This window comes from Actinospica acidithermotolerans (assembly GCF_018139625.1).
Classification (GTDB): Bacteria; Actinomycetota; Actinomycetes; order Streptomycetales; family Catenulisporaceae; genus Actinospica; species Actinospica acidithermotolerans.
The window spans coordinates 1-50,301 of the sequence record NZ_JAGSOH010000047.1 but is presented as its reverse complement, the minus strand read 5'-3'; the positions used below and the strand labels follow the sequence as shown (position 1 = coordinate 50,301).

At 72.4% G+C, this 50,301-nt stretch carries 62 protein-coding genes and 1 pseudogene; 40 read left to right on the top strand and 23 right to left on the bottom strand.

Features of this window, described 5'->3' with window-relative positions; genetic code table 11:
• From KDK95_RS17145 to KDK95_RS17130, 4 genes are all read right to left on the bottom strand, one after another.
• Window positions 1-234, bottom strand: a 234-nt coding sequence (locus KDK95_RS17145; protein ID WP_212519189.1) for a ferredoxin, incomplete at its 3' end; no start/stop codon positions are given.
• Window positions 231-1,586, bottom strand: a complete 1,356-nt coding sequence (locus KDK95_RS17140) for an NADH-ubiquinone oxidoreductase-F iron-sulfur binding region domain-containing protein (protein ID WP_212519188.1) — start codon at window positions 1,584-1,586, stop codon at window positions 231-233. The genes KDK95_RS17145 and KDK95_RS17140, both read right to left, overlap by 4 nt.
• Window positions 1,583-2,146 carry a ferric reductase-like transmembrane domain-containing protein gene (locus KDK95_RS17135; protein WP_212519187.1) on the bottom strand — a complete coding sequence of 188 codons (564 nt, stop codon included), beginning with the start codon at window positions 2,144-2,146 and terminating at the stop codon, window positions 1,583-1,585. The genes KDK95_RS17140 and KDK95_RS17135 overlap by 4 nt, the downstream gene beginning before the upstream one ends.
• A complete protein-coding gene (locus KDK95_RS17130; RefSeq protein ID WP_212519186.1) occupies window positions 2,143-2,550 on the bottom strand; it encodes a hypothetical protein in 408 nt (135 codons plus the stop codon). The genes KDK95_RS17135 and KDK95_RS17130 overlap by 4 nt, the downstream gene beginning before the upstream one ends.
• Window positions 2,551-2,707: 157 nt before the next feature.
• Between KDK95_RS17130 and KDK95_RS17125 the strand changes: the two genes are divergently transcribed.
• From KDK95_RS17125 to KDK95_RS17115, 3 genes are all read left to right on the top strand, one after another.
• The gene (locus KDK95_RS17125; RefSeq protein ID WP_212519185.1) at window positions 2,708-3,403 is read left to right on the top strand and encodes a response regulator transcription factor; all 696 of its coding nucleotides are present in this window, start codon (window positions 2,708-2,710) and stop codon (window positions 3,401-3,403) included.
• Window positions 3,404-3,541: 138 nt separating this feature from the next.
• Window positions 3,542-4,540: a zinc-dependent alcohol dehydrogenase family protein gene (locus tag KDK95_RS17120; RefSeq protein ID WP_249161434.1), complete on the top strand. Its 999-nt coding sequence runs from the start codon at window positions 3,542-3,544 to the stop codon at window positions 4,538-4,540.
• A gap of 82 nt (window positions 4,541-4,622) precedes the next feature.
• Window positions 4,623-5,069 (top strand): hypothetical protein, encoded by a 447-nt coding sequence (locus tag KDK95_RS17115; RefSeq protein ID WP_212519183.1) that lies wholly within the window; start codon window positions 4,623-4,625, stop codon window positions 5,067-5,069.
• A gap of 214 nt (window positions 5,070-5,283) precedes the next feature.
• Here KDK95_RS17115 and KDK95_RS17110 read toward each other — a convergent pair whose 3' ends face one another.
• The 3 genes from KDK95_RS17110 to KDK95_RS17100 form a co-directional block, all read right to left on the bottom strand.
• The gene (locus KDK95_RS17110) at window positions 5,284-5,868 is read right to left on the bottom strand and encodes a hemerythrin domain-containing protein (protein ID WP_212519182.1); all 585 of its coding nucleotides are present in this window, start codon (window positions 5,866-5,868) and stop codon (window positions 5,284-5,286) included.
• A 143-nt stretch (window positions 5,869-6,011) separates the two neighbouring features.
• Window positions 6,012-6,185: a hydrophobic protein gene (locus KDK95_RS17105; RefSeq protein ID WP_212519181.1), complete on the bottom strand. Its 174-nt coding sequence runs from the start codon at window positions 6,183-6,185 to the stop codon at window positions 6,012-6,014.
• 106 nt (window positions 6,186-6,291) lie between these two features.
• The gene (locus KDK95_RS17100; protein WP_212519180.1) at window positions 6,292-6,606 is read right to left on the bottom strand and encodes a DUF3040 domain-containing protein; all 315 of its coding nucleotides are present in this window, start codon (window positions 6,604-6,606) and stop codon (window positions 6,292-6,294) included.
• Between the two features lie 372 nt (window positions 6,607-6,978).
• Here KDK95_RS17100 and KDK95_RS17095 point away from each other — a divergent pair, with 372 nt between their 5' ends.
• The 5 genes from KDK95_RS17095 to KDK95_RS17075 all read left to right on the top strand — a co-directional run bounded on the left by KDK95_RS17095 (window position 6,979) and on the right by KDK95_RS17075 (window position 13,596).
• Complete coding sequence (locus tag KDK95_RS17095; RefSeq protein WP_212519179.1) at window positions 6,979-7,950, top strand: anti-sigma factor RsbA family regulatory protein; 972 nt, start codon at window positions 6,979-6,981, stop codon at window positions 7,948-7,950.
• A gap of 47 nt (window positions 7,951-7,997) precedes the next feature.
• Complete coding sequence (locus tag KDK95_RS17090) at window positions 7,998-8,597, top strand: hemerythrin domain-containing protein (RefSeq protein ID WP_212519178.1); 600 nt, start codon at window positions 7,998-8,000, stop codon at window positions 8,595-8,597.
• Window positions 8,598-8,770: 173 nt separating this feature from the next.
• The gene (locus tag KDK95_RS17085) at window positions 8,771-12,910 is read left to right on the top strand and encodes a SpoIIE family protein phosphatase (RefSeq protein ID WP_212519177.1); all 4,140 of its coding nucleotides are present in this window, start codon (window positions 8,771-8,773) and stop codon (window positions 12,908-12,910) included.
• Window positions 12,907-13,230, top strand: a complete 324-nt coding sequence (locus KDK95_RS17080) for an STAS domain-containing protein (protein ID WP_306466568.1) — start codon at window positions 12,907-12,909, stop codon at window positions 13,228-13,230. The genes KDK95_RS17085 and KDK95_RS17080 overlap by 4 nt, the downstream gene beginning before the upstream one ends.
• Before the next feature lie 6 nt (window positions 13,231-13,236).
• Window positions 13,237-13,596, top strand: a complete 360-nt coding sequence (locus KDK95_RS17075) for an STAS domain-containing protein (RefSeq protein ID WP_212519175.1) — start codon at window positions 13,237-13,239, stop codon at window positions 13,594-13,596.
• Window positions 13,597-13,626: 30 nt separating this feature from the next.
• Here KDK95_RS17075 and KDK95_RS17070 read toward each other — a convergent pair whose 3' ends face one another.
• Window positions 13,627-13,887: a hypothetical protein gene (locus KDK95_RS17070; RefSeq protein ID WP_212519174.1), complete on the bottom strand. Its 261-nt coding sequence runs from the start codon at window positions 13,885-13,887 to the stop codon at window positions 13,627-13,629.
• 177 nt (window positions 13,888-14,064) lie between these two features.
• Here KDK95_RS17070 and KDK95_RS17065 point away from each other — a divergent pair, with 177 nt between their 5' ends.
• Window positions 14,065-15,048, top strand: a complete 984-nt coding sequence (locus KDK95_RS17065) for a YihY/virulence factor BrkB family protein (RefSeq protein ID WP_212519173.1) — start codon at window positions 14,065-14,067, stop codon at window positions 15,046-15,048.
• A 6-nt stretch (window positions 15,049-15,054) separates the two neighbouring features.
• Complete coding sequence (locus tag KDK95_RS17060; RefSeq protein ID WP_212519172.1) at window positions 15,055-16,185, top strand: AI-2E family transporter; 1,131 nt, start codon at window positions 15,055-15,057, stop codon at window positions 16,183-16,185.
• A gap of 618 nt (window positions 16,186-16,803) precedes the next feature.
• Here the strand turns inward: KDK95_RS17060 and KDK95_RS17055 are convergent.
• Window positions 16,804-17,430 carry a D-glycero-alpha-D-manno-heptose-1,7-bisphosphate 7-phosphatase gene (locus KDK95_RS17055; RefSeq protein ID WP_212519171.1) on the bottom strand — a complete coding sequence of 209 codons (627 nt, stop codon included), beginning with the start codon at window positions 17,428-17,430 and terminating at the stop codon, window positions 16,804-16,806.
• 74 nt (window positions 17,431-17,504) lie between these two features.
• Complete coding sequence (locus KDK95_RS17050) at window positions 17,505-18,449, bottom strand: universal stress protein (protein WP_212519170.1); 945 nt, start codon at window positions 18,447-18,449, stop codon at window positions 17,505-17,507.
• Between the two features lie 163 nt (window positions 18,450-18,612).
• On the opposite strand from KDK95_RS17050, the gene KDK95_RS17045 reads away from it, so the two are divergent.
• Complete coding sequence (locus KDK95_RS17045; protein WP_212519169.1) at window positions 18,613-19,071, top strand: hemerythrin domain-containing protein; 459 nt, start codon at window positions 18,613-18,615, stop codon at window positions 19,069-19,071.
• 57 nt (window positions 19,072-19,128) lie between these two features.
• A complete protein-coding gene (locus KDK95_RS17040) occupies window positions 19,129-19,854 on the top strand; it encodes a mechanosensitive ion channel family protein (protein WP_212519168.1) in 726 nt (241 codons plus the stop codon).
• 67 nt (window positions 19,855-19,921) lie between these two features.
• Here KDK95_RS17040 and KDK95_RS17035 read toward each other — a convergent pair whose 3' ends face one another.
• Both KDK95_RS17035 and KDK95_RS17030 read right to left on the bottom strand, forming a co-directional pair.
• The gene (locus KDK95_RS17035; protein ID WP_212519167.1) at window positions 19,922-20,419 is read right to left on the bottom strand and encodes a DUF1360 domain-containing protein; all 498 of its coding nucleotides are present in this window, start codon (window positions 20,417-20,419) and stop codon (window positions 19,922-19,924) included.
• Window positions 20,420-20,421: 2 nt separating this feature from the next.
• Entirely contained in the window at window positions 20,422-20,676 is a 255-nt protein-coding gene (locus KDK95_RS17030) for a hypothetical protein (RefSeq protein ID WP_212519166.1), read from the bottom strand.
• Between the two features lie 193 nt (window positions 20,677-20,869).
• Here KDK95_RS17030 and KDK95_RS17025 point away from each other — a divergent pair, with 193 nt between their 5' ends.
• Window positions 20,870-22,681, top strand: a complete 1,812-nt coding sequence (locus KDK95_RS17025; protein ID WP_212519165.1) for a thiamine pyrophosphate-requiring protein — start codon at window positions 20,870-20,872, stop codon at window positions 22,679-22,681.
• Window positions 22,682-22,738: 57 nt separating this feature from the next.
• Here KDK95_RS17025 and KDK95_RS17020 read toward each other — a convergent pair whose 3' ends face one another.
• Both KDK95_RS17020 and ligD read right to left on the bottom strand, forming a co-directional pair.
• Window positions 22,739-24,565, bottom strand: coding sequence for a complex I subunit 5 family protein (locus KDK95_RS17020; protein WP_212519164.1), 1,827 nt, complete (start codon window positions 24,563-24,565; stop codon window positions 22,739-22,741).
• Window positions 24,562-25,446, bottom strand: a complete 885-nt coding sequence (gene ligD, locus KDK95_RS17015) for a non-homologous end-joining DNA ligase (RefSeq protein WP_212519163.1) — start codon at window positions 25,444-25,446, stop codon at window positions 24,562-24,564. Before ligD ends, KDK95_RS17020 begins: the two co-directional genes overlap by 4 nt.
• Before the next feature lie 149 nt (window positions 25,447-25,595).
• Between ligD and KDK95_RS17010 the strand changes: the two genes are divergently transcribed.
• From KDK95_RS17010 to KDK95_RS16985, 6 genes are all read left to right on the top strand, one after another.
• The gene (locus tag KDK95_RS17010) at window positions 25,596-26,027 is read left to right on the top strand and encodes a hypothetical protein (protein WP_212519162.1); all 432 of its coding nucleotides are present in this window, start codon (window positions 25,596-25,598) and stop codon (window positions 26,025-26,027) included.
• Between the two features lie 68 nt (window positions 26,028-26,095).
• Entirely contained in the window at window positions 26,096-26,437 is a 342-nt protein-coding gene (locus KDK95_RS17005; protein WP_212519161.1) for a hypothetical protein, read from the top strand.
• Between the two features lie 37 nt (window positions 26,438-26,474).
• Window positions 26,475-27,074 carry a type 1 glutamine amidotransferase domain-containing protein gene (locus tag KDK95_RS17000; protein ID WP_212519160.1) on the top strand — a complete coding sequence of 200 codons (600 nt, stop codon included), beginning with the start codon at window positions 26,475-26,477 and terminating at the stop codon, window positions 27,072-27,074.
• A gap of 62 nt (window positions 27,075-27,136) precedes the next feature.
• Complete coding sequence (locus KDK95_RS16995) at window positions 27,137-27,547, top strand: phage holin family protein (protein ID WP_249161429.1); 411 nt, start codon at window positions 27,137-27,139, stop codon at window positions 27,545-27,547.
• On the top strand, window positions 27,544-27,816 hold the full coding sequence (locus KDK95_RS16990) for a DUF3618 domain-containing protein (protein ID WP_212519158.1): 273 nt from the start codon (window positions 27,544-27,546) through the stop codon (window positions 27,814-27,816). The genes KDK95_RS16995 and KDK95_RS16990 overlap by 4 nt, the downstream gene beginning before the upstream one ends.
• 77 nt (window positions 27,817-27,893) lie before the next feature.
• Window positions 27,894-28,457 (top strand): hemerythrin domain-containing protein, encoded by a 564-nt coding sequence (locus KDK95_RS16985; RefSeq protein WP_212519157.1) that lies wholly within the window; start codon window positions 27,894-27,896, stop codon window positions 28,455-28,457.
• A gap of 160 nt (window positions 28,458-28,617) precedes the next feature.
• On the opposite strand, the gene KDK95_RS16980 is transcribed toward KDK95_RS16985, so the two are convergent.
• Window positions 28,618-29,337, bottom strand: a complete 720-nt coding sequence (locus KDK95_RS16980) for a class I SAM-dependent methyltransferase (RefSeq protein WP_212519156.1) — start codon at window positions 29,335-29,337, stop codon at window positions 28,618-28,620.
• A 177-nt stretch (window positions 29,338-29,514) separates the two neighbouring features.
• Here KDK95_RS16980 and KDK95_RS16975 point away from each other — a divergent pair, with 177 nt between their 5' ends.
• From KDK95_RS16975 to KDK95_RS16930, 10 genes are all read left to right on the top strand, one after another.
• On the top strand, window positions 29,515-29,898 hold the full coding sequence (locus tag KDK95_RS16975; RefSeq protein ID WP_212519155.1) for a hypothetical protein: 384 nt from the start codon (window positions 29,515-29,517) through the stop codon (window positions 29,896-29,898).
• Window positions 29,898-31,676: a glycoside hydrolase family 15 protein gene (locus tag KDK95_RS16970; protein WP_212519154.1), complete on the top strand. Its 1,779-nt coding sequence runs from the start codon at window positions 29,898-29,900 to the stop codon at window positions 31,674-31,676. Before KDK95_RS16975 ends, KDK95_RS16970 begins: the two co-directional genes overlap by 1 nt.
• Window positions 31,677-31,776: 100 nt before the next feature.
• Window positions 31,777-32,352, top strand: coding sequence for an HhH-GDP family DNA glycosylase (locus KDK95_RS16965; RefSeq protein ID WP_372463336.1), 576 nt, complete (start codon window positions 31,777-31,779; stop codon window positions 32,350-32,352).
• Between the two features lie 159 nt (window positions 32,353-32,511).
• The gene (locus KDK95_RS16960) at window positions 32,512-33,540 is read left to right on the top strand and encodes an SDR family oxidoreductase (RefSeq protein WP_212519152.1); all 1,029 of its coding nucleotides are present in this window, start codon (window positions 32,512-32,514) and stop codon (window positions 33,538-33,540) included.
• Window positions 33,537-34,673 carry an enolase C-terminal domain-like protein gene (locus KDK95_RS16955; RefSeq protein WP_212519151.1) on the top strand — a complete coding sequence of 379 codons (1,137 nt, stop codon included), beginning with the start codon at window positions 33,537-33,539 and terminating at the stop codon, window positions 34,671-34,673. Before KDK95_RS16960 ends, KDK95_RS16955 begins: the two co-directional genes overlap by 4 nt.
• Entirely contained in the window at window positions 34,670-35,203 is a 534-nt protein-coding gene (locus KDK95_RS16950; RefSeq protein WP_212519150.1) for a ferritin-like domain-containing protein, read from the top strand. The genes KDK95_RS16955 and KDK95_RS16950 overlap by 4 nt, the downstream gene beginning before the upstream one ends.
• Before the next feature lie 6 nt (window positions 35,204-35,209).
• Entirely contained in the window at window positions 35,210-35,665 is a 456-nt protein-coding gene (locus KDK95_RS16945; RefSeq protein WP_212519149.1) for a hypothetical protein, read from the top strand.
• Window positions 35,665-36,261 (top strand): gluconate 2-dehydrogenase subunit 3 family protein, encoded by a 597-nt coding sequence (locus KDK95_RS16940; protein WP_212519148.1) that lies wholly within the window; start codon window positions 35,665-35,667, stop codon window positions 36,259-36,261. The genes KDK95_RS16945 and KDK95_RS16940 overlap by 1 nt, the downstream gene beginning before the upstream one ends.
• Complete coding sequence (locus tag KDK95_RS16935) at window positions 36,258-37,877, top strand: GMC family oxidoreductase (RefSeq protein WP_212519147.1); 1,620 nt, start codon at window positions 36,258-36,260, stop codon at window positions 37,875-37,877. Before KDK95_RS16940 ends, KDK95_RS16935 begins: the two co-directional genes overlap by 4 nt.
• Window positions 37,878-37,950: 73 nt before the next feature.
• Complete coding sequence (locus KDK95_RS16930; RefSeq protein WP_212519146.1) at window positions 37,951-38,109, top strand: hypothetical protein; 159 nt, start codon at window positions 37,951-37,953, stop codon at window positions 38,107-38,109.
• Window positions 38,110-38,169: 60 nt separating this feature from the next.
• Here the strand turns inward: KDK95_RS16930 and KDK95_RS16925 are convergent, their stop codons facing one another.
• The 7 genes from KDK95_RS16925 to KDK95_RS16895 form a co-directional block, all read right to left on the bottom strand.
• Entirely contained in the window at window positions 38,170-38,535 is a 366-nt protein-coding gene (locus KDK95_RS16925) for a sodium:proton antiporter (RefSeq protein ID WP_212519145.1), read from the bottom strand.
• A complete protein-coding gene (locus KDK95_RS16920; RefSeq protein ID WP_212519144.1) occupies window positions 38,532-39,518 on the bottom strand; it encodes an MnhB domain-containing protein in 987 nt (328 codons plus the stop codon). The genes KDK95_RS16925 and KDK95_RS16920 overlap by 4 nt, the downstream gene beginning before the upstream one ends.
• Window positions 39,487-39,798 (bottom strand): Na(+)/H(+) antiporter subunit B, encoded by a 312-nt coding sequence (locus KDK95_RS16915; protein WP_212519192.1) that lies wholly within the window; start codon window positions 39,796-39,798, stop codon window positions 39,487-39,489. Before KDK95_RS16915 ends, KDK95_RS16920 begins: the two co-directional genes overlap by 32 nt.
• The gene (gene mnhG, locus KDK95_RS16910; RefSeq protein ID WP_212519143.1) at window positions 39,791-40,201 is read right to left on the bottom strand and encodes a monovalent cation/H(+) antiporter subunit G; all 411 of its coding nucleotides are present in this window, start codon (window positions 40,199-40,201) and stop codon (window positions 39,791-39,793) included. The genes KDK95_RS16915 and mnhG overlap by 8 nt, the downstream gene beginning before the upstream one ends.
• Window positions 40,198-40,467: a monovalent cation/H+ antiporter complex subunit F gene (locus KDK95_RS16905; RefSeq protein WP_249161422.1), complete on the bottom strand. Its 270-nt coding sequence runs from the start codon at window positions 40,465-40,467 to the stop codon at window positions 40,198-40,200. Before KDK95_RS16905 ends, mnhG begins: the two co-directional genes overlap by 4 nt.
• The gene (locus KDK95_RS16900; RefSeq protein ID WP_212519142.1) at window positions 40,454-40,972 is read right to left on the bottom strand and encodes a Na+/H+ antiporter subunit E; all 519 of its coding nucleotides are present in this window, start codon (window positions 40,970-40,972) and stop codon (window positions 40,454-40,456) included. The genes KDK95_RS16905 and KDK95_RS16900 overlap by 14 nt, the downstream gene beginning before the upstream one ends.
• Before the next feature lie 98 nt (window positions 40,973-41,070).
• On the bottom strand, window positions 41,071-41,706 hold the full coding sequence (locus KDK95_RS16895) for a hypothetical protein (protein ID WP_212519141.1): 636 nt from the start codon (window positions 41,704-41,706) through the stop codon (window positions 41,071-41,073).
• Window positions 41,707-41,936: 230 nt separating this feature from the next.
• On the opposite strand from KDK95_RS16895, the gene KDK95_RS16890 reads away from it, so the two are divergent.
• The 6 genes and pseudogenes from KDK95_RS16890 to KDK95_RS16865 all read left to right on the top strand — a co-directional run bounded on the left by KDK95_RS16890 (window position 41,937) and on the right by KDK95_RS16865 (window position 45,431).
• Complete coding sequence (locus KDK95_RS16890; RefSeq protein ID WP_212519140.1) at window positions 41,937-42,773, top strand: HAD family hydrolase; 837 nt, start codon at window positions 41,937-41,939, stop codon at window positions 42,771-42,773.
• 3 nt (window positions 42,774-42,776) lie between these two features.
• The gene (locus tag KDK95_RS16885; RefSeq protein ID WP_307844408.1) at window positions 42,777-43,592 is read left to right on the top strand and encodes a SigB/SigF/SigG family RNA polymerase sigma factor; all 816 of its coding nucleotides are present in this window, start codon (window positions 42,777-42,779) and stop codon (window positions 43,590-43,592) included.
• A 52-nt stretch (window positions 43,593-43,644) separates the two neighbouring features.
• Window positions 43,645-44,148, top strand: a complete 504-nt coding sequence (locus tag KDK95_RS16880; protein ID WP_212519139.1) for a DUF5709 domain-containing protein — start codon at window positions 43,645-43,647, stop codon at window positions 44,146-44,148.
• Between the two features lie 12 nt (window positions 44,149-44,160).
• Window positions 44,161-44,295: pseudogene (locus tag KDK95_RS38815) on the top strand (DUF2795 domain-containing protein); the annotation flags it as partial.
• Between the two features lie 476 nt (window positions 44,296-44,771).
• A complete protein-coding gene (locus KDK95_RS16870; protein ID WP_212519137.1) occupies window positions 44,772-45,149 on the top strand; it encodes an STAS domain-containing protein in 378 nt (125 codons plus the stop codon).
• 144 nt (window positions 45,150-45,293) lie between these two features.
• Window positions 45,294-45,431: a hypothetical protein gene (locus tag KDK95_RS16865; RefSeq protein ID WP_212519136.1), complete on the top strand. Its 138-nt coding sequence runs from the start codon at window positions 45,294-45,296 to the stop codon at window positions 45,429-45,431.
• 268 nt (window positions 45,432-45,699) lie between these two features.
• Here KDK95_RS16865 and KDK95_RS16860 read toward each other — a convergent pair whose 3' ends face one another.
• On the bottom strand, window positions 45,700-46,116 hold the full coding sequence (locus KDK95_RS16860; protein ID WP_212519135.1) for a CBS domain-containing protein: 417 nt from the start codon (window positions 46,114-46,116) through the stop codon (window positions 45,700-45,702).
• A gap of 101 nt (window positions 46,117-46,217) precedes the next feature.
• Here KDK95_RS16860 and KDK95_RS16855 point away from each other — a divergent pair, with 101 nt between their 5' ends.
• From KDK95_RS16855 to KDK95_RS37740, 5 genes are all read left to right on the top strand, one after another.
• Window positions 46,218-46,505 (top strand): hypothetical protein, encoded by a 288-nt coding sequence (locus tag KDK95_RS16855; protein ID WP_212519134.1) that lies wholly within the window; start codon window positions 46,218-46,220, stop codon window positions 46,503-46,505.
• Window positions 46,506-46,585: 80 nt separating this feature from the next.
• The gene (locus KDK95_RS16850) at window positions 46,586-47,182 is read left to right on the top strand and encodes a hemerythrin domain-containing protein (protein ID WP_212519133.1); all 597 of its coding nucleotides are present in this window, start codon (window positions 46,586-46,588) and stop codon (window positions 47,180-47,182) included.
• 36 nt (window positions 47,183-47,218) lie between these two features.
• A complete protein-coding gene (locus KDK95_RS16845; RefSeq protein ID WP_212519132.1) occupies window positions 47,219-47,749 on the top strand; it encodes a sugar:proton symporter in 531 nt (176 codons plus the stop codon).
• A 2-nt stretch (window positions 47,750-47,751) separates the two neighbouring features.
• Window positions 47,752-48,288: a hypothetical protein gene (locus KDK95_RS16840; protein ID WP_212519131.1), complete on the top strand. Its 537-nt coding sequence runs from the start codon at window positions 47,752-47,754 to the stop codon at window positions 48,286-48,288.
• A 155-nt stretch (window positions 48,289-48,443) separates the two neighbouring features.
• Window positions 48,444-50,054 (top strand): glycoside hydrolase family 43 protein, encoded by a 1,611-nt coding sequence (locus tag KDK95_RS37740; RefSeq protein ID WP_212519130.1) that lies wholly within the window; start codon window positions 48,444-48,446, stop codon window positions 50,052-50,054.
• Window positions 50,055-50,301: the final 247 nt, after the last annotated feature.

Below are 50,301 nucleotides of genomic sequence, written 5' to 3'. Positions count from 1 at the left end.
ATGGGGGGCCGGGGCGGCGTCGCGGGTGCGCGCGGGCTCCAGCCGCATGGCGAGCGCGGGGCACGCGGCGACCGCGCGGCGCGCGTGGCGGGTCAGGCTGCCGGGAATCGGGCCGGGAGACTGTATCGGGTAACCCCACTCGTCCAGGGCCACGTGCTCCGGCAGCAGTTCGGCGCACAGGCCGTGGCCGGTGCACGCGATGCGGTCGATGACGAGGCGGTGCGCGCGGCTCATCGCCAGTCACCGTCCCCGATCGGGGCCGTCGGCGTCGGCAGCAGCCGCGGCGCCTGCAGCGCGGCGGGGCACGGTCCGGCTGTCAGGTGCCGGTGCACCTCGTACGCGAAGGTGCGCAGCGCGGACGCCGCGAGCCGCGCGGCGCCGTCGGGGTGCTTGCAGGCTCCTCGGCCGTTGAGCTCGGAGACGCGCCGCTCCAGCCGCTCCTGCACGGCCCGGTCGTGCACCCCGAACGCGAGCTGCGCGAAATCCTCGGCGGCGGCGGGCAATCCGAAGCGGCACGGTCCGCACTGGCGCGCGCTCTGACCGGCGAGGTAGTCGAGGATGCGCGCGGTCTCGGCCAGGCCGCACGACGTCGAGGGGAGGGCGGCCAGCACCCCGGCACCCGGCGCGGCGCCGACCATCGCCAGCCCCGGGCCGCTGTATTCGAGTTCCGCGGCCTGGCCAGCGGGCACCCACGTGCCGAAATAGCCGCCGATCAGCACGGCCTGCACGTCGTGCAGCGCCCCGCCGAGCGAGATCACGTCGCGCAACGGCGTACCGTATGCGACCTCGTACACGCCTGGAGCCGGCACGGCGCCCGCGAGCGAGACCAGCGACGTTCCCGGGCTCTCGGCCGTGCCGCGCATCCGGAACCAGTCCGGGCCGTAGCGCGCGATCAACGCGAGGTGAGCCAGGGTCTCGACGTTGTCGACGAGCGTCGGCAGACCGCCCACGCCGCGCTCGGCGGTGCGCGGCGGCGTCGTGGTCGGCTTGGCGTCGTTGCCGCTCAACCAGTTCGCCAGCGCGGACGCCTCGCTGGAGACGTAGTTGTGCGGCGGCGTGCGTACCTGGATCTCGATGGGGTCGAATCCCTGGTAGCGGCGTTCGGCGATCAGCTCGCGCAGCTCCCGCTCGAGCCCCGAACGGCTCTCGGCCACGCACAGGTACGCCTCGCTCGCGCCGACCGCGTCGGCGGCGAGGAGGATGCCGTCGAGCACGAGGTGCGGGGCAAGGCGCAGCAGAGCCTTGTCCTTCCTGGCGGCGGGCTCGCTCTCCATGCCGTTCGCCACGACCACGCGCTCCGGCCGCTTGGCACGCGCGACGGCACGCAGCTTCGCGGCGGTCGGGAAGGCCGCGCCGCCGCGGCCCGTCAACCCGGACCGCGCCACGGCGTCGATCAGCGTGTGCTCGCCGGTCCGCGCGAAGGACGGCATGGCGCCGTACCGCGCCAGATGCTCGGGAAGGTCGGCCGGCTGACCGGTCGCCATCCAACCGGCGAAAAGCCGCTCGCCGTACGGACCCTCGGGCGCGAGCGGGGCGCGGCGGCGTCCGTAGCCCCGCCGGCCCGCCGTCTGCGTGTCCGTCGTCATGCGTCACCTCCGGCGAAACGGCCGGCCGCGGCCCGGCGGTAGAGCCGCCAGGAGCCCGCCACCACGAAGCACACGACGCAGAGCACGTACAGCAACTGCTGCGCGCCGAGCTTCGAGTCGGTACCCGTGTTGAAGCCGTGCAGGACGGCCGCCGGCCAGGCCGCGTACGCCAGGTAGTGCACGGCCTTCCAGCGCCGCAGGCCCATGCGCAGCCGTACCGCGCTGGTCAGCGCGACGGCGAGCAGCAGGTCGAAAGCCACCGTACCGAACGCCACCCACAGCGTTCGGTACGGTGAGACGAAGGGGACCAGCGCCGAGACCAAGCCGATCGGGACGTAGCTGTCCGCCAGCGTCGTGCCGAGGTGCACGGCGAGCAGCGCGAGGCACAGCAGCGAGAGGTTGCGGTGCAGCGCGTTGATCTCGAAGCGGCCGACGGCCGACGGCGCGTAGCGGCCCGCACCCGCGACGCCGATCACGACCGTCACGGTCAGCAGGATGAGCGCGATCGTGCCGGTGGCGCGGGTGGTGAACCAGAGCGGATTGCCGAGCAGCGCGGTCATGACCCGCCCGAGGTCGTCTGCGCGGTGGTGGCCGCCGTGGTCGGAGCCTGCGTGGGGGCCTGGAGGGCGGGTGCGGACGAGGTCGTCGGCGCGCTCGCGGCGGTCGTGGACGCCTGCGTCGCCGCGGTGGTCCTCGCCGCGGAACCGCCGGCGGTGGTCGCGGCCGGCGCACCGGTGCTCGCCGCGGCCGACGGGGTCGCGTGCGCGGCCGTGCCCGGCGCCTTGGCCGGCGTGCTGTTCGCACTGGTCTTTCCGGGCAGTGCCTGGGCGTATCCGCCGGCGAGCACCACGGCGCCCGCCGCGGACGCGACGGTGATCCAGCCGGTGGCTGTGCGCACCCGGCGCAGTCCGCGGTCGCGTGCGTCGACGCGGTTCCTGGCGTCATCGGTCGTCCGGTGCGGCAAGGTCGGCCTCCTCGGTCGGTTCCGGGGCCGCCGCATCGACGACCCGGAACCAAGCCTCACCGATCACCGGTTCGGAATCTGCAAGGGGATTGTTCAGATCCCGTAAGGGCGGGCCGCTGTGGCGAAGCTGTTGCGCGCGCATTGTTACCGTGATCGCGTGACATCGAACGCCGCCGTGGCCGACCAGCCGGTCCGCGTGCTCGTCGTCGAGGACGACGAGGGTATCGCGTCGCCGCTGCGCCGCGGCCTGTCGCGCTCGGGCTACGCGGTGCAGACCGTCGCCAGCGGGCGCGCCGCGCTGGAGGCCGGACCTGCCGACGTCGTACTGCTCGACCTGGGGCTTCCCGACCTGGACGGGCTGGAGGTGTGCCGCCGGCTGCGCGCGTACAGCGACGCGGCGGTGATCGTGGTGACGGTGCGCAGCGCGGAGGGCGACCGGGTCGCGGCGCTGGACGACGGCGCGGACGACTACCTGGTCAAGCCCTTCGGACTGGCCGAGCTCGAGGCGCGGATCCGCGCCGTGCTCCGGAGGGTGAACCCCGGGCGCACGCACTACACCGTCGGCCTGCTCACGGTCGATCCGCGCACCCGGCGGGTCACGGTCGGCGGTGCGGAGGTGCCGCTCACCCCGAAGGAGTTCGACATCCTCGAATGCCTCGTCGCCGACCCCGGCCGCGCGATCTCCCGGCACGAGCTGCTCACCCGCGTGTGGGACGACAACTGGTACGGACCGACCCGCGTGCTCGACGTGCACGTGGCGGCGCTGCGCCGCAAGCTCGCGATCGACGGGCTGATCGAGACCGTGTACGGCCACGGCTTCCGGCTGATCCCCGCGGCCGAGTCCGGGAACTGAGCGGGGAGGTACGCCGCACGCGCGCCGTACGTGCGCCCGGCGGCCGGCCCGCAGGGCATGCCGAAGCCGCCTCCATCGGCTAGCGTCGCCCCTGGGGGCGGGCGAATGGAGCGCGGTGTGGAGACGATTCCGGAGACCATGCACGCCTGGGCCGTGGCCGACCCGGTGCCCGGCGGCGGTGTGCGCGTCGAGCGCGTGGAGCGGGTGGTGCCCGCGCCGGGGCCGCGCCAGCTTCTCGTGCAGGTCGAGGCCTGCGGCGTGTGCCGCACCGATCTGCACCTGGCCGAGGGCGACCTGCCGCCGCACCGCGAGCGCTGCGTTCCCGGGCACGAGGTGGTCGGGCACATCGTCGCGGAGGGCTCGCAGGTCGCGGGCTACGCGCGCGGGGACCGGGTCGGCGTCGCCTGGCTCGGCGGCACCTGCGGCGAATGCGGGTACTGCCGCCGCGGCGCCGAGAACCTGTGCCCGCACTCCACGTACACCGGCTGGGACGTGGACGGAGGCTACGCGCCGTATCTCACCGTGAACGCCGCCTACGCCTACCGTCTGCCGAGCTCGCCGCCGGCCGCCGAACTCGCCCCGCTGCTGTGCGCCGGGATCATCGGCTACCGCGCGCTCAAGCGGGCCGAACTGCCGCGCGGCGGTCGCCTCGGGATCTACGGCTTCGGCGCGTCCGCCCACCTGACCGCGCAGATCGCGATGGCCCAGGGCGCGACCGTACACGTGCTCACCCGTTCGGCCGAGGCACGGAAGCTGGCGCTGGACCTCGGCTGCGCCTCCGCGGCCGGCTCGCACGACGCGCCGCCGGAGCCGCTGGACAGCGCGATCCTGTTCGCCCCGGCCGGGGATCTCGTCCCGACCGCGCTCGAGGCGCTCGCTCCCGGCGGCACGCTGGCGATCGCCGGGATCCACCTGAGCGCCATCCCCCGGCTGGACTACGCGAAGCACCTCTTCCAGGAGCGCTCGGTGCGCAGCGTCACCGCGAACACCCGCCAGGACGGGCGCGAGCTGTTCGATCTCCTCGAGCGTGTGCGGATCCGGGTCCGGACGCAGCCGTATCCGATGGCGCACGCCGACCTCGCGCTCACCGACCTGGCCGCAGACCGGGTCAACGGCGCCGCGGTGCTCGTGCCCTGACACGCCGGGGCGGTGCCGGAACGGAAGGCGGATCTGCAGGATAATCACCGCGGCGGACCACGGCGAGGAGTGACGCGAGGCGATGGGTTTCACGCAGGAGGCGGACGAGGGCGAGCCGGTGCGGATGGTCCAGATCACCTTTCTGGCCGATCAGGACTTCCTCGCCCTCGTCCGCACCTCGGCCATGCACGTCGGGGCGCTGCTGTTCCTGCCGCTGCCGCAGGTCAACGATCTCCGGCTGGCGGTGGACGAGGCGTGCAGCTCGTTCTTCCAGGCTGCCGAGGCGCAGGCCGCCGACGTCCCGGCCGCCGCGACGACCGAGACGATGGAGCTGACCTACGACCGGTACCCGGCCGAGCTGCACGTGACCGTGCGGGCCCGGGCGCCGCTCGGCTGGCCGATCCGCGACGAGCTCGGCTGGGCGATGCTCTCCAGCCTGGTCGGCGACGTGCAGGTCGGCGTGAAGGAGGGAATCGGCACGCTGACGCTCATCGAGCCCCTGCCGACGGCAACGGCGACGCCCGGCTGACCGCCCGCAGTCCGCGCGATACGGGGACGCTCAGCCCTCGGTCGGCTTGCGGAGGGCGTCGCGGGCCCGGTCCAGCAGTGCGGCGAATGGTCCGAGGACCGGCCTGCGCGATACGCGCACGCTCAGCTCTCGGTCGGCGTGCGGAGGGCGTCGCGGGCACGGTCCAGCAGTGCGGCGAACGGTCCGAGGACCGGCCTGCGGGATACGCGGAGGCTCAGCCGTCGGCCGGCTTGCGGAAGGCGTCGCGGGCACGGTCCAGCAGTGCGGCGAACGGTCCGAGGACCGCCTGCGCGGTGGGGGATCCGGCCGCGGTCGGGTGCGGATGCGTCGGCGCCGCGCGCTGCACCTTCAGCAGCCGCGCACCCATCTTCATCTGCGTGTCCTGATCGACCGCCGACAGCAGGTACGGGAACTCGTCACGTTCCTCCGCGTCGGCGTGATCCGATACGTCGGACTCGAGTTCGGCCAGCGATTCGGCGAACCCGCGGCTGGAGATGTCGCGGCTCTCGAGCTCGGCGAGCTCCTTGGCCGCCTCCTTCTCCTCGTGGTTGCGCTCGTCGGCGATCTTGCCGTCCGCGGCGGCCTTCGTCACCGGCCGCACCACGATCTCCTCCCCGGCCTCGTGCACCGCGAGCAGCTCGCGCAGTTCGTCGAAGGCCCGACGGCGGGCCGCACCGCGCGCCTCGGCGGTCTGCTCGAACAGTTCCCTGATCTTCGCGTGCTGTTCCAGCAGCACGGAGACGACGCTGCCCGCGGGCAGTTCGTCGGCCTGCAGTCGTTCCTGATGCGCCTGAGTCATCCAGTTCACCTCCTTGAGAGCCGATGCTCCGGGCCGCCCGCGCGGCGGGAGCGTGGGCGGCGGCCCGGCAGTCCCGGCGCTCGCGGGCAAAACACCCGTTTCATCCGCATTTTACGTCGGGTCCGCGGGACCGCCCTCCACTGCTACCACCTGCCGTACCAGCGCCGACGACTGCCGGACGCGGCTCCGCGTTCGACGACGAAGCCGATCAGCCAGACGACGAGGACGGCCAGTGCTATCCACCACAGCACGTGCACGGCGAATCCGAGTCCGCCGAGCACGAGGGCGAGCAGCAGGACGAGCAGGATGACACCCATTTCGGCACTCCTTTGCCTTCGGTGGCCGCCCGAACGCGGACGGCCGGGGTGCGGGTCCGAAAATCGGTTCGAATCCGCAGCTCGCGGGTTGCCCGGCTGCCCGGGATCAAACCCCACGGCCCCCGCGCCTGCGGCGCACCACCGCCTGCACCGTCCCGACCGCCGCCCCCGTGCCCACCACGGCGACCGTCGCCCACGGCCGGGTGAAGCCGTGCGCCGAGCAGACGCAGAGCAGAATGAACCAGCCGATACCCAGCGCGGTCAGCCCCGCGACGCGCCGGGCCGGGTGCCGCTCGGCGCTCTCGCGACGATCGAAGCGGCGCAGCCTGCGCCCGAAGCGTTTCGCCCACGCCGGATCGCGGTCGACGAGCTGCTGCTCGATGGCGGAGATGATCCGCCGGTCCCGGGCCGAGAGCGCCATGGCCACCTCCTGGATCGACTGGTCCGACCGGCCGGCGGAGCCCCGGTTACCCGACCGCGCCCGGCCCAACCATGTGGGGGAGCGCCGCGTGCCGCCTCCTCGATGGGCCGCTCGATCGACGGGTCCGACCGGCTGGATGAGGCCTGGTTGCCCGGCCGCGCCCGGCCCAACCATGCGGGGAAGCGCCGCGTGCCGCCTCCTCGATCGGCCGCTCGATCGACGGGTCCGACCGGCCGGATGAGGCCTGGTCGCCCGGCCGCGGCCCGCTCCGCCTCCGGCCCATGCGGGTTTGCCGCGGCGAGAGCCGGGCACCCGGCGCGCGCCCCCGGGATCCGGGCCCCGGGGGCGCCGGGCAACGGAGGGACGGGCTCCATGGCGTCGACGCCGTCGCGGTTCCGCCACGAGGCGCTGCTCTACGAAGGCCTGGCCGGATTCGTCGCGGAGACCTCATCGTTCGTGCGCGAGGGGCTGCGGGCCGGGGAGGCCGTCATGGTCGCGGCGGTCGCGGAGCACGCGGGGCCGCTGCGGGAGGAGCTGGGCGAGGCGGCGGGCGTGGAGTATCTGGACATGGATTCGGTCGGCCGCAACCCGGCCAGGATCATCCCGGCCTGGCGGGACTGGGTGGAGCGCAACACCGTGCGCGGCACGGCGTGCCGCGGCGTCGGGGAGCTGGCGTGGCCCGGCCGCTCCGAGCTCGAGCTGCGCGAGTGCCGGGTCCACGAGCACCTGGTCAACCCCGCTTTCGAGGCCGGGCCGCCGTGGCGGCTGCTCTGTCCCTACGACGCGGCCCTTCCCGAACCCGTGCTCGCCGGCGTGACCGCTTCGCATCCGGAGCTGCGCGGCTGCGCCCCACCGGCCGCGTGCGGGCGGTTCGATCCGGACGGCGGGACCGCCTGCTTCGACGCCCCGCTTCCGAGACTCGGACCACCGCTGTACCGCACCGACTTCGGACTCGACGAGTTGCCGCTGCTGCGCGCGGAGATCCGTCGGCGCGCCGCCGGGCTCGGGCTGCATGGCGAGCGTCTGGCCGACTTCGTTCTGGTGGCGGACGAGCTGGCGGGCAACAGCGTGCGGCACGGCGGCGGGGGCGGCAGCCTGGCGGTGTGGGGCTGCGCGCGACACGCCGTGTGTGAGGTGCGCGACGAGGGTGTGATCCGGGATCCGCTCGTCGGGCGGCGCCGGCCCGATCTGCGGTCCGCGAACGGCGGCGCCGGGCTGTGGAGCGTGAACCAGCTCTGCGATCTGCTGATCATTCACTCGACCGGCCCTGGTGGCACCGCCGTCCGGGCGTACCTCGACACCGGTTCGCCTGAACAGGCGCATGTACCGTCATTGAACGGGTAGCCGTCGGTTCCGCGAGAAAGCGACGGGAGTGCGAGACCATGGTGGGCATGGCGGGAACGGCGAATGCGGCGACGGAGATCGCCCGCGAGCACGACGAGATCGCGACCCTCGTCACCCGTGTCATGTCCCTGGGCCGCGGCGGCGAGCGGACCTCGCTGCTCCACGAGCTGTGCGCCCGCTTCATGATCCACGCGCAGGCCGAGGAGCGCCACGTCTACCCGACGCTGCGCCGGCTGCTGCCTGAAGGCGCGTGCATCGCGGACACCCAGCACCGTGCCGACCGCGGCGTGGCCCGCATCGTCGCCAGAGTGGAGAACAGCACGGCGGCCGGCCCGGATTCGGAGGAACTCGTCGCACGTCTGCTCGACGGCATCCGCGGGCACGTGGCCCGGCAGGACGCCCTGCTGCTGCCCGCGCTGATCGAGGTATGTCCGATCGACGAGATCGACCATCTCGGCGAGCAGCTTCGCCTCGGATTGCGCATGGCCAAGGACGCCGCGGTGCGCGCCGGGATGCGGGCCTGTGAGCAGGCCGAGAGCAGTGACACGCCGTCCGCCGACGCGGAGGCCGAGCCGTACCGCAGCGGGTTCCGGGCGCTGCTCCGGCACATCGCGCGCACGGAGGCGCACAGCGCGGCAACGGCCTGAAGGCGCACCGGCCGCTGACTCCAAGAGCGCCGGGTCGATTCTCCGGTGCGGTTTGAGCAGGCGCGCACCGGGCACTCGGGCGCCCGACGATCACTCCGCCGCCCCTCGCCGGGATCCCGGCGGCAGGCGGCGGCGCAGGCGTCGAAAAGCGGACCCGTTGGAGGCTGGGGAAGATGCCGGATAGCGCCGGGGAAGAGGATGCCGCGCGGCTCGACATCTTCTCCCTCGACGACGTGGTGGGCCCCGACCTCGCGGCGGTCGACTGGGCGGCCACCGGGCTCGGGGCGCCCGAGGGCTGGCCGCAGAGCCTGCGCACCGCGCTCGGCATCCTGCTGACCTCGCGCTTCCCGATGTGGATGGCCTGGGGTCCTGAGCTGACCTTTTTCTGCAACGCCGCGTACCGGCACGACACCCTCGGCCGCAAGTACCCCTGGGCGCTCGGGCGCCCGGCCAACGAGGTGTGGGCCGAGGTGTGGCCGGAGGTCTGGCCGCGGATCCGCAGCGTCCTGGAGACCGGCGCGTCGACCTGGGACGAGGCACTGCTGCTGTTCCTGGAGCGGTCCGGCTTCCGCGAGGAGACCTACCACACCTTCTCCTACAGCCCGCTGCGCGACGACGAGGACGCCGTCGTCGGGATGCTTTGCGTGGTCAGCGAGGAGACCGAGCGGGTCGTCGGCGAGCGGCGGATGGCGATGCTGCGCGACCTCGGCGCGGCCTCCGCGGTGCGCTCCGAGCAGGAGATGCTCACCTTCGCGGCCCAGCAGTTCGGGCGCTACGACCGCAGCTTCCCGTTCGCCCTCTTCTACCTGTTCGACGACGGCGCCGCGCGGCTCGCCGCGACCAGCGGCATCGCCCCGAACCACCCGTCGGCGCCCACGGTGCTCCCGCTCACCGACACGGGGGCGGCCTGGCCGGCGGCCGCGGCGGCCAAGGGCGAGGCGAGCGTCGTCGAGCTCGAAGACCGCGGTCCTGAGCCGCTGCCCACCGGCGGCTGGAGCGAGCCGCCGGTTCGCGCAATCGTGCAGCCGCTGCCGGGCCGCGGCGGCGAGCCCATCGGCTTCCTGGTCGCCGCGGTCAACCGCTACCGGCCGCTGGACAAGGCGTACCGCTCCTTCATCGAGCTGACGGCCGGTCACGTCGCCACCGGGATCGCCACCGCCCGGACCTCCCTGGCCCAGCAGCGGCGCGCCGAGGAGCTGACCGTGCTCGACACGGCGAAGACCGCGTTCTTCTCGAACGTCAGCCACGAGTTCCGCACCCCGCTCACCCTGATCATGGGCCCGGTCGAGGAGCTGCGCACCCGGCTGGCCGACGCGGATCCGCGCACCCGCGAGGAACTCGAGATGGTGCGCCGCAACGGCCTGCGGCTCGGCAAGCTCGTCAACACCCTGCTCGACTTCTCGCGGATCGAGGCCGGCCGGATGGGCGCGCGCTTCGCCCCGGTCGACCTGTCCGCGCTCACCGCGGAGCTGGCCAGCGTGTTCCGCTCGGCGATGGAGCGGGGCGGGCTCGGCTTCGAGGTGGACTGCCCGCCGCTGCCCGAGCCGGTCTACGTGGACCGCGCGCTGTGGGAGAAGATCGTCCTCAATCTGCTCAGCAACGCGCTGAAGTTCACCTTCGACGGCTCGGTCCGGGTCGCGGTGCGCGCCGAGGGCGGCCACGCGCTGGTGACGGTCGCGGATACCGGCATCGGCGTCCCCGAGCACGAGCTGCCGCGCCTGTTCGAGCGCTTCCACCGGATCGAGAGCGCCAGGTCCCGCTCGAACGAGGGCAGCGGCATCGGCCTCGCGCTGGTCAAGGAACTCGTGGCGCTGCACGGCGGCACCATCTCGGCGACCTCCGCCGAGGGCGTGGGCACCGAGTTCACCGTCTGCATCCCGTTCGGGCGGGTCCACCTGCCCCCGGACGCGGTGGCCGCGGCGGACGAGGCCGGGGCGGCGCCGGGCGACTCGACCGCCGACGCGTTCGTCCACGAGGCGCTGCGCTGGCTGCCGGAGGTCGAGGAGGCCGAGCCGGTCGTGTCCGCCGTCGCCGGGACGGCGGTGCCGGCGCACGTCCTTGGCGTCGACGACAACGCCGACATGCGCGAGTACCTCGCCCGGCTGCTGAGCGGAGCCGGCTACCAGGTCAGCGCGCTCGGCGACGGCGCGAGCGCCCTCGAAGCGCTCAGGCACTGGAAGCCCGACCTGGTCGTCAGCGACGTGATGATGGCGGGCGTGAGCGGGCTCGACATCGTCGCCGCGCTCCGCCGGGAGCAGCGCACGACGAGTGTCCCGGTGCTGCTGCTGTCCGCGCTCGCCGAACCCGAGGCGTCGATCGAGGGCCTCGAGGCCGGCGCCGACGATTATCTGACCAAGCCGTTCAGCGCTGCCGAGCTGCTGGCCCGAGTGCGCGCGATCATCGAGCTCGCGCGGCTGCGCGGCCACCACGCCCGCTGGCGCAACGCGCTGGTCGAGACGCTGCACGACGCGTTCTTCGTCGCCGACGAGGACGGCACGATCATGGAGACGAACGCGGCCTTCACCGAGATCCTGGGCTACGGACCGGAGGGCCTGCCCTATCGCGCGCGCTACCCGTGGTGGCCCGATCCGGAGGTCGACGCGGAGGCCGACCGGCTCTTCGGCGACGCGATCGCCCGCTTCCTGAACGAGGACTCGGGCAGCTGCACCGTGCCGGTCACCCATCGGGACGGCCGGCGTCTGTGGGTCGCCGCGACCTTCACCGGGATCGTCGACCCGGAGAACGGCCGCCGGATGAGCGTCGGCACCTTCCGCGACGTGACCGCGGAGCACTACGCGGTCCAGCGCGACGCCGCGGTGGCCGCCGTCAGCCTGCGACTCTCCCGCTCCGGCGACCTCGACCAGGCGCTGCGCGGCGCGGTCGAGGAGGTCCGCACGCTCTGGGGCGCGGAACGCGTGCTGGGCGCGCTCTTCCCGCCGGGCAGCGACGTGCCGACCATCACCGCGGCGCCCGCCGGCGTGGGCTGGGAGACGCTCGAAGGCGGCCTGCGCGACACGCTGATCGACCTGCGCGACGGCCCGCCCCTGGTGGCCCGCAGGGACCTGCGGGCGCAGGGCGGCGTCGGCGTCTCGCTGGAGGGGCCGCGCGGCATCCTCGTGCTCTGGCTCGCCATCGACCGCCGCCCGTTCAGCGAGCAGGACCGGCTGCTGCTGTCCGTGCTGGCCGGGCACCTGACCCAGGGTCTGCGCCGCGCGCACCAGATCGACGAGCAGCGCGAGACGGCCCTCGCCCTGCAACGCGCGATCCTCGGCCCGTCCGCGCTGCCACCCGGGTTCGCCGTCCGGTATGAGCCGGCCGCCCGGCCGCTGGAGGTCGGCGGCGACTGGTACGACACGGTCGAACTGCCGGACGGCCGGATCGGCGTCGTCGTCGGGGACTGCGTCGGCCGCGGGCTCGAGGCGGCCACCGTGATGGGCCAGCTGCGCAGCGCCTGCCGGGCGCTCCTGCTGCAGGACCCGGAGAATCCGGGTCGCGTGCTGAACGCGCTCGACCGCTTCGCCGCAGGGGTCTCCGGCGCGCTGTGCACCACCGTGTTCTGCGCCGTGCTCGACCCGCTCACCGGATTGCTCACCTACTCCAGCGCGGGTCACCCGCCGGGCATCCTCGCCCGCGCGGACGGCGGGATGGACCTGCTGGAGCAGGCGCGTTCGTTCCCGCTCGCCGTGCGTCCGGCCGCGCCGCGGCCGTGCGCCTCCGAGCTCGTGCCGCCGCGCGCCACGCTACTGCTCTACACCGACGGCCTCGTCGAGCGCCGCCGGCACTCGCTCAACGGCGGGATCGCCAAGGCGGGCCTGGCCCTGCGCGAGGAGCGGGACACCGGCGTCGAGGAGCTGGCGGCGCGGGTGATGGCGCGGATGCGGCCGCACGACGGATACGAGGACGACGTGGCCGTCCTGCTCTACCGGCACCCCGGCCCCTTCGAGACGGTCTTCCCGGCGCGGGCCGAGCGGCTCGCGCAGGTCCGCGACGGGCTGCGCGGCTGGCTCGAGCGCTGCGGCCTGTCGGGGGAGACGACGCAGCGGGTGCTGGTGGCTGCGGGGGAGGCCTGCGCGAACGCCGTGGAGCACGCGCACGTCGGCCGCCCTGACGGATTCGTGCGCCTGTGCACCGAGGCGTTCGCCGAGCACATCCTGGTCAGTGTCGCTGACGACGGGAGCTGGCGCAGTCCGCGCCGTCCCCGCGACGGGATCCGCGGCCGCGGCATCGAGGTCATGCGCGGGATGGTCGACGACGTGTCGGTCGACAGCGGCGACGAGGGAACGGTCGTCTCGCTGAGGATCGAGGTCGAATGATGGGTGCCGGTCTCGGTCTTTCCACGTCGCGCACGACCTCTGGCGCTCCCGTGCTGCGCGTGGTCGGCGAGATCGACCGCGGCAACAGCGCCGAGTTCGACGCTGCCGTCCGGGCCGGCCTCGACCCCTCGGCCGGTCTGCTCGTCGTCGACCTCTCCGAAGTCGTTTACCTGGACAGCGCGGGCTTGAGCGTGCTGTTCGCGCATGCCGACGACATCGAGGTCGTCGTACCGCCGCTGCTGGCACCGATCCTCGCCATCAGCGGGCTCGACACGGTGATTCCGGTCCGTACCGCGGCCGGCTCGCCGGGAACGGAGTGAGATTCGATGGACGCCGCCCAGCCATGGCAGCCGCCCGGACTGACGGTCCGCGAGCAGCACGGAGCGCACGCCCGCGTCGTGATCGAGGTGAGCGGGGAGCTCGACTTCGCCGCGGTGGGGCGGCTGCGCTCCCGGCTGCTGCCGGCCACCGAGCACGGCACCGTCGTGCTCGACATGGCGGGCGTCAGCTTCTGCGACTCCGGCGGGATACGCGTTCTGGTGGAGGCTGAGCGCAGCGCCCGCGGCAGCGGCGGTGCGTTCCGCATCGCCGCGCCGTCGGACGCCGTCCGCCGGGTGCTCGACCTGACGAATCTGGACCAGATGCTCGAGATCTTCCCCGACGTGGACTCAGCGCTGAACCGGTGAGCCCGCCGGGCCGTTGCCTGCTGCGTGCCCTCAGCCCGCGGTGTGCTCCACCGCGATCACGTCTCCGCAGGTGAAGCGCACCCAGCGGCGTTGGTCGAGCGGGGCGGTGCCGCGTTCGGCCGCTGTGCCGCGGCGGCACTGCGGGCAGCGCGAGTCGCTGTCGTCCCACGCCCGCTCGAATACCTCCACGCTCGTGTCGTGCACGAGCACGGTCGGGTGCGTCGCCCGGAACGGGTCGTACGACTCGCCGAGGTCGCTCGGCGGGTGGTGGGCGTGCTGCATGTCCGTCATGTCGTGTTCCTCCTCATTCACACGCGCGGATCTCGACGGGTGCCCGTTTCGCGCCGGCTTAGTCGCCGCGATGCGCCGATTGAGCCGACCGTGTCGCATCGCCTCCGCGGCGCATCGACCGGGCGTTTCGGGATACCAGGGGTGAGCCGAAGGCCGACGAATGGGGTGAGCTGAGCCGTGGGCAGATTGATCAACTCGCTCGACGCGTTCCAGCAGCGCCATCGCGCGATCGCTTTCCCGATCGCCGTGTGGCGCAAGTTCAGCGACGACCAGGCGGGAAACCTCGCCGCGCTGGTCGCGTACTACGCGTTCCTCTCCACCTTCCCGCTGCTGCTCGTACTGGTCACCGTGCTCGGCATGGTGCTGTCCGGCAACCCGCATCTGCAGCAGGACGTGCTGAACTCCGCGCTCTCCGAGTTCCCGGTCATCGGCCAGCAGCTGCGCTCGAACGTGCACTCCCTGGGCCGCAGCGGAATCGGGCTCGTCATCGGGCTGGTGTTCACGCTCATCGGCGCCCGCGGCGTCGCGAACGCCATGCAGAACGCCATGAACGAGGTCTGGGAGGTCCCGCGCCGCGAGCGCCCCGGCTTCCCGGGCTCCTGGCTGCGCAGCTTCGCGCTGATCGCGATCATCGGGCTCGGCGTGATCGTCACGACCGTGCTCTCCGGCGTCGGCTCCTGGAGCGGGCACACGTTCCTCGGCGCGTGGGGCAAGGTCATCGGCATCGCTTTGTCGCTGCTGCTGAACATCGGGCTGTTCTGGCTCGGCCTGCGCGTGGCCACGACGGCCAGGGTGACGTGGCGTCAGCTGCGCGTCGGCGCCATCCTCTCGGCGGTCGTGTGGCAGATACTGCAATACATCGGCGGCTACGTGGTGGCGCACACGCTGCGGCACGCGTCTGCGACGTACGGCACCTTCGGCCTCGTCCTCGGCCTGCTCGCCTGGTTCCACCTCCAGGCCCAGCTCACGCTCTACGCCGTGGAGGCGGACGTGGTGCGCGCCCGGAAGATGTGGCCGCGCAGCCTGTTCCCGCCGCCGCTCACCCGCGAGGACCGCGAGGCGATGCGCTCGTACGCGCAGGTGGAGGAGCGTCGGCCGGAGGTCCGGGTCGAGACGCACTTCCACGAGCCCGACGAAGCACCGACCGCCAAGGACGCCTGATCCCCGATGCAGCAGCCGTCCGGAGTGGAACCGCGAGTGCGCCTGGCGTCCGATTACGCCTGGCGCCTGCTCGTGCTGGGTGCCGCCGTCTACGTCCTGTTCCGGCTGGCGATGCGCTTCGAGACGATCATCATCGCGATCTTCCTCGCCATGGTGTTCACCGCGCTGCTCCGGCCCCCGGCCAACGTGCTCGCCCGCCTCGTGCCGCGCCCGCTCGCCGTCGCGGTCGCCGTCATCGGCGAGATCTGCGTGCTCGCGGGCGTGTTCTTCCTGGTCGGCGAACGGGTGGCCAGCAACGCGCCGAACCTCGGCAGCGAGTTCCGCGGCGGAATCCAGCGCGTCGAGACGTGGTTGGAGGGTCGTCCGTTCCACGTCCACCCGGGCACGCTCACCAACCTGCAGAGCAAGATCGGCGACTACCTCTCCGCCCACCGCAGCACGCTGCTGAGCCAGGCGCTCAACAGCGCCGGACGCGCGGCCGAGGTGCTGACCGTCCTGGCGCTCGCCGTGTTCTGCAGCTTCTTCTTCACGCATTCGGGCGAGCAGATGTGGGAGTGGTTCCAGCGACAGCTGCCGGACCGAGTGCAGCCGATCTGGCGCCGCTGCGGCGCGGCGGCCTGGCGCACCTTCGCCGGCTACACGCGCGGCGTGATCCTGATCGCCGCCACCAACGCCGTCATCGTCGGCATCGCACTCGCGATCCTGCGCGTGCCGCTCGTACTCCCGTTGGTGCTGGTCGAGTTCTTCCTCAGCTTCGTCCCGCTGATCGGCTCACCGATCGCCCTGGCCGTGGCGACGCTCGTGGCACTCGCCTCCCGCGGAGTCCCGACGGCCATCCTCGTGCTCGCGCTGATCGTCGTCTCCGGCGAGATCGAAGGCCACGTGCTGCAGCCCTTCGTGATGGGCTGGGCCGTCCGCCTGCACCCGGTGGTCGTCGCCGTCACCGTCATCGCCGGCACGATCGCGGCCGGCCTCGTCGGCGCCGTCGTCGCCGTCCCCTTCGTCTCGATCGTCTGGGCCGTCGTCGGCGAGCTCCGCGCAGCGCGAACCGAGCCGCCGACGGACACGGAGACGGAGATAGGGCCGGAGATAGGGACGGAGATAGGGCCGGAGATCGAGACGGACGAGATTCCGTAGTCGCGGCTGGGGCTCGACGTCAGAGCTCGAGCGTCAACGTCAACGTCCTAAAGTCAACGTCAACGTCCTAAAGTCAACGTCAAATTCGCCTCCGGCGGGCCGGCTCAGAGAGCCCCGGGGGATGCTGGTTCGGCTGCGGTTGGGGTTGTTGGTGGGTGGGGTCCGGTCGTGGTGCTCTCCTCGCCTGGCACCGGAGGCGACCAGGAACCCGGCGGGGGCACAAGCGGCGGTGGTGTTGGTTGGTGCGTTTTTTCGCTGCGCCGCTTGTGCCCCCGCCGGAACCCTGGTTGGGCTGCGCCTGCCAGGCGAGGAGAGCACCACGACCTCGGCGGAGGTGTGTGCGTGGTGCTCGACTCGACCGAAACCTTCGGCCAGCAGTCGCGTGCCCGATGCGAAATTTCGCCTCGCGTACGGTCACGGTCTCAGGCTAGGTTCGGTGATTGCCGATGCGAAATTTCACCCAGCCATGTGGCTCGGGGCTGGTGCAATATTTCACTTCGTTCTCTGGCTCGGGGCTCGTGCGAAATTTCACCTCGCCCTCTGACCGGGCTGGTGTCGATATTCGCCTCGTCCTTGGGTCCCGGGTCGGTGCGGATTCTTGCTTCGCTTTTGCGAGAACTACGTGCCGAGGATCAGGCGGGCGGCGGACGTTAGGTCCGGTGCCCATTCGTGGTGGGCGAACTCGGGGCCGAGGGGGCGCAGGGGTGCCACGAGCAGGGAGCGGGCTCCGGCGCCTCGGGCGGCTACGGCGTCGCCGAGGACGTCGCCGACGACGACGCAGGAGCGCGGTTCGATGCCTAGGCGGCGGGCGGCCTCGTGGATGAGGCCGGGGCGCGGCTTGCGGCAGGCGCAGCCCTCGACCGGGCTGTGCGGGCACAGCGCCCAGACGTCGAACGGGCCGAGCAGTTCCTCGATGCGGTGGTTGACGGTCGCGGCCTCGGTCTCGGTCAGCAGGCCGCGGCCGATGCCCGACTGGTTGGCGACCACGCCGAGCCGGATGCCTGCCGCGCGCAGCAGGTCGAGCGCCTCGCGGACGCCCGGAATCGGCTCGACCGCCGCGGGATCGGCGTTGTAGGGCACTTCGCGCACCAGGGTGCCGTCGACGTCGAGCAGCACCGCGAGGGGCAACGGCCTGGGTCCCCGGTCGTGCCGCCCGAGCACGCCGCGAGTGCGTGCCCAGAGCCGGTCCGGCAGGGGCGCGCGCTTGGCGAAGGTCGGGCGGGGCGGGGAGACGAAGGCGGTCATCGGGGTCCTCTGGGCACGGCGTTCTTGATCGGAGGCGCCGAGTGCCCCGGCCCGAGCTCCCTAAACGGTTCGGGTCACCCGCCGTCGGACGCGCAGACCGGTACGACGGCGACCGGGACCGGCGAGTGCGCGAGCAGTCCCTCCACCACATACCCGGCGCCGACCGCGAACGGACCGTGCCTGCGGTGAGCGCCGACGACTATGAGCCGAGTGGCCGCGCACTGGCCGGTCAGCACCGGCACCGCGTTGCCGATATGTGCCACGATCTCGGTCTGGACGTCCGGGTAGCGCCTCCGGAACGGCTCGACGGCTCGCATGGCGTCGTCGGCCTCCTGCTCGTCGCTGTCCTCCATCGTGGACGGCGTCGGCAGTGCGCCGGGGCCGCCGGCCATCCCCATCGCCGCGGCGCCGGGCAGGCCGAGGCCGGCCACCGGCATCGGCGGCACCCAGGCGCGCACCACGCGCAGCGGGGCGCCGTAGCAGCGGGCCGCCTCGAAGGCGAACTCGATCGCCGAGTCGTTCGGGTCCAGGCCCACGCCGAGCACGACAGGGCCGTTGGCGTGCTCCGGCTCCGGGCCGCGCACGACGACGATCGGACCCCTCGCGTGCATGGCGAGGGCTCGGCTGACCGAGCCGATCAGCATGCCGACGAACCCGCCGTGCCCGCGGGTGCCGGTGACGACCAGTTGATCCGGCGCGCTCACGTCGCTGAGCCGGTGCACGGGGGAGAGTAGCGAGGTCTCGGCCTCCACCACCACGTCGGGGAACTGCGTGCTGACCTTCGCGGCGGTCTCGGTGACCAGCTTGCTGCCGGCCCGCTGCTGCTTCTGCGCGTAGTCCGCGGGCTCGATCGGCGGCACCGCCACCTCGGGCATGTGCAGCGCGTGCGTCAGCAGCAGTGGTACGCCTCGGCACCGCGCCTCTCGCGCGGCCCAGAGTGCCGCGTGCATCGCGCTGTCCGAGCCGTCGACACCCGCGATGATCCGGCGTATCGCGTGACCGGTGGCGCCAGCCGCCATGATCGACTCCTTGTCCAGTCGATCGCCGGGTACCCGGGCGCCCACCGCGGAAACTGCCGATTCGTCCCGATCGGAATGCATGCCCGGCCGTTCGGCGGGTACGGCGGCAGACCGTGCGATGACGCACCGAACGACGACGGAACCGAGCGAGGGAGTGCCCGAAATGCCCGAAGGAGCGAACGCCGTCACCGAACTGCGCCGCGAGCACGACGCGATGGAGGCCATGGCCGCCCGGGTCGCCAGCCTCGAGCCGTGCCCGGAACGCGCCCGGCTGGTGCACGAGGTCGCCAGCCGGTTCCTCACCCACGCCCGGGCCGAGCAGCGCTTCCTCTACCCCGCGCTGCGCCGGTACCTGCCCGCCGGGGGGAGCGACGCGGTCGAGCAGACGCGGCAGGACGACGCGGCCGAGCAGATCGCGCTCAGCATCGATCGCGCCGGCGAGGACTCCGACGCCTACGAGGCCCTGGTCAATCAGCTGATGCTGGACATCCAGCGGCACGTCGCGACGCAGGAGACGGTGCTGCTGCCGACCCTGCTCGACACCTGTCCGCCGGAGGATCTGAACAACCTCGGCCGACAGCTGCGCGCGGGCCTGGCCGACGAGCGCGAGGGCGACGCCTGAGCGGCGGGCGATCCGCCGCCGCCCCCCGAACGATCCCGAAGGAAAGGATGATGGCACGTGGATCGTGCCCAAACGCTGATCCACCCGGACACGGAGGAGCCGCTCACCGTGGCCGCCGTCCCCGAACAGGCCGGACCGTCCGAACCCTCGTCGCGCCGCGTGCGCGGCAGCGTGCTGGGCTGGCTGCGCAGGAGGGCGCTGATCGCCACCGTCGTGGCGGTGGCCGCGCTGGTCGTCTCGTACCACTACGGCGGCGTGCTCGAGACGGGCCGCTATCAGGCGCTGCACGAGATGATCGCCGCCGTCGGCGCGGTCGTCTTCCTGGTGAGCGCGGTGATCGCGGTACGCAGCGGCACCAGCGACGTGATCGGCCTGGTGCACGTGCCGGGCCGGCTCGGCGACGCGAGGGCGAGCACCTTCCGGGTGGTCTGCCTGCTGTTCGGTTACACGCTGACGGTGCTGTGCGCGCTGAGCCTGCTGCATGTCCCGGTGCAGCACCTGCTGCTAGGCGGCGTGCTGACCGGTGTGATCCTCGGTATCGCGGCGCAGCAGGTGCTCGCGAACGTGTTCGCCGGGATCATGCTCCTGTTCGCCCGGCCCTTCACGGTGGGCGACGAACTGCAGATCCGCTCCGGTGCGCTCGGCGGCCCGATCGTCGGCCGGGTCACCGGGATGACGCTCACCTACGTGCGCGTGGTGACGAAGGTGGGACCGGTGCTGATCCCGAACTCCGCCGTGATGGCGGCGGCGGTCGGCCCGTCCCCCGATTGGACCGTCGGCTGAGACCGCTGAAACGCCGGGCCGCCCGACCTTCCGGTCGGGCGGCCGCGCACGTCTCGCGCCGTTCGGCTCAGCCGTTCAGCTTGGCGCGGGCGAACTGCAGGAAGTCCGAGCCGGCCAGCGAGGCCAGTCCGGCGGCGGCCAGCCTGGTGGCCCGCGGCGCGAAGACGTAGCCCGCGGACAGCGCGGTGGCGACCCACATCCCGGTGCAGAACGGGCAGGTGAGCATCTCGCCGAGGGTCCGCCGGGCGCCCTCGCCGCGCACCTCCTCCTTGAGTTCGGCCGGACCGGCCGTGCCCTCGAACCGGGTGAACGGCGCGCGCAGCGGGCTCGTCACCGGGTCACGGGAGACGATGCGGCTGAGCGTGTGCGTCGCCGCCGCGCCGACGACGACATCCCACGGACTCGGCGGCTCGACGGTCCGCTTGGTGACCCGCGCGAGGACGGCCAGCGTCCCCACGCTCGCGCTGTAGACGCCCATGGCGCCCAGGTAGCCCCCGAGGGGGAAGTCCTCGCCCGGGGCATACCCGTCGGCGATCCGTTCGAGTGGATGCACGTGTTCTGACACGGCTATCGGTCCTCCGTCTCGGTCTCCGTCCGCGTTCCCCGGCGCAGGTCGGGGTCCGGGTCCTGGTCCTCGTGGCGGGCCGGCTCGGCCTCCGACACGACGTCGCTCCCGCCCGGCATCGCCATCGAGTCGGCGTCGTTCGCCCGCCGGACCGCCTCGCGCGCCCGGTCGACGGTCTGCTCGAGGTGCTCGGCGGCCTCCTCGATGTCGCGCACGTCCTGCGCGGCGCGCCGCTGCTCGTTCTCGGTGTCGGACATGGCCGTACTCCTCCTTGGCTCGGGACTGCTGCCCGCAGTAACCCGTTTCGCGGATAAAAACCGCCCGCGGACCGGTGAACATCGCGGAACCGGGTAGACGGCGGCGACGGCCGACGCGGCGGTCACGGCGGCCCGCGGGGCCTGCGACCTGCCGCTCATCACCCGAGTGACCGATCCGAGGAGGTTCCCTCCCATGTCCACCAAGGTTTCCGACTTCCTGCTCTCCCGGCTGCGCGAGTGGGGAGTCGAGCACGTCTTCGCGTATCCCGGAGACGGAATCAACGGCCTGCTGGCCGCCTGGGGCCGCGCCGAGAACAAGCCGATGTTCGTGCAGGCCAGGCACGAGGAGATGGCGGCGTTCGAGGCCGTCGGGTACGCGAAGTTCTCCGGCCAGGTCGGGGTCTGCGCGGCCACGTCGGGGCCGGGCGCCATCCACCTGCTCAACGGCCTCTACGACGCCAAGCTCGACCACGTGCCGGTCGTCGCCATCGTGGGCCAGACCGACCGGACCGCGATGGGCGGGTCCTACCAGCAGGAGGTGGACCTGCTCAGCCTCTACAAGGACGTCGCCTCCGAGTACTGCGAGATGGTCACCGTCCCGCAGCAGCTGCCGAACGTGCTCGACCGCGCGATGCGCATCGCCAAGGCCAGGCACGCCCCGACCGCCGTGATCATCCCGGCCGACGTGCAGGAGCTCGACTACGAGCCGCCGGAGCACGCGTTCAAGATGGTGCCGTCCTCGATCGGCCACCCGCGCTTCGACGCCGTGCCCCCGGACTCCGAGATCGACCGCGCCGCGCGCGTGCTCAACGAGGGCGGCAAGGTCGCCATGCTCGTCGGCCAGGGCGCCCGCAACGCGCGGCCCCAGGTCGAGCGGATCGCCGAACTGCTCGGCGCCGGCGTCGCGAAGGCGCTGCTCGGCAAGGACGTGCTCTCCGACGACCTGCCGTACGTCACCGGCTCGATCGGCCTGCTCGGCACCCGTCCGTCCTACGACCTGATGCAGGGCTGCGACACGCTGCTGGTCGTCGGATCCAGCTTCCCCTACACGCAGTTCCTGCCCGGGTTCGAGGACGTGCGCGCCGTGCAGATCGACATGGACCCGTCCATGATCGGACTGCGCTACCCCTTCGAGGTCGAACTCGTCGGCGACTCCGCGGCCACCCTGGACCGGCTGATCACCAGGATCGAGCGCAAGCAGGACCGCTCCTGGCGGGAGAAGATCGAGGACGGCGTCCGCAAGTGGCACGAGGTGATGGACCGCCGCGCCGACGTCGAGGCCGACCCGATCAACCCCGAGTACGTCGTGCACGCCCTCGACGCCATGGTGCCGGAGAACGCGATCGTCTGCGCCGACTCCGGCTCGGCCGCGAACTGGTACGCGCGGCACCTGCGGATGCGCGGCGAGATGCGCGGCTCGCTCTCCGGGACGCTGGCCACGATGGGCCCGGGCGTGCCGTACGCGATCGGCGCCAAGTTCGCCCACCCGGACCGGCCCGCGATCGCGATCGTCGGCGACGGCGCGATGCAGATGAACGGCCTGGCCGAGCTGGTCACCGCCGCCAAGTACTGCGGTCAGTGGAGCGACCGGCGGCTCATCGTCGCGGTGCTCAACAACCACGACCTGAACCAGGTCACCTGGGAGATGCGGGCGATGCAGGGCGCACCGTCCTTCGAGGCCTCGCAGTCCCTGCCCGACCTGCCGTACGCGACGATCGCGCAGCACTTCGGGCTCGACGGCGTGCGCGTGGAGGAGCGGGGCGCCGTGGCCGGCGCCTGGCAGGCCGCGCTCGCCGCGGACCGGCCGTACGTGATCGACTTCCGCACCGACCCGGCCGTCCCGCCGATCCCGCCGCACGCGACGCTGGAGCAGATCCAGAACGCGGCCTCCGCCGTCCTGCACGGCGACGCGGACCGCGAGGGCATGGTCCGCCAGGGCGTGAAGGCGAAGATCCAGGAGGTCGTGCCGCACCTGCCCGGCGCGCTGCGCGGCGACAAGAAGTGACAAGAAGTAGCGGGCACGCGTAGGCGGTGGGCATGCCGGGAGGCTGACCGGGGCCGGTCAGCCTCCCGGCATGCCGCCGGTGAACGCGGCGACGAGCGCGAGCAGGCCGACGACGGCGTACGCGGCGTAGTCGTTGGCCGAGCCGGTGTGCAGGGCCCGCAGCCCGCTGATGGGTTGCGGATCGCGGCGCAGCCGCAGGTACCAGCGCACGCCGGCCGCCGCGACCAGCAGTGTGACGACGGTGACGAGGATCTCGACCCAGTTCGCGTACTCGAACGAGACGTGCGCGGGGACCACGCTGCCGCCGGCAGCGCCGACGCGGAGTTGGGCCGCGCTGTAGCGGGCCGCCTCGAGCAGCCCGCCCGCGGCCGGCTCCATCAGCATCCTGAGGATCTGCTGCGGGAAGACGCCGAAGGCGACGCAGCAGCCGCCGAGGCCGATCAGCCCGGCGGCCATGCCGGTCCTGAGGGATTCGTGCGGCTGGAGCGGGGCGTCGAGGTCCTCGGCGTGCTCGGCGGGCCGGTAGAAGGCGAGCCACGCGGCGCGGCCGAGGGCGGCGACGGTCAGCAGCTGGGCGAGCAGCATGACGGCGTACGGCACGTCCTGATGACTGCTCGTCAGGCCCTCGTGGATCAGGCTGAGCGAGACGTATCCGTTGAACGGAGGTATTCCGGCGATGGACGCGGCACCGACCGTGAACGCGACGGTCACGGCGGGGAACCGCTTCGCCAGACCGCCGAGCGCGCGCAGCGAGGTCTGTCCGGTGCGGTGCACGACGGCACCAGCGCACAGGAACAGCAGAGCCTTGAACAGCGCGTGGTTGACCAGGTGGTAGACGGCGCCGGTGACGCCCGCCGCGTTGCCCGTGGCGAAACCGACCGTGATGACGCCCATCTGAGAGACGGTGTCGTACGCCAGCACCCGTTTGAAGTCGTCCTGCGCGAGGGCGAGCGCGGCGCCGCAGACGGCGGTGGCCAGGCCGAGCACCATCAGCGCGCCGAGCACCGGCAGGCCGGAGCCCGGGAACACCTGGAGCGCCAGGCGCGAGATGCCGATCAGGCCGAGGATGACCATCAGGCCGGAGAAGAGCGCTGACACCGGCCCGGGAGCGGCCGTGTGCGCGTCGGCGAGCCAGCCGTGGAACGGCAGCAGGGCCGCCTTCGTGGCGAAGCCCGCGATCAGCAGGCCGAGCGCGACCGCGTCGAGCACCCCGGCCGGCGCGGCCAGCCGCACGTGCAGCTGGCCGAGGTTCAGCGCGCCGGTGTGCGCGTAGAGCAGGCCGGCGCCGAGGAAGACGGTGAAGCCCGCCATCGTGGTCAGCACCAGGATCTTGAACGCCGCCTCCAGCGCGATCGGCCGCTCCAGGAAGAACCCGGTCAGCCCGTAGCTGGAGAGCGCGGCCACCTGGAACCAGACGAACAGGTCGAACAGGTCCCCGGTCAGCGCCGCCCCGATCAGCGCGGACAGCAGCAGCTGGAACAGGCAGGCGAAGCCGCCGCATTCGCGCGCGCCGAGGCCGCCCAGCTCGGAGAGCGTATACAGCAGGAGCAGCAGGCCCACGCCCGCGACGACGAGCGCGATCAGCAGGCCGAAGGGGTCGGCGGCGAACGCGATGCCGAGCACCGTGCCGCCGCTCGGCCGCCAGCCGCCCAGGTAGTGCACCAGGATCCTGCCGCCGAACACCCGCGGCGCCGCGAGGATCAGCACGGCGAGCGAGCAGGCCATCGTCACCAGGCAACCGCCCAGCGCGGCCTTGTTCGTCCACCGGGCCAGCAGCGGCGCCAGCACGGCGCCCGTCAGCGGAATCGCCACCGCGAGCGGCAGCAGCGCCGCGAGCGCCGGGGTCGAGACCGACAGCGCCGACGCGGTCACGGGCACCGTCATCGAGGGAGTTCGCCGACGCGCTGACGGGCCTCGCCGAGCGAGGCCGGGGCCGGCGGGTCACGCCAGGGGTCCGGCTCGCCGAGCCGGTCGGGCATCGTGCGCAGCGTGAACCGGCCGGGCACCAGCGACTCGTCGTCGAGCTCGCTCCACGCCAGCGGCGTCGCCACGCGCGCCTCCGGGACGGCCCGGACGGTGTACGGCGCGACGATGAGCTGGGCGTAGGCGTTGCGCGTGGTGTCGAGGAACAGCCGTCCCGCGCGCTTGTTCTTGCGGATCTCGGTCGTGTACCGGTCCGGCTCGCGGGCGGTGAGGACCGCGCACACGCTGCGGGCGAACGCGCGCAGCTCGTCGGCGTCGTACAGGCGCTTGACCGGGACGCTCACGTGCAGGCCGCGACCGCCGGTCGTCTTCACCAGGCTGGGCAGCCCGAGCTCGTCGAGCACCCCGTGCACGGCGCGGGCCGCTTCCCTGGCCTCGGCGAAGTCGCCGCCCGAGGGATCGAGGTCGAACAGCACCTCGTCCGGGCGGTCCGGCCGGTCGACCCGGGCCAGCCACGTGTGCACGGTGATCGCGGCCTGGTTGGCGAGGTAGATCAGCGTCCGCTCGTCCTGGCACAGCAGGTGCGAGATCTCGCCCTCCTCCTTGGGCAGCGTCGCGGTCCTGACCCACGAGGGCGTGTGCTTCGGCGCTGCCTGCTGGAAGAACGAGGTGCCCTCGATCCCGTCGGGATAGCGGGCCACGGCCAGCGGCCGGTCCCGCAGCCGCGGCACCATCCGGCCGGCCACGGCCCGGTAGTGCTCGACCAGTTCGCCCTTGGTGATCCGGTCCTGCGGGAACATCACCTTGTCCAGGTGGGACAACTTGATCTGCGTGGCGGGCATCGCGGACTCCTTCCAGCTCGCGGACGCCCCCGGTTGCCCGTTCGGGCCGCCGCCAATCAAGCGTGCCGGGAACCTGTTTCGTTCGGCGCCGCTGGGGCAACTGGGCCGCCCGAACGGCGTAGGACCGACGTGAGAGGACGTGAACGATCTTGTCGGACGACGGACGAGAAGCCGAGGCTGTCATCGAGTATGAGCGCACGCTCACCGAGGTGGCCGACCGGCAGGCCGTGGACGAGGCGGAGGACGCCGTCGCCCGCGCCTGGATCGCCGAGCTCGACGACATGCGGCGCGAGGGGCTGCGGCTGGCCATGGCCGTGCGGGTGGCCGAGCGCGTGGCGCGCGAGAAGCTGCGCAAGGCGCAGCAGCTCGGCCACCCGCACGAGCTCGCCAAGGCGCACGCCAAGCTGGCCGCGACCCAGGCGGAGACGAAGGTGAGCCTGGGGCACGCGAACGCCCTGCTGTGCTCGGTGGACGCCGAACTCGAGGCCGTCTGCCAGGCGGGCATGGCCAGAACCCGGCGCAACGAGCAGGACCTGAGGCGGCTGCGCTCCGCGTGGACGGCCGCGTACGGCCGAAGTTGACGCCGCGCGCATCTCCTCGCGAAAGCCGGGCACTGGGACCGGGTCCGCTTCCGGGAAGGAGGACGCCGATGCCGATCGGCGCGAACATCTCGATCATCACAGCAGGCGCAATCCTCGCGTTCGCCACGCACGTGCACGCCACGGGTCTGAGTATCCAGGCCGTGGGCGTCGTGCTGATGCTCGTCGGAATCATCAGTCTGGCCCTGCGGATCGGCGCGCTCGCCAAGCAGCGCGAACTGACGATGCAGCAGGCTTACGTCCCCAACGAAACCGTGCTGGTGCGGCCCGCGGGCACGCATCAGCAGCCTTACGGCCCGGCCGGGCGCACCGGCACGACGGCCGACCCCCTGCCGCGGGAGGACTCGCCGTACCCCGCGGCCGGCGAATACGGGTACGGCGACAGGTGGTAGCGAGAGCTACGAAGACCACGATGACGGGAACATCCCCATGACCCAGCAGCAGTCCGACTCGAAGCGCGCGTTCGACGGCGCCTCGCTGGCCGACCGGAACGTCGCGTTCCTGATCGCCGCCGAGGGTGCCGAGCAGTCCGAGACCTTGCGGCCCTGGGAGGCGGTGAACATGGCGGGCGGCCGGGCGGTGCTGGTCTGCCCGCAGGAGGGCGAGGCCCAGCTGTTCGACCACCTCGACCGCGGCCAGCGGATGCCGGTCGACCTGGTGCTGAGCGACGCGAGCGCCGCCGACTTCGACGCGCTCGTCCTGCCCGGCGGCGTGGCCAACCCGGACTTCCTGCGCCTCGACGAGGACGCCACCCGGCTGGTGCGGGCGTTCTTCGCCGCCGGCAAGCCGGTCGCCGCGATCTGCCACGCTCCGTGGCTGCTGGTCGAGGCCGACCTGGTGCGCGACCGGTCGCTGACCTCGTGGCCGAGCCTGCGCACCGACATCGGCAACGCGGGCGGCCGCTGGCGCGACGAGCCCGTCGTCGTCGACGAGCAGGGACCGAACACGCTGGTGACCAGCCGCAAGCCGCAGGACCTGCCAGAGTTCTGCGACGCCCTGGTGCGCAGCTTCGCCGCGGCGAAGCGCTGACGCGCGCACCGAGGGCGGCCGCGGAACGCGAGAAAGAGAAGGGACGGATCCGAATCGTGACGATGTCCGAAGAACAGGCCAGGGAACTCGACTCGATCTCCACGGTCGGTCTGGTCAACCTCGCCGTCGAACAGACCCAGCTGATCGTCCGCCAGGAGGTGGCCCTGGCCCGCGCCGAACTGACGCGCAAGGCCAAGCAGGCCGCGCTCGGCTCGGCGGTCGGCGCGGTCGCCGGGCTGTTCGCGCTCATCGCGCTGCTGTGCGCGGTGGGCGCCGCGGTCGCCGGCTTCGCCAATTTGGTGCCCGTCTGGGCCGCCGCGCTGATCGTCGCCGCGATCCTGCTCGGCATGGCCGGGATCGCCGGCCTCGCGGCCCGGCAGCGGTTCACCAAGGCCTCGCCCTCGGCGCCGCCCGACGTGGTGGCCAGCGTGAAAGCCGACGTCACCGAGGTGAGGAGGCGACTGCACCGATGAGCGCGAGGACACCCGAGGTGCACAGCGGCTCGATCGAGATCCGCCGGCCTGGTCCGGTCGCGGACCGGACCGCCGAGCAGCTCGCCGCCGACATCCGCGAAACCCGAACGCGCCTCACCGCGACGGTCGACGCGCTGGTGGCCCGTACCGACGTGCGCGCCCGGGCCCGGCTCGCGGCCGAGCGCCGCTGGCGCGACGTGCGCGAATCCGTCCGGCGGATGATGGGCCGGATGCGCGCCGCGCTGCAGGCCGGAAGCCGCCGCGGGTAGCCGAGGTTCGCCCAGTGTGTACTGGGGTGAAAATAAGGAGGAGCGCTTCGAAGCAACGGAGAGGACGGGTGCCGACCATGGCGGATCAGACCAACGCCGCGACCGAGCTCGCGCGCGAGCACGCCGAAATCGACTGCCTCGCCGCCCGGATCGACGAACTCGAGCCCGGCCGCGAGCGCACCGCCCTCGTCGGCGAGCTCGCCGAACGGTTCTTCGCCCATGCCGACGCCGAGGAGCGCCTCCTCTATCCGGCCCTGCGCCACTTCGTCCCCGGCGGCTGGTCGGAGGTGGCCGACCAGGGCAGGCGCCAGCACGCCGTCGCCCGCACGATCCGCGCGATCGAGCGGCTGCCCGAGCAGAGCGGCGACGAGTACGACGTCCTGGTCAGCCACCTCGTGGTCGGCGTCCAGGACCACGTGCGGCGGCAGGACGCGGTACTGCTGCCCAAGCTCATCGACGCCTGCCCGATCGAGGACATCAACCGGCTCGGCCGCCAGCTGAACCGCGCCGTCGAGCTGGCGCTGGCCGAACCCCCTCAACGTAACTCGGTGTCGCCCGCGGAGCCCGAGCCGCAGGCGCCGCGACACGGCTTCTGGGCGCGGTTGCGCCGGTTCCTGATCGGCCCGCCGCGCATCGATTAGGGCGTGTTTTGAAACTAGCGTCGGATCAGGCCGCGGCGTCTGACGCGGGCGCTCGCAAGGCGCCGGGTCGTCCGCATACTGGGCGTACGTGGGCGATCCGGCAACGCGGCGAGCGTGCGTGGCAGGCGTCGCGGACCCGGCGATAGTTTCAAAACACGCCCTAGCCTCCCGGCTTGTCCCACCGCAGCGAGTAGCGGAAGAACAGCCGGCGGCGGACGGACGCGCCCGGCAGGAGCGCTCCGGCCGCCGCGGCGATCTCGGCGAGCGTCTCTGCCGGATCGCGGACCGGCATGAGGGGCCGGCTCGAGGTTTCGCCTGCCTCCTCGCCCGGCCGGACCGGTCGCGGATGCTTGATCATGCCCATGATCGGGTTCGCCACGGCCGAGGCGATGTCCACCGCGAAGTCCGCCTTCGAGTCCACCTTGGCGAGGCCCACGACGAGCAGCCGACCACCGGGCGCGAGCAGCCGCGCGACGCGGGCGAGCGCGTCGTCCAGGTCGAGGTGATGCAGCACGGCCACCATCGTGACCAGGTCGATCCCGCCCTCGCCGCCCTCGTCGGTGCCGGCGGGGAACGCGTCGAACCGCTGCCGCCCGATGCTCACCCGCGGATCGCCGGCGAAGCGCTCGCCCGCCGCGGCGGCCATGCCCGCGTCAGCGTCGATCCCGATGACGCGCTCGAACCGGGCAGCCAGCTTCCCGGCGAGCACCCCGGTCCCGCAGCCGACGTCGAGCGCCGTCCGCCGGCGCGCGGGCAGGTTGCGCAGGATCCAGCCGTGGAAATGCTCGTTGTGGCTCCACGGATGGCGCCCGTTGACCCGCGCCAGCCACTGCGCCGCGCTCCGCACCGCCGGATTCGTGCTTCGCCTGATGTCAGCCATCCGGGAAGCATCCCAAGGGTTTCAGCGACCGTGCCTGCGGTTAGCCGGGGCGTGACGTGATCAGGACGGAATCGGTAAGCCCTTATGAGATTCAGCAGACGGAGCTCGGCGGGCCGGCCGCGGCCGTGGGCCGGGGGCGCGGCGCCCTCGGCCCTCGACGGCCGCGAAAGGCTGCGCATGGCCGAGCTGACCGTGCTGGCGGACAAGGACTACCTGCCGCTCGCCCGGATCTCCGCCATGCAGGTCGCCGCGCTGCTCCAGCTGCCGCTGCCGCAGGTCGCTGACCTGCGGCTCGCGGTGGACGAGGCCTGCACCACGTTCCTGGTGGCGGCGCCGGGCCGCAGCGTGGAACCCGCCGCGGTCTCGGGCGGCCGGCTCTACCTCTGCTACGACCGCTACCCGGACCACCTGCTGGTGACCGTGCGCGGAGCGGCCCCCGCGATGTGGCCAGCGCAGGACGAGCTCGGCTGGGAGATGCTGCAGGCCGTCGCCGCGAGCGTGGGCACCGAAGTGGCCGACGGGATCGGCACCCTCACCTTCATCGAACCCCTGGAGCCTTGATGACACGCGCCGGTCACGCCGCTCACGTGAAGCGCGGCGACCACACCGACGAATACCCTCCGCACGTGCTGCGCGAGTATGCCCTGCTCGGCGACGGGGAGCGCGGCGTCGTGGTCGGAGCGCGCGGCGAGCACGCCTGGATGTGCGCCCCGGCGTGGGACTCCGACGCCGTGTTCTCGGCGTTGCTCGGCGGCCCCGGAATCTACGCGGTCACTCCGACCCACCCGCTGTTCGTCTGGGGCGGCCACTATGAGCCCGGCGGGCTGATCTGGCGCAACCGCTGGGTCACCGGCTCGCAGATCGTCGAGTGCCGGGAGGCGCTGGCCATGCCCGCCGACCCGGCCACGGCGATCGTGCTGCGCAGGATCGAGGCGGTGGACGGGCCGACCCGGATGCGCGTGCTGCTCGATCCGCGCGCCGGCTACGGCCACCACCGGCTCACGCGGCTGCGAAGGCACGACGACGGGACATGGACCGCTCGGTGCGGCTCGCTGTACGTGCGCTGGTCCGGTGCGCCCGAAGCCGCGCAAGCCGCCGGCGGCGGTCTGGAGACGTACGTCTCGGTGGAGGACGGGGATTGCCACGATCTCGTGCTGGAGGTGTCCACGGACCCGCTGCGCGGCGCTCCGCCGTCCGCCGACACGCTCTGGCACGCGACGGAGCGCGCGTGGGCCGAAACAGTGCCGGACACCTTCGGGACCGTCGCCGACGGCGATGCGCGGCAGGCGTACGCCGTGCTGCGGGGGATGACGAGCCGGACCGGTGCGATGGTCGCCGCCGCGACGACCTGCCTTCCGGAGCGCGCCGAGGCGGGACGCAACTACGACTACCGGTTCGCCTGGATCCGGGACCAGTGCTTCGCCGGACAGGCCGCCGCCGCGCTCGGGCCGGACCCGCTGCTCGACTCCGCGGTCTCGTTCGTGGCCGAGCGGCTGCTGGACGACGGTGCCCGGCTGCTCCCGGCGTACACCGTGCGCGGCGGCCCGATCCCGCCGGAACGGCACTTGGATCTGCCTGGCTATCCCGGCGCGCCGCCGGTGATCGGCAACCAGGCCGGGAACCAGTTCCAGCTGGACGCGTTCGGGGAGGCGCTGCTGCTGTTCGCCGCGGCCGCCGGGCACGACCGGCTCGACGGCCCGCACTGGCGGGCGGCCGAGGTCGCCGCGGACGCCATCCTCCGGCGGCGCGGGGACCCGGACGCCGGCATCTGGGAGCTCGACGACCGCCGCTGGGCCCAGTCCCGGCTCACCTGCGCCGCCGGACTGCGCGCGATCAGCCGCCACGCGCCGCGCGGCAAGGCGGCGGACTGGAGCGCGCTCGCCGACAAGATCATCGCCGAGGCGGACGCCGAGTGCCTGCACCCGTCCGGCCGCTGGCAGCGCGCCCCCGACGACGAACGCGTCGACGCCGCGCTCGTGCTGCCCCCGGTGCGCGGCGCGCTGCCCGCCGACGACCCGCGCACCCGCGCCACGCTGCAGGCCGTGCTCGACGGGCTGAGCCAGGACGAGTTCGTCTACCGCTTCCGCGTCGACGACCTCCCGCTCGGCGAGGGCGAGGGCGCCTTCCTGCTCTGCGGCTTCGCGGTCAGCCTGGCACTCCAGCAGCAGGGCGATCTCATCCGCGCCAACCGCTGGTTCGAGCGGAGCCGCTCGGCCTGCGGCTCGCCCGGCCTGCTCGCCGAGGAGTACGACGTCGAGCAGCGTCAGCTGCGCGGCAACCTGCCGCAGGCCTTCGTGCACGCGATCCTGCTGGAAACGGCGCGCCGGCTGGCTGCATGACGCCCGGGCAACCGGGTACCGCGCGGCCATGGCACCTCGACAGGAAGCTCGACGGAACAAAGACCCGGACTCCGAGGCCAGGAGCAAGGCCGAGCAGCTGATGGGCGAGTGCGGCGAGACCTTCGCCCACCAGGCCGGGATCCGGCTGGCGAACACGCCATCGCCGCTGTTCCGGCTGCTCGTGCTGACGATGCTGCTCTCGGTGCGGATCAGCACGCCGATCGCCGTCGCCGCGGCCCGCGAACTGTCCGCCGCCGGGTGGCGCACGCCGCAGGCGATGGCCGGCGCGGACTGGCAGGACGTGGTCGACGCGCTCGGCCGGGCGCACTACAAGCGCTACGACGAGAGCACCGCGACCGCCCTCGGCGAGGACGCCCGGCTGCTCGTCGAGCGCTGGCACGGCGACCTGCGCCGGCTGCGCGCCGAGGCCGACGGCGATCCGCGCCGGATCAGGGAGCTGCTTCAGGAGTTCCGGCGGATCGGCCCGGTCGGCGCCTCGATCTTCTGCCGGGAGGCGCAGGGGGTCTGGCCCGAGTTGCGGCCCTGCTTCGACCGGCGCACGCTGGACGGCGCCGCCCGCAATCGGCTGCCGCGCGACCCGGAGCGGCTCGCCGCCCTCGTCGAGCCCGCCCGGCTGCCCAACCTCGCCGCCGCACTCGTGCGCGCGACCCTCTGACATCCGCTCGGCCGCGGGCCGCCCCGACGAGTTTCCGGGCCGCGCGGCGTTTGACCCGCCGCGGTCCGGCAACCCGCGTGGCACAAGATCGCGGCCGCGCCTCGGCGGCCACGATCGCGATCATGTCGGCGTTCACGACGAGGACGAAGGGCTTCTCGCATGCTGTTCAGTGACCACGGAATCCAGCCGGGCCAGGTGGTCGTCGTCACCGGCGCGAGCGCCGGGGTCGGCCGGGCCGCCGCGGTGGCCTTCGCCGAACGCGGCGCCCGCGTGGCGCTCGTCGCCCGCGGCCGGTCCGGCCTCGAGGGCGCTCTCGCCGAGATCGAGCGGCTCGGCGGCCAGGCGAAAGCCTTCGAGGCCGACATGGCCGACCCCGAGCAGGCGGAGAACGTGGTGCGCGACGTCGAGGCCGCGCTCGGCCCGATCGACGTGTGGGTGAACGACGCCTTCACGTCGGTGTTCGCGCCCTTCCTGGAGATCGAGCCCGCCGAGTTCAAACGGGTGACCGAGGTCAGCTACCTGGGCTACGTCTACGGCACCCGCGCCGCGCTCCAACGGATGACGCGGCGCGACCGCGGCACGATCGTGCAGGTCGGCTCCGCGCTCGCCTACCGCGGCATCCCGCTGCAGAGCGCGTACTGCGGCGCCAAGCACGCGATCCAGGGCTTCAACGAGTCGCTGCGCTGCGAACTGCTGCACGACAAGAGCAACGTGCGGGTGACGATGGTTCAGCTGCCCGCCGTGAACACGCCGCAGTTCGACTGGGTCCTCTCCCGCCTCGGCAAGGCCGCGCAGCCGGTGCCGCCGATCTACCAGCCGGAGATCGCGGCGAAGACGATCGTGCACGCGGCCGGCCATCCGCGGCGCCGCGAGTACTGGGTCGGGGGCAGCACGGTGGCGACCCTGATGGCCAACGCCGTCATGCCCGCCGTGCTGGACCGCTACCTCGCGAAGACCGGCTACAACTCGCAGCAGTCCGACCGGCCGCGGCCGCGCGGGGAGGAGAACCTCTGGCAGCCGGTCGACGACGCGCACGGCCACGACCACACCGCGCACGGCAGCTTCGACGACACCGCGAAGAACCGCAGCGTCCAGGCGTGGGCCTCGCGGCATCACGGCCTGCTCGCCGCGGCCGGAGGCGTCTGCGCCCTCACCGCGCTGGCCATAGCAGGGAGGCGGCCGCGGTGACCCTTCAGGCCCCTGTCCTGGGCACGGCGCCCAGCGGAGCTCCGGCCGTCGAATCGGTGCGCGCGACGGTGTACAACGTGCCGACGGAGCTCCCGGAAGCCGACGGCACTCTCGCCTGGAGCTCCACCACGATGGTGCTCGTGCAGGTCACCGCCGCAGATGGCACGACCGGCACCGGCTGGACGTACGGCGCCCCCGCCTGCGCGCGGATCGTCGAGGACGCGCTCGCCGGCATCGTCCGCGGCAGCGACCCGATGAACGTGCCCGGCACGTTCGACGCGATGGTCAAGGCCGTGCGCAACATGGGCCGGCCCGGCGTCGCCGGCTACGCGATCTCGGCCGTGGACGTCGCGCTCTGGGACCTCAAGGCGCGACTGCTCGGCCTGCCGCTGCACCGGCTGCTCGGCGCGGTGCGCGAGACGGTGCCGGTCTACGGCAGCGGCGGGTTCACCACATACGACGAGAACCAGCTCGTCGACCAGGTGCTGAACTGGGTCGAGCACCAGGACATCCCGCGGGTGAAGATCAAGATCGGCGAGTCCTGGGGCACCAACCTGCAGCGCGACCTTGCCCGGATCCGCCTGGTGCGCAACCGGATCGGGACCGACGTGGAACTCTACGTCGACGCGAACGGCGCCTACACGCGCAAGCAGGCGATCCGGGTCATGCTGCTGGCGACCTCGGAGGACGTCCGCTGGTTCGAGGAGCCCGTCTCCTCGGACGACCTCATCGGGCTGCGCGACGTGCGCGACTCGATACCCGCCGACGTCACCGCGGGGGAGTACGGCTACGACCTGGCGTACTTCGAGCGGATGTGCGCGGCCGGCGCCGTGGACTGCCTGCAGGCCGACGCCTCGCGCTGCGGCGGGATCACCGAGTGGCAGCGCGTGGCCGCCGTCGCCGCGGCGCACAACCTCGAGATATCCGGGCACTGCTCACCGCACCTGCACGCGCACGTGGCCGCCGCGACCCCGAACCTGCGGCACCTCGAATGGTTCCACGACCACGTGCGCATCGAATCAAGGTTCTTCGATGGCGCCCTCGATCCGACGGGCGGCTCGATCACCCCCAGCGCGGAGGCACCGGGCCACGGCCTGACCCCGCGCCTATCCGAGATGGAGGCATACCGATGAGTGACGACTTCGTGCTCGACGTGGAGCGCATCCGCATGCAGGCGCAGCAGAAGATGGCCGACGGCCCGCGCACCCCGGGGCTCGGCATCGACGTGGACAAGGTCATCAACGTGCTCGACGACGTGCTCGCCACCGAGATCGTGTGCTGGACCCGGTACATGCGGCACGCGATCTCCGCCAGCGGCATCAACCGCGCGCAGGTCACCGCCGAGTTCACCGAGCACGCGCACGAGGAGCTGCAGCACGCGATGTGGGCGGCCGAGCGGATCTCGCAGCTCGGCGGCGACCCCGACTTCGACCCGGGGACCCTGGCCGAACGCGCGCACACCGACTACACCGCGCCCGCGCCGAACGACCTCGAGCAGATGCTGCGCGACAACCTGCTCGCCGAGCGCATCGTCATCGAGTCCTACCAGGAGATCATCCGCTGGATCGGCGACGCCGATCCGACCACCCGCCGGCTGATGGAGAAGATCCTCGCCGAGGAGGAGGAGCACGCGGACGACATCGTGGACCTGCTCGGGGTCTGATCCGCCATGAAGAAGAAGGTCGAACCCAAGATCGTGCACGGCATCGACCGGATGCTGCGCGACGTGCGCACCGGCCGCTTCGAGCGGTCGCTGTCCGCACTGACCGGCGTCGGCTCGCTGGTCACCGCGGCCGAGATCTACTTCGAGCACGACTCGGCGAGCTTCGGCAACAAGATGATGTGGGTGCCGGTCGCCCTCGGCCCCGTCGGTGCGGCGGCGGGGGCGGCGGGTTTCGCGAGCCGGCGCATGGCGAAGACCGTGCTGCCGATCGCGTCCCTCGCCATCATCGCCAACGGGCTGCAGGGCACGTACCTGCACGCACGCGGCATCTCCCAGAAGCCCGGCGGCTGGTCCAACACCCGCTACAACATGGAGATGGGGCCGCCGCTGTTCGCGCCGCTGCTGGTGACGATGGTCGGCGGCATGGGACTGCTCGCCTCGATCCTGCGGCGGGAGTCGTAGTGGCCGCCACCCGACCGAACCGCTTCCCCGGCTTCGACGCGGCGTCCCAGTGGCGGCACTGGGACGCCGCGACCGCGGGCGCCGTCATGAAGCGCCTCGGACCGCCTCCGCCCTTCCGCTACTTCACGCCGGACGAGCAGTCGACCGCCGTCGCCCTGTGCGACCGGCTGCTCGACCTCGAACCGGACTGCCCGGTCAACGTCGTCGCGATGATCGACTCGCGGCTGGCCGAGGCGGAGACCGACGGCTGGCGCTACGAGGACATGCCCGAGGACGGCCGGGCCTGGAGCGTCTCGCTCGCCGGACTGAAGTCCGACGCCGTGGACCGCTTCCAGATCCCGTTCGCCGAACTGGATCCGCCGTCGCAGAACTCGATCATCGGAGCGGTCCGGAAGCTGGGCTCCGAGGCGTGGCACGGCCTGCCCCCGGACCACGTCTGGAGCCTGTGGACGCGCTACGCGTGCACGGCGTTCTACGGCCATCCGTTCGGCTGGAACGAGATCGGCTTCCCCGGGCCCGCATACCCGAGCGGCTACAAGAACCTGGGCCTCGACGCGCGCGAACCCCGCGAGAAGGCCGACGAAGGAGGAGCATGAGCGGCGTCCGCGACCGCAACGCCTCAGCCTGGCTGCTGCCGAACGACGGCACGCGCACCAACCACCGGCTGCGCCGCGACATGCGCAGGTTCGAGGACTCGGACGAGGTCGACGCCGTCGTCGTCGGCTGCGGCGCGGGCGGCTCGGTGATGCTCCAGCGGCTGGCCCGCCGCGGCTGGCACGTGGTCGGCTTCGACGCCGGGCCGTTCTGGGACCCGGATACCGACTGGGTCAGCGACGAGGCCGGATCGCATCACCTGTACTGGACCGAGCCGCGGGTGATCTCCGGCTCCGACCCGGTCCCGATGGGCTCGAACAACTCCGGGCGCGGCGTGGGCGGCTCGATGGTCCACTTCGCCGGGTACGCCCCGCGCTTCCACCCGAGCGATTTCAGGACGCTGAGCCAGGACGGCGTCGGCGCCGACTGGCCGATCCGGTACGAGGCGCTGCGCCCGTACTACACCGAGATCGAGCAGGAACTGCCCGTCGCCGGCGACTTCTGGCCGTGGGGCGACCCGCACCCCTACCCGCACCGGCCGCACCGGGTCAGCGGCAACGGCGAGGTGTTCCTGCGCGGCGCCGAGAAGATGGGCATCACCGCGAAGGTGGGCCCGGTCGCGATCCCCAACGGCCGCTTCGGGAACCGGCCGCACTGCATCTACCGCGGTTTCTGCCTCCAGGGCTGCAAGGTGAACGCCAAGGCCTCGCCGCTGATCACGCACGTCCCCGACGCCCTCGCGCACGGCGCCGAGATCCGCGCCGACTGCATGGTCACCCGCGTCGAGGTGGACGAGCACACCGGCCTGGCCACCGGCGTGCACTACATCAAGGACGGCCGGCGGCGATTCCAGCGCGCCCGCATCGTGATCGTCGCCGGCTACTCCATCGAGACGCCGCGGCTGCTGCTGAACTCGGCCTCCAAGCGCTTCCCCGAGGGGCTGTGCAACGACTTCGACCAGGTGGGCAGATACCTGATGGTGCAGGGCGCGCCGCAGACGGCCGGACGCTTCGACGAGGAGGTCCGGATGTACAAGGCGCCGCCGCCCGAGGTCATGAGCGAGGACTTCTACGAAACCGACCCGGGCAAGCCGTACCGGCGCGGCTTCGCCATCCAGACCGTCTCGCCGCTGCCGATCACCTGGGCCGAGCACGTGGCCGCGCAGGGACATTGGGGCGCGGATCTGCGCGAGCGGATGAGCGACTACGTGCACTGGGCGTGCCTCGGCGCGCTGTGCGAGTTCCTGCCGAGCGCCGAGAACCGCGTCACCCTCTCCCGGGAGACCGACCGCAACGGCCTGCCGGTCGCCGACTTCTCCTACAGCCAGACCGACAACGACAAGATGCTGATGAAGGCGGCACGCGGTGTCATGGAGGAGATCCTGCACGCCGCGGGCGCCGCCGACGTCATCACCATCGGCCGCTACGCGCACCTCGTCGGCGGCGCGCGCATGGCCGCGGACGAGCGGCACGGCGTCGTCGACTCCGACTGCCGCACCTTCGCCGTGCGCAACCTCTACATCGCCGACGGCAGCGTCCTGCCGACACAGGGTTCGGCGAACCCGGCGCTCACCATCATGGCCGTGGCGGCCCGCGCCGCCGACCGGTTAACCGGTTGATGCCGCGGATTCCCGTTTGGGTAGCCGGAAGACGGGCACCCGCCGTGCAGCCGAGCGTTATGAGGTGAACATAATGGCCCGCTCGTCGAGCACGCACAGTTCGGGTGCGTCCCGCACCCCCGCGCCGCGCACCGGCACCCGCCGGGTGACGGTCCGCCGCCACCGCGGCCGCCGCGAACCCGCGCCGCTGGACCTGCGCACGCCCTCCGGGCGCAAGACGCTGCCGTTCTAGCCGCCGCCGCTCCCCGGCGTCAATGTCAGCGGTAGTGCAGCAGGGACTATCCGTGCATTGCTAACCGCGCATCTCGCGGACCTCGTCGCTGTCCAGCGTGCGGTAGTGCTGCGCGATCCGGACGACCGCGAGGAAGACGCCGGTGACGGCCACGCCGATGACGATCGCCGTCAGGCAGAAGTTCTGCAGTACCGGATCCGCGACGTCGCCGTGGGCGAGCTGCGTCGGCGTGCGTCCGTGCGGCGGACCCACCAGCACCGGCGCCGTGGACGCCTTGCGATAGGCCAGCGAGACGAACAGCAGGTACGTCGAGCCCTCCATCAGCGACAGGCCCATGACCATCTTGATCATGTTGCGCCGGGTGAGCAGGGCGAACAATCCGAGGCAGAACAACGCCGCGGACGCGAGGTAGTTGGCGACGATCATCGCTCGCCGCCGCCCTCGTCCGGGGACTGCCCGTCGTCCTCGTCGCTCTCCTGGCCCTCCTCGTCCGGAGCCCAGTCCCTGCTGATGCTGAGCACGCCGAGGACGGCGATCGACAGGCCGGTGCCGACCTCGATCAGCTCGCCGACCGAGAAGAGCTGCACGATGCCGCCGGAGCGGATCGTGCCCGGTTCGGCCAGCGGCAGCCAGTTGCCGCTGAACGAGCCCACGAGGACGAGCCCGAGCAGTTCCGTGCCGATGATGAGCAGCGCGCCGGCCATCTCCGCGGTCTCCAGGAGACCCGGCCGGGCCACGCGCGCGATCCGGCGCCGTCCGAAGCCCGCGTAGGCGAGCAGCAGCACACCGAGCAGCACCGCGCCGCCCGGGAATCCGCCGCCGGGGGAGTAGCCCCAGGCCACGAGGTAGCACCCGGTCACGGCGAGGATCGGTGCGGCGACGCGGATCGCGGTTCGGGTGACGACGGTCAGCGACTCGGCGCGCTCCGGTCCGTGCGCGCCGAGCGGTGCACTGTCCGGGTCCTCGGGTCCGGAGGAGATCTTGCCCTGCTCGCGGGTGTCGGCGGCGCGGGTCGCGCGCTCCTCCTCGTCCACGCGCTCGTCGGGGTCGACCTCTTGCTGCTCGCGCTCGCCCGCGGTGTGCTCGCCGAAGTAGCCGCGTCGCGGTTCGCGCGGCCGGGTCAGCACGACGATGCTGACGACGGCGGCCAGCAGCAGGAACGTCTCGCCGAAGGTGTCGAAGCCGCGCGAGCCGTATACGACCTCGTTCACCGGCTCCAGCAGCTTCCAGTCCGGCAGCGCCGTGACCAGGGCGTAGGTGGCGGCCGACGGCAGCGGCGCGTTCTCGCGCGGGGCGGCCAGGTAGGCGGCGCCCAGGGCCACGGCCGTGCCCAGTGTCAGCACGAGTCCGAGCCACAGCCGGTGCCGGGGCTCGCGGTCAGCGACGATCGGATGCTTCTCCTTCGTCATCCTGCTCGCCCTCCTCCCGCAGCTCGCCCTCGTCGAGTACGTCGGCGCGCACCTTCGCGATGGCGGCCAGATACAGCACCGGCAGCGCGATCGCGCCGACCACCACCTCGGAGTGCGCGTCGTCGGGTGCGCCGAGGATCACGAAGAGCAGCGACAGGAACGTGCCGACCGCCGAGAGCGCCATCGTGGCGCCGGGCAGGTTGGGAATCCGGATCACGAGCACCGCGCTGCCGAGGATGAGCGCCAGCACCAGGTAGTCGATGATCCAGAACTCAGTCATCGTGCTCACCCTCGCGCCGATCCTCTGGCCGGTCCCCGTGCCGATGATCCGCGTCCTCGGCCTCCGCGGCCTTCATCGCCTTCACGTCGTCGCGCACGGCCCCGTCCCACATCGGCACGCCGGCCCGGTACGCGGCGCGGGCCAGCGCGTGCGACGCGGCGGGATTCACCGTCAGCAGCAGCGCGGCGACGATCAGCGCGCGGGCCGCGTAGGCGCTCTCGAAGCCCTCGCCGACGACGAGCGCGACGAGCGCCGGCAGGGCGCCCATGGTGATGGTCTTCGACGAGCACTGGATCCGGCAGTACACGTCCGGCATCCGTAGGATCCCGACCGCGCCGGAGACCGAGAACACGAGCCCGACCAGCGCCAGCACGGCTACGACCACGACGATCACGGTACTCATATCAGTCCTCGTTCCAAGAAGCGCGCCCAGACGATCGCGCCGAGATAGCTGAAGGAGACGAGCCAGATGGCCACGTCCAGATATATGGCCCGATCGGCACCCGCCGCGTAGAAGAGCACCGCGAGCGCCGCCTGCGTCGACGCCGTGTTCAGCGCCACGATCCGGTCGGACACGCTCGGCCCGCGCGCGATGCGCGGCAGGAGCAGCAGGGCGACGCAGGCCTCTGCGATGGCCACCGCGAAGTAAAGCTGGTCAATGTTGATCATCGTCGGTCCTCAGCCCCTCCAGGCATCGCTCCACGGGCTCGTTGATCGCCGCCCGCGCCGTGCGGCTGTCGCCGTCCGGCACGTCCACGGCGTGGTACTGGAGCAGGTGCCGCTCGCGATCGAGGTCGACGATCTGGTTGTCCACGATCAGCGAGGTGACCAGGCCGACCGTGGCCAGGCCCAGGTCGGAGCGCTCCTGCGTCGGCACGACGACCATCCCGCTGCGCAGCGGCAGGCGGGGGGACCAGATCCGCCGGGCCAGCCGCAGGTTCGCCGACGGCACCCGGACCAGCGCCGTCCCCAGCACCCGCAGCGCCGCGATGAGGTTGCGCGGCAGGAGCAGCCGCCAGGGGCCGGGGACATTCCCGAGCGGCGAGAGCGCGAGCCCGACGAGCAGCGAGATCCCGGCCCCGAACAGCAGTTGCTCGGCGGTGCGGGTCCAGCTCAGCAGCACCCACACCACGAAGCACCAGCAGGCGAGCGGAAACCAGGAGCGCCGAATCATGGCCCCCGGCTACCCGCGGCGAAGCGATCAATGCGCCGCGGATCGATCTTGGGATTGCCACCCGCGGCAGGCGCGGCGGTCGGGTGGACCCGTCCGGGTCAGTCCGTCCAGTCGAGCCGCGCGGAGGGGTCCTTGCGCAGGTCGCGGCGCAGGCTCTCGCCGTACTTGCGGGTCCGGCGGCCGGAGCGGAGCCCGGCGGCCACGGCCGTGCTCGCCAGCAGCGTGCGCGGGCTGGTCAGGCGCTTGCGGATGGAGCGCGGCAGGGTGCGGACCACGGCCCAGGCGACCGCCGGGACCGTGCGGACGACGAGGTCGGGCTGCTGCTCGTCGCGGGCCGCCCACTGCGCGACGTAGCCCGTCGTGCCGGCGTTCACCGGGCTCGGGTTCGGCAGGCCGTAGACCTCGTGCAGCTCAGCCGTCAGCCGCACCCGCAGCGCCGACGCGGCCGTGGAGTGGCCGAACGCGGCGATGGGCGCCCCCAGCGGAAGCGGGGCGAGCGCGCAGAAGCCCGCGACGGCGCCGACCGCCGCGCTGACCCGCGAGGCGTCCGCCACCAGCGACTCGGCGATCTCGTCCGGCGCCATGCCGGGGTACGTGGTGCGCAGTCGTTCGGCGTTGCGCGCATGCGGGCGCGGCGCCAGCCGGGAGAACGTGTTCAGCGCCCTCGGCGTCCCGGACCGCCAGAGCCTGATCGCGGCACCGCCGCGGCGCGTCTTTTCCACTTCCCCGGCCATTCACCCACCTCGTAGGTCTTCTTCCGACACTACGCCCGGATTTCGGATCCGCGACGCCGAGGGCGGTCCGCCTGCCGGCGTCCGCCCACGTGGGAAACCGGTTTGCCGGATTCAGCCGCGGCAAACCCGGCGGCTCGGGCGATAACGGCCGTTTCAGCCGTGACCGATCGGTTACCCGACCCGTCTCGTCGTGAGATCCGCGGCGCTCGCGTCCCCGGAGGCTGGTCCGCATGCAGGAGGACACACCGCTCGGAGCCGAGGCGATCGGCCTCGATCCGGCTGTGCGCGCCTGCCTCTTCGACCTGGACGGAGTGCTGACCAGGGCCGCGGAGATCCATGCGGAGGCCTGGAGAAGGACGTTCGACGCGTTCCTGACCGCCTACGATGCGCGCGGCTCGCGGCACACCGCCCCGTTCGACGAGCAGACCGACTACGAGTTGTATCTCGACGGCAGGACGCGCACGGACGGCATCCGGGCGTTTCTGGGCTCGCGCGGCATCGAGGTGCCGATGGGCGACCCGGAGGACAAGCCGGGCACCGACACGATGTACGGCATCGGCGCCGCGAAGCAGTCGGAGTTCCTCGCGCTGCTCGGCACGCACGGCCCCCGGCTTGATGACGACGCGGTGCGCTACGTGCGGGAGGCCCGGTACGCGGGCCTGTCCTGCGCGGTCGTCACCTGCAGCGCCAACGCCGACGCACTGCTGTCGGCCGCGGGTGTGGCGCACCTGTTCGACGTCCGGATCGACGGACGGCTCGCGACCGCGCTGGGCCTGCTGGGCAAGCCCGCGCCGGACGTGTACATCGCCGCGGCCCGCGGCCTCGAGGTCAAGCCCGGGCACGCCGCGGTCTTCGACGCGTCGCTGCCCGGCGTCGAGGCGGCCCGCACGGGCGGCTTCGGCGCGATCGTGGGCGTCGACCGGCTCGGCGGCGGCGGGTATCGCGCGCGACTGAGAGCGCACGGAGCGACCACGGTCGTCCGTGAGCTCGGTGAACTGCTGGTGCAGAGTGGCACGGCGACAGGAGCACAACCCGCGGCCCGGCGCGTGCCGGGCCTGGAGGACTGAAAAGTGACCACCGGTGTCCTGAAAGAGGTATCCGCTTCCCGGCCGTTGCCGGCCGAACGCGAGGCGCAGCGCGCGGAGACGATGCGCGTGCTTCGGCTGATGGCGGCGCTGCCTGCGGGCGACCCGGAGCGGGAGCGCCTGCGCGACGAGGTGGTCGAGGACCACATGCAGTACGCGCGGCACATCGCCCGCCGCTACAGCACCCGCGGTTCCACGACCGAGGACTTCGAGCAGGTCGCCTACCTCGGCCTGGTCAAGGCCGTCGACAACTTCGATCCCGAGCACGGCACGGGCTTCCTCGGCTACGCGACCCCGATGATCGTCGGCGAGATCAAACGCTATTTCCGCGACGCGACGTGGTGCGTCCACGTCCCGCGGCACATGCAGGAGCTGACCGGCGCCATGCACAAGGCGGCCGACGCGCTCACCGCCGAGCTGGGCCGCGGACCGTCGCTGTCCGAGCTCGCCGAGCGCCTCGGCGTCGAGACGGAGGAGCTGATCGAGGCGCTGGACGCCTCCGAGGCCTACCGCACCGCCTCGCTGGACCGCCCGATCGGCCGCGAGAGCGCCGAGGGCGGCGCGAGCCTGGGCGAGATGATCGGCGACGAGGACCCCGGCTTCGACCTGGCCGTCGACCGCGAGGTGCTGCGCGGCCTGGTGGACGAGCTCGGCGAGCGGGACAAGCGGATCCTGCTGATGCGCTTCTTCCGCGGCATGACCCAGTCCGAGATCGGCGAGCAGCTCGGCATATCGCAGATGCAGGTCTCCCGGCTGATCGCGAAGATACTCGCCCGGCTGCGGGACGGATTCGGCGACTGATCGACCGGCGACCGACGACCGGCGACCGGCGGAGTGATCGGGGAGTGGCACCATGAGCACGCAGGATCAGCACGACCAGACGGAGCAGCGCACGGACGTCGAGGGGCTGGAGACCCAGGACGTGCCGGAGGACGAGGGCGTTCTGCAGCCCTCGGAGACGCTGGAGAGCGACGATCTGGCGCAGGACCCGCTCGACACCGGGATCAGCCCGCCCGAGCGGCATCCCGCCTCCGAGCGCTTCGGGGTGACGGAGGCCGAGGCGCGGCAGGGCGAGACCCTCGACCAGCGCCTCGCGCAGGAAGTGCCCGAGCAGGACCCGCGCAACCCGGCGCCGGTCGACGCCGAGCGCGCCGGGCGCCTGGTCGCGGCCGACGAGGGGGCCCTTTCCGTGGACGCGGCCGCGCCGCGCCAGTTCGCCCGGGAGGTCGGGCGCGACGGCGGCGCGGCCTCCGCCGAGGAGGCCGCCGTCCACCTCGTCCCCGAGGACGAATCGGGGTTTCCCGAGAACGGCTCCGGGTCGCCCGACCCGGAGGCCGGCGCCGACGAGAGGAGCTGACGCGGCTTGAGTATCCAGCGATCCAGCGACAAGCACGGAGCGCAGCGCGACGACGAGATGAAGAAGGAGGTCGAGGGCCTGGTGCGGTCCGGGCGCCCGACCCGGACCGAGGAGTGGCACGACCCCGAGCCCGTGGAGGACGAGAACTCGCCCGAGCAGCGGGAGCTGATCGAGCGCTGCCGCGCCGAGGAGGCGGGCCGCAGCCGCGGCGAGCCGGGCCGCTCGGGGCAGTAGCCGACCGGAGCCGACGGCCGAGCCCGCGGGTCGGCGGCCCGTGCAGCCCTTGCACACGGAGCGCCGGCCCGCAGCGCGTATCGGCACGTGGCCCGTACGGCCGAGCCCGCCGGTAGGCGGCCCGTGCAGCCCTTGGCGTACGGGGCGTCGGCCCGCAGCGCGTATCGGCACGTGGCCAGTACGCCCGAGCCCCCGGTAGGCGGCCCGTGCAGCGCTTGCCGTACGGGGCGCTGGCCCGCAGCGCGTATCGGCACGTGGCCCGGACGGCCGCCCCTGTGCGGGCCCGTTCGCCTGCCTGGCCCCGCCCGGGCCGCACGCGTTGACAGCCGGCGCCGGGGTCCACAAGCTGAAGTGGTGGGCCCGTCCCGCCGGGACGGGCGGTTCGGGCGGTGGCCGAGCGCGGAAGCGACGCGGGAGCAGGGATGGACGGCTGCGAGATCTCCAGCACGGTCCGTGACGGCGGGCGCGCGCTGACCATCGTCGGGGACGTGGACCTCGGCGCCGCCGAGAAGCTCGAAGCGGGGATCAGCGGCGCCGTCGAGGGCATGGATCCCGGCTCCGAGCTGCTGCTCGACCTCGCGGGCGTCGGCTTCCTGGACTCCGCGGGGCTGCGCGCCCTGCTCAACGGCGCGGACGCCGTCCGGGCGGCCGAGGTGCGCCTCGCGTTCGTGCTCTCCCCGGCGGTCGAGCGGGTGCTCGAGATGACCCGCCTCGGACCCGACGTCTTCGGCATCGACGCCCCCGACTGGCCTTCCGCGTCGGCCTGAGCCGGATCCGTCCGTAGAGCTCAGAGTCCTCATTCGCAGCTGAATCCACAGCTTGTATGACGAATCGGTCAAGAGCCGTTTGGCGGTACCGAACAGGGTCACCCGCAGGCGCCTGACCCCCGAGGCGTCTTGGAGGTGCCGTTCATGGTGGCCCTGTTCCTGCTCACCCCGGCCGTGATCCTTCCGGCGATGCTCCTGCTCGAACGCTTCGAGCGGTATGCGTTGCACGGGCGTCTTCCCGATCGCGGCGCGATCCGAGAAGAACCAGCACGGCACACGTGACGTACAGCGCGGCGGCGCCGAGGGCCGAGGCGTGCAGGCCGGGCAGAAACCTGGCCGCACCGGGTTCGCCGGCAATCGCCTAGCCGTCGACGACCCATTGCAGTCCGCTGACCTGCACGTGCAGGCTCGTCCCGATGCTTGGCAGCGCCACCTTCACGATGGTCACGTCGAGCAGCACGAGGAAGTACCCGAGCACATCGTGACGAGGACGGCTGTAGGTGATCGTCGAGTATGCACGGTTATCGAGATGACTCTCGGATGCGTGCCCTCAGGTGTTCGGCAAGGCCACGCTGATGGCGCCGAGGACGGAGTCCGGCGCACCGAGCACCGCGATGTCGCCGAGCGACACCACGCCCACCGCCTTGCCATCCTCGACGACCGGCAGCCGGCGCACCGCCGCCTTCCGCATCAATTCGGCGGCCCGCACGACCTCCGTCTCCGGGGCCACGCTCCACAACTGGTCGCTGCACGCCTGCCGCACCGGCGTGTCCGGTCCGAGCCCGCCGGCCAGCGAACGCACTACCAGGTCGCGGTCGGTCACCAGGCCGATGAGGTCGGTGCCCTCGCCGATCAGCACGACGCCGACGTCCTCGTCCCGCATGATCCTCGCGACCTCCGCGATCGACGTGGTCGGCCGCGCCGTGATCGGCGTGTCGGCCATGATCTCGCTGACGGTCACCGCCATCGTCGTAGATTCCTTCCCTCGGGTGAGCTGACACGCGCGCTTACCCCGGTCCGGCCCGGGCATGCGCGCATACGCCGAGGGGTCCTGGGTAGCCGGGGCCGATGAGCGAGATGACGCCGTTGAGCGAGATGACAGAGACCACCGCCCGCAGCCTCGCGACGACCACGCCGCAGGAAGCGCCGACCGCCCCGCCGATCGTGCCGGACCCGGAGCGCCCGGTCGACCCGGACGGCCCGCCGGAGCCCGTCCCCGATCCGGACCGGCCGGTCGTACCGTCCCCGACGCCGTACCCGGTGCCCGACCCGGACCGCCCGATCGGGCCTGACCCGGACCGCCCGGTCACCCCGGAGCCGGAGCCCGCGCCGAACCTGGCGGCGGACGCCGTTTAGCGATCGGGCCCGCGGGTCATCCGAGGCGAAGTCCGATTATCGAGCCCCGAGCGCGAACCGAAGTGAGGAAGTGGTCCTTGATGCGCACCGCGCGCGAGGAGCGGATGGCCGCGGCCCGACTGCCGCAGGCCAACGTCGTCTCCATCCTGTACGAGCAGCACGCGCAACTGCGGGACCAGTTCGGCATCGTGCCCGACCTGCACGGAGAGTACCGCAGGGCGGCCTTCGACATGCTGCGCGAGATGCTGGCGCGGCACGAGGCCGCCGAGGAGGTCGTGCTGCGGCCGGTGACCGGGAAGCTGCTGCCCGCGGCGCTCATCCGGGCACGCAACGACGAGGAGAAGGCGGCCGCGCGCGAGCTGGCCGAGCTCGAGAAGCTGGACGTGGACGATCCCGGGTTCGCGCCGCGGCTGCGGATTCTCGAGGAGCAGGTGCAGATGCACTTCGTGCACGAGGAGGCCGAGGAGTTCCCGGCCGTGCTCGGCGAGCTGAGCGAGCACGAGCAGGAGGAGCTCGGCCGCTGGATGCTGCGCGCGATCGAGCTCGCGCCGAGCCATCCGCACCCGACGCTGACCGGCTCGCCGGTCGGCCAGGCGGTGCTCGGGCCCTTCGCTTCGCTCTGCGACTGGGCCAGGGACCTGCTTCACCGGGCCCGCCAGGACATGCAAGACCACTGATTGAAACGGGCGGCACACGCATCAGGAGGTGCGGCAATGGCGCACGAAGACTATGAATCGTACGGGGCGTACGAGGCCGAGGTGCGCGCGGCGAGCGCCGGGCGCCAGATGGCCCGGCTACTGGCGACGCTGATCGGTGCCGCCGCGATCGTCGTAGGCGCGTTCCTCGACTGGAGGCCGGACCTCACCGGCGACAAACTGACCATCAAGGCCCTGGTCCAGCCGGACTTCGCGGCCGAATCAGACCTCGTGCGCACGGTCGGCGGGCTCACGATCCTAATCGGGCTGGTCGCGCTGATCGGCCTGGCCGACCGCACCGGCTGGCTCACCCGCCTGGCGGGCGCGGCGGCCGTCGTGGTCTTCGTGATGTACGCGGTGCAGGCCTACCGCTACTTCGGGCACGACTTCAGCACGGCCGTGCACGACGTGCGCTTCGGAGCCTGGCTGCTGCTCATCGGCGGGGTGGTGCTGCTGGTCGGCGGCTTCCTCGGCGCGCGCACGGTGGTCGTCCCGGCCGCCGTCGAGGAGCCGAACGTCCGTCATTCGTCTATCGGAAACGAGCGGTGATCATGAGACGTACCAGTTTTGTCGGGGCCCTCGCGGCCGTCGCGATAGGCGCGGTGCTGGCCTTCGCCGTGAACGGCACCCCGCAATGGATCAACCTGCAGCAGGCCGGGCTCATCGTGCTGCTCGGCGGCGTCGCCGACCTCATCGTGCGCACGGTGATCGCGGACAGCCCGCTGCTGGCCAAGCCCGCCGCGGACGTCGCGGCCGTGGTCGAACCGCTGGGAGACCCGGTGCTGGACGCGGCCGGCAACCCGGTGAGCCTGCCGTCGACCGCCCCGGGCGAGGAGTGGGTGGCGGTCGAGCCGCTGCCGCAGAGCCCGCAGGTGCCGCAGATCCCGCTGGATCCGCCGCCCTCGCAGGCCACCCCGCAGGTGGTCGTGGCGCCGTCGTCGAACGACCGCGCCGTCTACGAGCGGGCCATCCGCGCCGCCGAGGGCGGCACGCAGGACATCCCGGAATCGGAGGTCGCAGTGACCACGATCACCGGACGTCCCGTCCGCCCGCACACCCGCCGCGGGTTCCGGCGGCGCTCCCGCTAGCCGGCGGGTGCCGCAGTGACCACGATCACCGGACGTCCCGTCCGCCCGCACGCCCGCCGCGGGTTCCGGCGCCGCTCCCGCTAGCCGCCGAGTGCCGGGTGCGGCATGCGGGGGCCCCTTGTCCGCGAACGCGTTCGACACTACGGTCCAGGCCGGTGGAAGCACGTCCAGAGATCATCCGAAACCCGGTGCTGCCGGGCTCGCACCCCGACCCGTCCATCCTGCGGGTCGGGGGTGAGTTCTTCCTGGCCACCTCGACGTTCGAGTGGCACCCCGGGGTCCGGCTGCACCGCTCCGCCGACCTGGCGAACTGGAGCCCGGTCGGCGGCGCCCTCGACGAGACCCGGCTGCTCGACCTCGCCGGCTGCCCGGATTCCGGGGGAGTCTGGGCACCCAACCTGACCTTCGCCGACGAGCGGTTCTACCTCGTCTACTCGAACGTCTCGACCTACGCCGGCGGCTTCACCGACTGCCCTAACCACGTCGTGACCGCGCCGACGATCGACGGCCCGTGGTCGGATCCCGTCTTGCTGCACGCGCGCGGATTCGACGCCTCGCTGCTGCACGACGGCGACGAAAGCTGGCTGATCAACCTCGCGCACGACTGGCGTCCCGGCCACTCCGGTTCGCTCGGCCTGGAGGCGACGCGCTTCGATCGCCGAACCCTGCGGACGCTCGGCGAGCCGCAGCAGATCGCGCTGCCGCCGCAGGCCGGGTGGATCGAGGGACCGAACCTCTACCGCATCGGCGACTGGTACTACCTGCTCACCGCCGACGGCGGCACCGGATACGACCACCAGGTAACCGTCGCCCGCTCGCGCAGCCTGCTCGGTCCATACGAGCGTGACCCGCACGGCGCCCTACTCACCGCGCGCGATCACCCCGACCTCCCGCTGCAGAAGGCGGGCCACGGCAGCCTCGTGAGTACGGGCTCAGGGGAGTGGTACCTCGCATATCTGGCCGCCCGCCCGCACGGCCGCCGCGGGCCGTGCATCCTCGGCCGGGAAACGGCGTTGGCGCCGGTGACATGGACGGACGACGGCTGGCCACGCGTCCCAGGCGGCCTACCCGCCCTCACGATTCCGGCACCGAACCTCCCACCCCCACGGCAGCCGCACTCTCCGAAAAAAGCGGAGTCGGACGGCTTCGACACCAAGGCCCTGGGATCGCAGTGGTCGACCTTGCGCCGTCCCGCGTCCGAAGACTGGCTGTCGCTGACAGAACGCCCCTCGCACCTGCGCGTGCACGGCGGCCGTTCCCCACGCAGCCTCATGGGCGCGAGCCTAGTCGCACGCCGTGCCACGGCCCTGCGCTTCGGCTTCGAGGCGACGATGGAGTACGAGCCCCGCGGCGTGCAGCAACTCGCCGGGATCACCGCGTACTACAACAGCGAGAACTGGTACTTCCTGCACGTCACCGCCGACGACAACGCACGCCCGGTGCTCCGCATCGCACACTGCGACCGCGGCCGCACTGCGCTCGGCGAGTTCGACCCGTCAGTCCCCGCCAGGATGCGGCTCGGCATGGACCTAGCCGACGACGCCAAACTGACCTTCCGCTACGACGCCGGCGACGGCTGGGAGCCCATAGGTCCCGCGTACGACGCAACCGTCCTCTCCGACGGACACGCCGAAGTATTCGACGACGGCGCGATCCGCACGCTCGGCTTCACCGGCGCATTCGTCGGCCTGTGGGTGTGGGACCTGACAGGCGGCGGTCACGCAGCAGATTTCGACGTCGCCGAATACACCCCGCGAGACGAATGACACAGCCCGACATCGGTTCGCTCGCGAGATTTTCGCCCCTTATCCTGAAAATCACTCAAGAACAGCCGGAAGACCGCGCCTTTGTCAGACCCGGATCGTATACTGGAAGTAGTTGTTCGGCTGCGGATTCACCGGGAAATCAATGTCAACGGTAACGTCAACGTCAACGTCAAATTCGCCTTCGGCGGGCCGGCTCAGAGAGCCCCGGGGGTGTTGGTTCGGCTGCGGTTGGGCTGTGGGGTGGGTG

Bases quoted from the DNA above. Each gene is read 5' to 3' on its own strand.
- KDK95_RS16990 (WP_212519158.1), top strand. From the start codon at position 27,544: ATGAGCGCGAGGACACCCGAGGTGCACAGCGGCTCGATCGAGATCCGC.
- KDK95_RS16985 (WP_212519157.1), top strand. From the start codon at position 27,894: ATGGCGGATCAGACCAACGCCGCGACCGAGCTCGCGCGCGAGCACGCC.
- KDK95_RS16865 (WP_212519136.1), top strand. From the start codon at position 45,294: ATGGTGGCCCTGTTCCTGCTCACCCCGGCCGTGATCCTTCCGGCGATG.
- ligD (WP_212519163.1), bottom strand. From the start codon at position 25,446: ATGCCCGCCACGCAGATCAAGTTGTCCCACCTGGACAAGGTGATGTTC.
- KDK95_RS16860 (WP_212519135.1), bottom strand. From the start codon at position 46,116: ATGGCGGTGACCGTCAGCGAGATCATGGCCGACACGCCGATCACGGCG.
- KDK95_RS16925 (WP_212519145.1), bottom strand. From the start codon at position 38,535: ATGATCGTCGCCAACTACCTCGCGTCCGCGGCGTTGTTCTGCCTCGGA.
- KDK95_RS17115 (WP_212519183.1), top strand. From the start codon at position 4,623: ATGGGTTTCACGCAGGAGGCGGACGAGGGCGAGCCGGTGCGGATGGTC.
- KDK95_RS17000 (WP_212519160.1), top strand. From the start codon at position 26,475: ATGACCCAGCAGCAGTCCGACTCGAAGCGCGCGTTCGACGGCGCCTCG.
- KDK95_RS16880 (WP_212519139.1), top strand. From the start codon at position 43,645: ATGAGCACGCAGGATCAGCACGACCAGACGGAGCAGCGCACGGACGTC.
- KDK95_RS16970 (WP_212519154.1), top strand. From the start codon at position 29,898: ATGACACGCGCCGGTCACGCCGCTCACGTGAAGCGCGGCGACCACACC.
- KDK95_RS16900 (WP_212519142.1), bottom strand. From the start codon at position 40,972: ATGATTCGGCGCTCCTGGTTTCCGCTCGCCTGCTGGTGCTTCGTGGTG.
- KDK95_RS17105 (WP_212519181.1), bottom strand. From the start codon at position 6,185: ATGGGTGTCATCCTGCTCGTCCTGCTGCTCGCCCTCGTGCTCGGCGGA.
- KDK95_RS16850 (WP_212519133.1), top strand. From the start codon at position 46,586: ATGCGCACCGCGCGCGAGGAGCGGATGGCCGCGGCCCGACTGCCGCAG.
- KDK95_RS17070 (WP_212519174.1), bottom strand. From the start codon at position 13,887: ATGACGGACATGCAGCACGCCCACCACCCGCCGAGCGACCTCGGCGAG.
- KDK95_RS17050 (WP_212519170.1), bottom strand. From the start codon at position 18,449: ATGGCGGCTGGCGCCACCGGTCACGCGATACGCCGGATCATCGCGGGT.
- KDK95_RS17045 (WP_212519169.1), top strand. From the start codon at position 18,613: ATGCCCGAAGGAGCGAACGCCGTCACCGAACTGCGCCGCGAGCACGAC.
- KDK95_RS16960 (WP_212519152.1), top strand. From the start codon at position 32,512: ATGCTGTTCAGTGACCACGGAATCCAGCCGGGCCAGGTGGTCGTCGTC.
- KDK95_RS16995 (WP_249161429.1), top strand. From the start codon at position 27,137: ATGTCCGAAGAACAGGCCAGGGAACTCGACTCGATCTCCACGGTCGGT.
- KDK95_RS17090 (WP_212519178.1), top strand. From the start codon at position 7,998: ATGGCGGGAACGGCGAATGCGGCGACGGAGATCGCCCGCGAGCACGAC.
- KDK95_RS16930 (WP_212519146.1), top strand. From the start codon at position 37,951: ATGGCCCGCTCGTCGAGCACGCACAGTTCGGGTGCGTCCCGCACCCCC.
- KDK95_RS16890 (WP_212519140.1), top strand. From the start codon at position 41,937: ATGCAGGAGGACACACCGCTCGGAGCCGAGGCGATCGGCCTCGATCCG.
- mnhG (WP_212519143.1), bottom strand. From the start codon at position 40,201: ATGAGTACCGTGATCGTCGTGGTCGTAGCCGTGCTGGCGCTGGTCGGG.
- KDK95_RS16975 (WP_212519155.1), top strand. From the start codon at position 29,515: ATGGCCGAGCTGACCGTGCTGGCGGACAAGGACTACCTGCCGCTCGCC.
- KDK95_RS16845 (WP_212519132.1), top strand. From the start codon at position 47,219: ATGGCGCACGAAGACTATGAATCGTACGGGGCGTACGAGGCCGAGGTG.
- KDK95_RS16945 (WP_212519149.1), top strand. From the start codon at position 35,210: ATGAAGAAGAAGGTCGAACCCAAGATCGTGCACGGCATCGACCGGATG.
- KDK95_RS17025 (WP_212519165.1), top strand. From the start codon at position 20,870: ATGTCCACCAAGGTTTCCGACTTCCTGCTCTCCCGGCTGCGCGAGTGG.
- KDK95_RS17020 (WP_212519164.1), bottom strand. From the start codon at position 24,565: ATGACGGTGCCCGTGACCGCGTCGGCGCTGTCGGTCTCGACCCCGGCG.
- KDK95_RS16855 (WP_212519134.1), top strand. From the start codon at position 46,218: ATGAGCGAGATGACGCCGTTGAGCGAGATGACAGAGACCACCGCCCGC.
- KDK95_RS16905 (WP_249161422.1), bottom strand. From the start codon at position 40,467: ATGATCAACATTGACCAGCTTTACTTCGCGGTGGCCATCGCAGAGGCC.
- KDK95_RS16935 (WP_212519147.1), top strand. From the start codon at position 36,258: ATGAGCGGCGTCCGCGACCGCAACGCCTCAGCCTGGCTGCTGCCGAAC.
- KDK95_RS17110 (WP_212519182.1), bottom strand. From the start codon at position 5,868: ATGACTCAGGCGCATCAGGAACGACTGCAGGCCGACGAACTGCCCGCG.
- KDK95_RS16895 (WP_212519141.1), bottom strand. From the start codon at position 41,706: ATGGCCGGGGAAGTGGAAAAGACGCGCCGCGGCGGTGCCGCGATCAGG.
- KDK95_RS17060 (WP_212519172.1), top strand. From the start codon at position 15,055: ATGCAGCAGCCGTCCGGAGTGGAACCGCGAGTGCGCCTGGCGTCCGAT.
- KDK95_RS16980 (WP_212519156.1), bottom strand. From the start codon at position 29,337: ATGGCTGACATCAGGCGAAGCACGAATCCGGCGGTGCGGAGCGCGGCG.
- KDK95_RS16965 (WP_372463336.1), top strand. From the start codon at position 31,777: ATGGGCGAGTGCGGCGAGACCTTCGCCCACCAGGCCGGGATCCGGCTG.
- KDK95_RS17055 (WP_212519171.1), bottom strand. From the start codon at position 17,430: ATGACCGCCTTCGTCTCCCCGCCCCGCCCGACCTTCGCCAAGCGCGCG.
- KDK95_RS16950 (WP_212519150.1), top strand. From the start codon at position 34,670: ATGAGTGACGACTTCGTGCTCGACGTGGAGCGCATCCGCATGCAGGCG.
- KDK95_RS16840 (WP_212519131.1), top strand. From the start codon at position 47,752: ATGAGACGTACCAGTTTTGTCGGGGCCCTCGCGGCCGTCGCGATAGGC.
- KDK95_RS17095 (WP_212519179.1), top strand. From the start codon at position 6,979: ATGGCGTCGACGCCGTCGCGGTTCCGCCACGAGGCGCTGCTCTACGAA.
- KDK95_RS17075 (WP_212519175.1), top strand. From the start codon at position 13,237: ATGGACGCCGCCCAGCCATGGCAGCCGCCCGGACTGACGGTCCGCGAG.
- KDK95_RS17135 (WP_212519187.1), bottom strand. From the start codon at position 2,146: ATGACCGCGCTGCTCGGCAATCCGCTCTGGTTCACCACCCGCGCCACC.
- KDK95_RS17085 (WP_212519177.1), top strand. From the start codon at position 8,771: ATGCCGGATAGCGCCGGGGAAGAGGATGCCGCGCGGCTCGACATCTTC.
- KDK95_RS17005 (WP_212519161.1), top strand. From the start codon at position 26,096: ATGCCGATCGGCGCGAACATCTCGATCATCACAGCAGGCGCAATCCTC.
- KDK95_RS17080 (WP_306466568.1), top strand. From the start codon at position 12,907: ATGATGGGTGCCGGTCTCGGTCTTTCCACGTCGCGCACGACCTCTGGC.
- KDK95_RS17140 (WP_212519188.1), bottom strand. From the start codon at position 1,586: ATGACGACGGACACGCAGACGGCGGGCCGGCGGGGCTACGGACGCCGC.
- KDK95_RS17120 (WP_249161434.1), top strand. From the start codon at position 3,542: ATGCACGCCTGGGCCGTGGCCGACCCGGTGCCCGGCGGCGGTGTGCGC.
- KDK95_RS17100 (WP_212519180.1), bottom strand. From the start codon at position 6,606: ATGGCGCTCTCGGCCCGGGACCGGCGGATCATCTCCGCCATCGAGCAG.
- KDK95_RS17030 (WP_212519166.1), bottom strand. From the start codon at position 20,676: ATGTCCGACACCGAGAACGAGCAGCGGCGCGCCGCGCAGGACGTGCGC.
- KDK95_RS16915 (WP_212519192.1), bottom strand. From the start codon at position 39,798: ATGACTGAGTTCTGGATCATCGACTACCTGGTGCTGGCGCTCATCCTC.
- KDK95_RS16920 (WP_212519144.1), bottom strand. From the start codon at position 39,518: ATGACGAAGGAGAAGCATCCGATCGTCGCTGACCGCGAGCCCCGGCAC.